51 protein-coding genes, 1 tRNA gene and 1 pseudogene are annotated in these 54,609 nt (G+C 72.5%); 21 read left to right on the top strand and 32 right to left on the bottom strand.

Translation table 11 applies throughout. From position 1 onward, the window contains the following. The 3 genes from ABD191_RS18325 to ABD191_RS18315 form a co-directional block, all read left to right on the top strand. The coding region (locus ABD191_RS18325) for an AAA family ATPase (RefSeq protein WP_425560756.1) at window positions 1–1,025 on the top strand (1,025 nt) is incomplete at its 5' end. 303 nt (window positions 1,026–1,328) lie between these two features. Then, the gene (locus tag ABD191_RS18320) at window positions 1,329–1,565 is read left to right on the top strand and encodes a helix-turn-helix transcriptional regulator (protein WP_425560755.1); all 237 of its coding nucleotides are present in this window, start codon (window positions 1,329–1,331) and stop codon (window positions 1,563–1,565) included. After that, the gene (locus ABD191_RS18315) at window positions 1,562–2,983 is read left to right on the top strand and encodes a tyrosine-type recombinase/integrase (RefSeq protein WP_344083194.1); all 1,422 of its coding nucleotides are present in this window, start codon (window positions 1,562–1,564) and stop codon (window positions 2,981–2,983) included. The genes ABD191_RS18320 and ABD191_RS18315 overlap by 4 nt, the downstream gene beginning before the upstream one ends. A gap of 132 nt (window positions 2,984–3,115) precedes the next feature. Here ABD191_RS18315 and ABD191_RS18310 read toward each other — a convergent pair. After that, window positions 3,116–3,196 (bottom strand) — tRNA-Tyr (locus ABD191_RS18310). Between the two features lie 189 nt (window positions 3,197–3,385). Between ABD191_RS18310 and ABD191_RS18305 the strand changes: the two genes are divergently transcribed. Next, entirely contained in the window at window positions 3,386–3,880 is a 495-nt protein-coding gene (locus ABD191_RS18305) for a YajQ family cyclic di-GMP-binding protein (RefSeq protein ID WP_344083192.1), read from the top strand. 4 nt (window positions 3,881–3,884) lie between these two features. On the opposite strand, the gene ABD191_RS18300 is transcribed toward ABD191_RS18305, so the two are convergent. The 8 genes from ABD191_RS18300 to ABD191_RS18265 all read right to left on the bottom strand — a co-directional run bounded on the left by ABD191_RS18300 (window position 3,885) and on the right by ABD191_RS18265 (window position 12,438). Next, window positions 3,885–5,183, bottom strand: coding sequence for an MFS transporter (locus ABD191_RS18300; protein WP_344083190.1), 1,299 nt, complete (start codon window positions 5,181–5,183; stop codon window positions 3,885–3,887). 18 nt (window positions 5,184–5,201) lie between these two features. Continuing rightward, on the bottom strand, window positions 5,202–6,083 hold the full coding sequence (gene htpX / locus ABD191_RS18295; RefSeq protein ID WP_344083188.1) for a zinc metalloprotease HtpX: 882 nt from the start codon (window positions 6,081–6,083) through the stop codon (window positions 5,202–5,204). Between the two features lie 120 nt (window positions 6,084–6,203). After that, window positions 6,204–7,694 carry an NADH-quinone oxidoreductase subunit N gene (locus ABD191_RS18290; protein WP_344083186.1) on the bottom strand — a complete coding sequence of 497 codons (1,491 nt, stop codon included), beginning with the start codon at window positions 7,692–7,694 and terminating at the stop codon, window positions 6,204–6,206. Further along, complete coding sequence (locus ABD191_RS18285; RefSeq protein WP_344083184.1) at window positions 7,691–9,190, bottom strand: complex I subunit 4 family protein; 1,500 nt, start codon at window positions 9,188–9,190, stop codon at window positions 7,691–7,693. Before ABD191_RS18285 ends, ABD191_RS18290 begins: the two co-directional genes overlap by 4 nt. Before the next feature lie 2 nt (window positions 9,191–9,192). Continuing rightward, window positions 9,193–11,025 (bottom strand): NADH-quinone oxidoreductase subunit 5 family protein, encoded by a 1,833-nt coding sequence (locus ABD191_RS18280; protein ID WP_425560754.1) that lies wholly within the window; start codon window positions 11,023–11,025, stop codon window positions 9,193–9,195. Next, window positions 11,022–11,375 carry an NADH-quinone oxidoreductase subunit NuoK gene (nuoK, locus tag ABD191_RS18275; protein ID WP_344083182.1) on the bottom strand — a complete coding sequence of 118 codons (354 nt, stop codon included), beginning with the start codon at window positions 11,373–11,375 and terminating at the stop codon, window positions 11,022–11,024. The genes ABD191_RS18280 and nuoK overlap by 4 nt, the downstream gene beginning before the upstream one ends. After that, window positions 11,375–11,893 (bottom strand): NADH-quinone oxidoreductase subunit J family protein, encoded by a 519-nt coding sequence (locus ABD191_RS18270; RefSeq protein ID WP_344083180.1) that lies wholly within the window; start codon window positions 11,891–11,893, stop codon window positions 11,375–11,377. The genes nuoK and ABD191_RS18270 overlap by 1 nt, the downstream gene beginning before the upstream one ends. Further along, on the bottom strand, window positions 11,890–12,438 hold the full coding sequence (locus tag ABD191_RS18265) for a NuoI/complex I 23 kDa subunit family protein (protein WP_425560753.1): 549 nt from the start codon (window positions 12,436–12,438) through the stop codon (window positions 11,890–11,892). Before ABD191_RS18265 ends, ABD191_RS18270 begins: the two co-directional genes overlap by 4 nt. Before the next feature lie 280 nt (window positions 12,439–12,718). On the opposite strand from ABD191_RS18265, the gene ABD191_RS29290 reads away from it, so the two are divergent. From ABD191_RS29290 to ABD191_RS18230, 8 genes are all read left to right on the top strand, one after another. Next, entirely contained in the window at window positions 12,719–12,799 is an 81-nt protein-coding gene (locus ABD191_RS29290; protein ID WP_425560758.1) for a putative leader peptide, read from the top strand. Window positions 12,800–12,869: 70 nt separating this feature from the next. Next, window positions 12,870–14,105 (top strand): ROK family protein, encoded by a 1,236-nt coding sequence (locus tag ABD191_RS18260; RefSeq protein WP_344083176.1) that lies wholly within the window; start codon window positions 12,870–12,872, stop codon window positions 14,103–14,105. A gap of 170 nt (window positions 14,106–14,275) precedes the next feature. Then, a complete protein-coding gene (locus ABD191_RS18255) occupies window positions 14,276–14,815 on the top strand; it encodes a flavin reductase family protein (protein ID WP_344083174.1) in 540 nt (179 codons plus the stop codon). Continuing rightward, a complete protein-coding gene (locus ABD191_RS18250; protein WP_344083172.1) occupies window positions 14,802–15,848 on the top strand; it encodes an ABC transporter substrate-binding protein in 1,047 nt (348 codons plus the stop codon). The genes ABD191_RS18255 and ABD191_RS18250 overlap by 14 nt, the downstream gene beginning before the upstream one ends. After that, window positions 15,845–16,690: an ABC transporter permease gene (locus ABD191_RS18245; protein WP_344083170.1), complete on the top strand. Its 846-nt coding sequence runs from the start codon at window positions 15,845–15,847 to the stop codon at window positions 16,688–16,690. Before ABD191_RS18250 ends, ABD191_RS18245 begins: the two co-directional genes overlap by 4 nt. Continuing rightward, entirely contained in the window at window positions 16,666–17,403 is a 738-nt protein-coding gene (locus ABD191_RS18240) for an ABC transporter ATP-binding protein (RefSeq protein WP_344083168.1), read from the top strand. Before ABD191_RS18245 ends, ABD191_RS18240 begins: the two co-directional genes overlap by 25 nt. Then, entirely contained in the window at window positions 17,390–18,730 is a 1,341-nt protein-coding gene (locus ABD191_RS18235) for an LLM class flavin-dependent oxidoreductase (protein WP_344083166.1), read from the top strand. The genes ABD191_RS18240 and ABD191_RS18235 overlap by 14 nt, the downstream gene beginning before the upstream one ends. Before the next feature lie 139 nt (window positions 18,731–18,869). Continuing rightward, the gene (locus ABD191_RS18230) at window positions 18,870–19,439 is read left to right on the top strand and encodes a Uma2 family endonuclease (RefSeq protein WP_344083164.1); all 570 of its coding nucleotides are present in this window, start codon (window positions 18,870–18,872) and stop codon (window positions 19,437–19,439) included. 4 nt (window positions 19,440–19,443) lie between these two features. Here the strand turns inward: ABD191_RS18230 and ABD191_RS18225 are convergent, their stop codons facing one another. Next, entirely contained in the window at window positions 19,444–20,406 is a 963-nt protein-coding gene (locus ABD191_RS18225; protein WP_344083162.1) for a complex I subunit 1/NuoH family protein, read from the bottom strand. Between the two features lie 217 nt (window positions 20,407–20,623). On the opposite strand from ABD191_RS18225, the gene ABD191_RS18220 reads away from it, so the two are divergent. Then, window positions 20,624–22,423 (top strand): hypothetical protein, encoded by a 1,800-nt coding sequence (locus ABD191_RS18220; protein WP_344083160.1) that lies wholly within the window; start codon window positions 20,624–20,626, stop codon window positions 22,421–22,423. Between the two features lie 65 nt (window positions 22,424–22,488). On the opposite strand, the gene ABD191_RS18215 is transcribed toward ABD191_RS18220, so the two are convergent. Genes ABD191_RS18215 through ndhC form a run of 3 tightly spaced genes read right to left on the bottom strand, consistent with a single transcriptional unit; the run spans window position 22,489 to window position 24,013 of the window. Next, window positions 22,489–23,085 (bottom strand): NADH-quinone oxidoreductase subunit C, encoded by a 597-nt coding sequence (locus ABD191_RS18215; protein ID WP_344083158.1) that lies wholly within the window; start codon window positions 23,083–23,085, stop codon window positions 22,489–22,491. Then, entirely contained in the window at window positions 23,082–23,642 is a 561-nt protein-coding gene (locus tag ABD191_RS18210) for an NADH-quinone oxidoreductase subunit B (protein ID WP_344083211.1), read from the bottom strand. The genes ABD191_RS18215 and ABD191_RS18210 overlap by 4 nt, the downstream gene beginning before the upstream one ends. Then, the gene (gene ndhC / locus ABD191_RS18205) at window positions 23,639–24,013 is read right to left on the bottom strand and encodes an NADH-quinone oxidoreductase subunit A (protein WP_344083156.1); all 375 of its coding nucleotides are present in this window, start codon (window positions 24,011–24,013) and stop codon (window positions 23,639–23,641) included. Before ndhC ends, ABD191_RS18210 begins: the two co-directional genes overlap by 4 nt. A 302-nt stretch (window positions 24,014–24,315) precedes the next feature. Here ndhC and ABD191_RS18200 point away from each other — a divergent pair, with 302 nt between their 5' ends. From ABD191_RS18200 to ABD191_RS18190, 3 genes are all read left to right on the top strand, one after another. Continuing rightward, window positions 24,316–26,163 (top strand): 2-oxoacid:acceptor oxidoreductase subunit alpha, encoded by a 1,848-nt coding sequence (locus ABD191_RS18200; RefSeq protein ID WP_344083154.1) that lies wholly within the window; start codon window positions 24,316–24,318, stop codon window positions 26,161–26,163. Continuing rightward, a complete protein-coding gene (locus ABD191_RS18195) occupies window positions 26,156–27,181 on the top strand; it encodes a 2-oxoacid:ferredoxin oxidoreductase subunit beta (protein WP_344083152.1) in 1,026 nt (341 codons plus the stop codon). The genes ABD191_RS18200 and ABD191_RS18195 overlap by 8 nt, the downstream gene beginning before the upstream one ends. A 423-nt stretch (window positions 27,182–27,604) precedes the next feature. Next, on the top strand, window positions 27,605–28,216 hold the full coding sequence (locus ABD191_RS18190) for a helix-turn-helix domain-containing protein (protein WP_344083150.1): 612 nt from the start codon (window positions 27,605–27,607) through the stop codon (window positions 28,214–28,216). On the opposite strand, the gene ABD191_RS18185 is transcribed toward ABD191_RS18190, so the two are convergent. Both ABD191_RS18185 and ABD191_RS18180 read right to left on the bottom strand, forming a co-directional pair. Continuing rightward, window positions 28,213–29,238: a GNAT family N-acetyltransferase gene (locus ABD191_RS18185; protein ID WP_344083148.1), complete on the bottom strand. Its 1,026-nt coding sequence runs from the start codon at window positions 29,236–29,238 to the stop codon at window positions 28,213–28,215. The two genes, ABD191_RS18190 and ABD191_RS18185, sit on opposite strands and share 4 nt — an antisense overlap. 76 nt (window positions 29,239–29,314) lie before the next feature. After that, a complete protein-coding gene (locus ABD191_RS18180) occupies window positions 29,315–30,055 on the bottom strand; it encodes a lysozyme family protein (RefSeq protein ID WP_344083147.1) in 741 nt (246 codons plus the stop codon). A gap of 472 nt (window positions 30,056–30,527) precedes the next feature. Between ABD191_RS18180 and ABD191_RS18175 the strand changes: the two genes are divergently transcribed. After that, window positions 30,528–33,263 (top strand): ATP-binding protein, encoded by a 2,736-nt coding sequence (locus ABD191_RS18175; protein ID WP_344083145.1) that lies wholly within the window; start codon window positions 30,528–30,530, stop codon window positions 33,261–33,263. On the opposite strand, the gene hemB is transcribed toward ABD191_RS18175, so the two are convergent. From hemB to ABD191_RS18130, 9 genes are all read right to left on the bottom strand, one after another. After that, entirely contained in the window at window positions 33,260–34,243 is a 984-nt protein-coding gene (gene hemB / locus ABD191_RS18170) for a porphobilinogen synthase (protein ID WP_344083143.1), read from the bottom strand. The two genes, ABD191_RS18175 and hemB, sit on opposite strands and share 4 nt — an antisense overlap. 13 nt (window positions 34,244–34,256) lie before the next feature. Continuing rightward, window positions 34,257–35,861 (bottom strand): bifunctional uroporphyrinogen-III C-methyltransferase/uroporphyrinogen-III synthase, encoded by a 1,605-nt coding sequence (locus tag ABD191_RS18165; RefSeq protein WP_344083141.1) that lies wholly within the window; start codon window positions 35,859–35,861, stop codon window positions 34,257–34,259. Continuing rightward, complete coding sequence (gene hemC / locus ABD191_RS18160; protein WP_344083139.1) at window positions 35,858–36,793, bottom strand: hydroxymethylbilane synthase; 936 nt, start codon at window positions 36,791–36,793, stop codon at window positions 35,858–35,860. The genes ABD191_RS18165 and hemC overlap by 4 nt, the downstream gene beginning before the upstream one ends. Then, on the bottom strand, window positions 36,790–38,109 hold the full coding sequence (locus tag ABD191_RS18155) for a glutamyl-tRNA reductase (RefSeq protein ID WP_344083137.1): 1,320 nt from the start codon (window positions 38,107–38,109) through the stop codon (window positions 36,790–36,792). The genes hemC and ABD191_RS18155 overlap by 4 nt, the downstream gene beginning before the upstream one ends. Further along, window positions 38,106–38,921: a redox-sensing transcriptional repressor Rex gene (locus tag ABD191_RS18150; protein ID WP_425560752.1), complete on the bottom strand. Its 816-nt coding sequence runs from the start codon at window positions 38,919–38,921 to the stop codon at window positions 38,106–38,108. The genes ABD191_RS18155 and ABD191_RS18150 overlap by 4 nt, the downstream gene beginning before the upstream one ends. Before the next feature lie 315 nt (window positions 38,922–39,236). Continuing rightward, entirely contained in the window at window positions 39,237–39,935 is a 699-nt protein-coding gene (locus ABD191_RS18145; protein ID WP_344083133.1) for a M23 family metallopeptidase, read from the bottom strand. 45 nt (window positions 39,936–39,980) lie between these two features. Then, window positions 39,981–40,613 carry an HAD family hydrolase gene (locus ABD191_RS18140; RefSeq protein WP_344083131.1) on the bottom strand — a complete coding sequence of 211 codons (633 nt, stop codon included), beginning with the start codon at window positions 40,611–40,613 and terminating at the stop codon, window positions 39,981–39,983. A gap of 18 nt (window positions 40,614–40,631) precedes the next feature. After that, window positions 40,632–40,883 carry a glutaredoxin family protein gene (locus ABD191_RS18135; RefSeq protein WP_344083129.1) on the bottom strand — a complete coding sequence of 84 codons (252 nt, stop codon included), beginning with the start codon at window positions 40,881–40,883 and terminating at the stop codon, window positions 40,632–40,634. Continuing rightward, window positions 40,880–42,505 (bottom strand): AMP-binding protein, encoded by a 1,626-nt coding sequence (locus ABD191_RS18130; RefSeq protein WP_344083127.1) that lies wholly within the window; start codon window positions 42,503–42,505, stop codon window positions 40,880–40,882. Before ABD191_RS18130 ends, ABD191_RS18135 begins: the two co-directional genes overlap by 4 nt. A gap of 459 nt (window positions 42,506–42,964) precedes the next feature. On the opposite strand from ABD191_RS18130, the gene ABD191_RS18125 reads away from it, so the two are divergent. The 3 genes from ABD191_RS18125 (at window position 42,965) to ABD191_RS18115 (ending at window position 46,059) form a co-directional block, all read left to right on the top strand. After that, the gene (locus ABD191_RS18125; RefSeq protein WP_425560757.1) at window positions 42,965–43,837 is read left to right on the top strand and encodes a sigma-70 family RNA polymerase sigma factor; all 873 of its coding nucleotides are present in this window, start codon (window positions 42,965–42,967) and stop codon (window positions 43,835–43,837) included. Between the two features lie 103 nt (window positions 43,838–43,940). Continuing rightward, complete coding sequence (locus ABD191_RS18120; RefSeq protein WP_344083123.1) at window positions 43,941–45,068, top strand: DUF5667 domain-containing protein; 1,128 nt, start codon at window positions 43,941–43,943, stop codon at window positions 45,066–45,068. A gap of 163 nt (window positions 45,069–45,231) precedes the next feature. Further along, entirely contained in the window at window positions 45,232–46,059 is an 828-nt protein-coding gene (locus ABD191_RS18115) for an HAD family hydrolase (protein WP_344083209.1), read from the top strand. 134 nt (window positions 46,060–46,193) lie between these two features. Here the strand turns inward: ABD191_RS18115 and ABD191_RS18110 are convergent, their stop codons facing one another. The 8 genes from ABD191_RS18110 to ABD191_RS18075 form a co-directional block, all read right to left on the bottom strand. Then, window positions 46,194–47,027, bottom strand: coding sequence for a lysophospholipid acyltransferase family protein (locus ABD191_RS18110; RefSeq protein WP_344083207.1), 834 nt, complete (start codon window positions 47,025–47,027; stop codon window positions 46,194–46,196). Window positions 47,028–47,301: 274 nt separating this feature from the next. Continuing rightward, window positions 47,302–48,372 carry an NAD-dependent epimerase/dehydratase family protein gene (locus ABD191_RS18105; protein ID WP_344083121.1) on the bottom strand — a complete coding sequence of 357 codons (1,071 nt, stop codon included), beginning with the start codon at window positions 48,370–48,372 and terminating at the stop codon, window positions 47,302–47,304. Window positions 48,373–48,395: 23 nt separating this feature from the next. Next, window positions 48,396–48,497 (bottom strand): 30S ribosomal protein bS22, encoded by a 102-nt coding sequence (locus tag ABD191_RS18100; RefSeq protein WP_007465623.1) that lies wholly within the window; start codon window positions 48,495–48,497, stop codon window positions 48,396–48,398. 201 nt (window positions 48,498–48,698) lie between these two features. Further along, a complete protein-coding gene (locus ABD191_RS18095; protein WP_344083119.1) occupies window positions 48,699–48,911 on the bottom strand; it encodes a helix-turn-helix domain-containing protein in 213 nt (70 codons plus the stop codon). Between the two features lie 134 nt (window positions 48,912–49,045). Further along, entirely contained in the window at window positions 49,046–50,230 is a 1,185-nt protein-coding gene (locus ABD191_RS18090) for an ABC transporter permease (protein ID WP_344083117.1), read from the bottom strand. A gap of 55 nt (window positions 50,231–50,285) precedes the next feature. Next, entirely contained in the window at window positions 50,286–50,975 is a 690-nt protein-coding gene (locus tag ABD191_RS18085) for an ABC transporter ATP-binding protein (protein WP_344083115.1), read from the bottom strand. Next, window positions 50,972–52,306: an efflux RND transporter periplasmic adaptor subunit gene (locus ABD191_RS18080; protein ID WP_344083113.1), complete on the bottom strand. Its 1,335-nt coding sequence runs from the start codon at window positions 52,304–52,306 to the stop codon at window positions 50,972–50,974. The genes ABD191_RS18085 and ABD191_RS18080 overlap by 4 nt, the downstream gene beginning before the upstream one ends. A gap of 42 nt (window positions 52,307–52,348) precedes the next feature. Then, window positions 52,349–53,866, bottom strand: a complete 1,518-nt coding sequence (locus tag ABD191_RS18075) for a hypothetical protein (RefSeq protein WP_344083111.1) — start codon at window positions 53,864–53,866, stop codon at window positions 52,349–52,351. Window positions 53,867–54,113: 247 nt separating this feature from the next. Between ABD191_RS18075 and ABD191_RS18070 the strand changes: the two are divergent. Continuing rightward, window positions 54,114–54,609 (top strand): annotated as a pseudogene (locus ABD191_RS18070) (hypothetical protein); the annotation flags it as partial.

Below are 54,609 nucleotides of genomic sequence, written 5' to 3'. Positions count from 1 at the left end.
CCAACCCGAACACCTTCACCACCCACGACCAGGCCCCGGGCCTGCGCCTGGTCGGCCCCGACGACGAGCCGCGCCCGCGCGCCAAGCTCGGGCGGGCGTGGACCGCCGATGAGCTGATGGACACCGAGTTCCCGCCGGCCCGGTGGGCGGTACCGGGCGTGCTGTGCGAGGGCGTCAACCTGCTGTGCGGGCCGCCCAAGGTCGGCAAGTCGTGGATGTCTCTCAACCTCGGGATCTCCGTCGCCGCTGGTAACCAGGCGTTCGACGCGATCCCGGTCGAGCCCGGCCCGGTGCTCTACCTCGCGCTGGAGGATGTGCCGCGCCGGTTGCAGACCCGTGTGGCGAAGATGCTCCCCAACGGGCAGCGTGCACCGCGTGATCTGCACCTGGTCACCGAGTGCCCGCCGATGACCCACGGCGGGGACGAGGCGATCGCCGGGTGGCTCGACGCGCACCGCAACGCGCGCATGGTCGTCATCGACGTGTTCGCCAAGGTCCGGGGACAGTCACCGATGGGCGCCAGCGCCTACGACGCCGATTACCTCGCCGTGGGCCGCATCAAGAAGATCGCCGACGCCTACGGGGTCGCGATCCTGCTCGTGCACCACGTGCGCAAGCAGGGATCGGATGACTTCCTGGCCGAGGTGTCCGGCACCAACGGCATCGCCGGGGCCGCCGACGCCACGCTGGTCCTCAAGCGCTCGCGCGGCGAGGCGGACGGGACGCTTTACGTGACCGGCCGCGACGTGGACGAGTCGGAATACGCGCTGCGGTTCTACCCCGAGGTCGGGGCGTGGTCGATGCTCGACGGGCCGCCGGCCGAGTACGCCATGGGCGACAGCCGCGCCACCATCCTGCGCTGGCTGCGCACCAACGGCCCCGCCGCACCGAGGGCAATCGAGGCGGGGACGGGGCTGGCCTACAACACGGTCAAGAAGACGTGCCAACGGATGCTGGCCGACGCCCAGCTTCACGCCGACGCGAGCGGCACCTACCGCGCGGCCGACGAGTCGGGGACAGCGTAGGGAAGTGTCCCCGGTGTCCCCGGTGTCCCCGAAATGCCTCTGACCAGGGCATATGAATTTGATCTAGGGGGACATGGGGGCCTAGCTGTCCCCCTAGATCGCTGAAACACGCTGGGGGGCGGGCTAGGCGATCAACGGATGTAACACCATCTAAGCGGTGTTTCAGCACAGACCCTACCTAAGACACCAACCATGCACAGATCTTGGCTCTACGGCCTTTACAGACCGCCTCCCAGAGGCTCGCCACCGTAGACCGCCCGCGCGCCGGCCCCGACGACCCCTCAACGTCGCCGGGCCGGCAGCGTGCCCCACACCGCCCGTACCGCCATCCCACGGGAGGCCGCACCCATGCCGCGCAAGGACTACCTCACCCTCGCCGAGTTCCTGACCGAACTGGACGTGCCCAAGTCGACCTTCTTCCGCTGGAAGGCGCTCGGCCAGGCACCCCGCAACTACAAGCTGCCCAACGGGCAGCTCCGCATCCGACGCACCGATTTCGAGGCCTGGATGGCCAGCCGAGAGGAGCCACAAGCAGCGTGAGCACCACCTACGACGTGCGGATCTTTGCGATCCGCGAACACAAGGGCACCGACCGGAAGACGGGCAAGCCGCGCAGCACGTACCGCGTGCGGTGGAAGGTGGCGGGCAAGGAGTTCGGAAAGACCTTCCAGACGCGGGCGCTGGCAGAGAGCTTTCGGTCGAAGCTGATCACGGCTCAGCGGGAGGGCGTGGCGTTCGATGAGCCGACCGGCCTACCTGAGCCGATGGCGCGGGAGTTGAACACCTGCTCTTGGTACGCGCACGCCGTGGCGTACGTGGACATGAAGTGGCCGGGAGCGTCCGCCAAGCACCGCAAGGGCATCGCGGACACGCTGGCCACGGTCACCCCGGCGCTACTGGCCACGGACCGGGGCGCCCCAGACGACAAGACGATGCGGGCCGCGCTGTACAGCTACGTGTTCAACAGGACCCGCCGGGAGGCTGGCCCGCCACCTGCGCGCTTGGCCGGCGCGGTGGCCTGGCTGGAAGCGAACACGGTCAACCTGTCCGCGTTGACCGATGCCGGGCTGGTGCGCAAGGCACTCGACACCATCGCCACCCTGACCACGGGCGGTGCGGCAGCGGCCAGCACGGTCAACCGCAAGCGGGCCGTGTTCTCCGGCTGCCTCAAGTACGCCGTGGAACTGCGGCGCCTCGATGTCCACCCGCTGACGCTGGTGAGCTGGAAGGCGCCGCGCAGCACGGACGCGGTTGACCGGCGCGTGGTGGTCAACCGCAAGCAGGGAACCGCGCTGCTCGCAGCCGTGCGCGAGGACACGCCGGAGCTGACCGCGTTCTTCGGCTGTATGTACGAGGCAGCGCTACGGCCCGAGGAGGCGCTACACCTGACCGAGGAGGAGTACGAGCGCCCGAGCAAGCCGGGCGAGTGGGGCTGGCTCCACCTGAGCGGCGCCACATTGACCGTGGGCGAGGGCTGGGGCAACGGCCCCGGCACGGTCGAGGACCGAGAGCTGAAGCATCGGGCCAAGAAAACCTCACGGGACGTGCCCGCCTCGCCCGCGCTGTGCGAGATGCTCGACTGGCACCTGACCAAGTACGGCGCCGGCCCCGGTGGGCGCCTGTTCGTGACCCGGCGAGGACCGCGCGGCATCTTCGTCACGCCCAAGGCCCGGCCCGTGCCCAACAACACGTACACGACCGTCTGGCGACGCGCCCGCCGGAAGGCGCTCACCGCTGCCCAGGTCGCCTCGCCGCTCGCCAAGCGGCCGTACGACCTACGGCACGCGGCCGTGAGCCTGTGGCTCAACGCGGGCGTACCGCCGAAGCAGGTGGCCGATTGGGCGGGAAACAGCGTTCATGTCCTGCTCAGGGTGTACGCGAGTTGCATCGACGGGCAGGAGGATGCGGCGCGGCGCCGCATCGAGGAGGCGCAGCGCGAGGACGAAGCCGATTCATGATCGTCCGCGAAACTTTGCCACGCATTTGCCACAGCGAGTGAGATCCACCGGTCCCCCGTGGGACTGAGTGGGACCAACGACAAGGGCCCCCGACCGGCGTTTCCGCTGGTCGGGGGCCCTTTTTGCAGCTTGTGGCGGGTGAAGGGTTCGAACCTTCGTAGCTTTCGCGACGGATTTACAGTCCGCTCCCATTGACCGCTCGGGCAACCCGCCTGGGCTGGCCACCGTCCCACGGATCACTCCGGGTGCGGCAGCGGTAGCAAGGATAACGGTACGACCCGGGGGCCGCGCAAACGGGTACCCGGTTCGCCGCGCCGGACCCCAATTGGGGCACGTTGGCGCCGGGTGGGGCAGGATGGACGGGTTCTATCGACGGTTGAGTTTGCTCGGGAGCGTGTGATTGTGGCGTCGACACCCTCGTTCGACATCGTCAGCAAGGTCGACCGGCAGGAGGTCGACAACGCGCTGAACCAGACGGCCAAGGAGTTGTCCCAGCGTTTCGACTTCCGGGGCGTGAACGCGACCGTGGCGTGGGCCGGCGAGGAGGCCGTGGCTCTGCAGGCGGACACGGAGGAGCGGGTCAAGGCGGCGCTGGAGGTCTTCAAGGAGAAGCTGATCAAGCGCAATATCTCGCTGAAGTCGCTGGATGCCGGGGAGCCTCGCCAGTCGGGCAAGGGCTACAAGATCGACTGCAAGATCCTTCAGGGGATCGACTCCGACAAGGCCAAGGCGATCAGCAAGAAGATCCGCGACGAGGGGCCCAAGGGCGTGCAGGCGCAGATCCAGGGCGACCAGCTGCGGGTGACCGGCAAGAAGAAGGACGACCTGCAGGACGTGATCGCCCTGCTCAAGAACTCCGACTTCGGCGTCGCGCTGCAGTTCACGAACTACCGGTGACCCGCTAGGGCGCCATCACGTCGCGGCTTGTGGCGCGGGCGTCCGCGGTCGCGATCGGACCCGCCGGCCAGCCGGCCACGATCGCGCCGGCGGCCACGCACGCGGACATGAAGGCGAACGCCCAGCCGACGCCGGTGTGGTCGACGAGGAAGCCGGTCACGGATCCGCCCATCGCTCCCGCCGCGATGGACACCGTGAGGATCCAGGTGTAGGCCTCCGTGTGCATCGTGGCGGGGACGATGCGGCCCACGAGCGTGTTCGTAATGATCATGGCGGGGGCGATGGCGGCGCCGCCGATGATCAGGACGGCCGCCATCAGCCCCGCAGAGGGCACCACGGCCAGGACGGCGAGGCTGCCCGCCACGGCGAAGAGCAGCCAGCCGAGCTGCTTCACCAGAGGCACGGCGGGGGCCCGGGTGCCGTACCAGAGGCCGCCGATCGCGCTGCCGAGCCCCCAGACGGCGAGCAGGACGGCCGCGACGGAGTCGCTGTCGGCCCCGCCGACGTGGCGCTCGGCGAACGCGGGCACGACCACGCCGGAGGCGCCGAACGACACGCCCAGCGTGCCGGCGCAGACGACGAGCGCCGCGAACCCGGGCACCCGCAGCGGGCCGAGGCCGCGGGCGCGCTCGTGGGGTTCGGCCGGGGCGGCGCGGCGCATGGCGGGGCTGGCCGCGACGAACCAGGTGCCCACGAGCGTGACGGCGGCGGCGACGCCCAGGGCGACGGCCGGGTTGGCGATCGCGACGACGAGCGCCACCAGCAGCGGGCCGAGCACGAAGATCAGCTCGACGAGGGTCGCCTCGGCGGCCAGGGCGGTGGTCCGCAGGTGGTGGCGGCCCGATATCACAGACGTGAGGGCGTTCCACGCCCCGCGTACGGCGGCCGACAGGGGCGGGTAGGTGGCCCCGGCCAGGGCGGCCGCGACCCAGATGAGCACGACGGAAGGGCGCGGACCGCGCGCGGCGAGCAGCAGGAGCACCAGGGCCACCGGGTGGGCCACGGCGGTCACCCGCAGCACGGGGGCGGGCCCGAGGCGGTCGGCGAGGCGGCCGACGAACGGGGCGACGGCGGCGCTGGCCAGGGCGTAGCAGGACGCCGCGATGGCGGCCGGGGTGTACCGGCCGACCACGCCGGCGACGTGCAGGATCAGCGCCAGCGCGGTGATGCCGAGGCCGAGGCGGCCGAGGGTGCCGTACACGAGCAGGGTCGGTGCGTGCGGAAGGCGCCAGACGGCCGCATAACGGGCGATGCCCCGGGCGGCGAGGTCGTCCCCGCCCGGGGCATCGGTGTCACGCTGCATCGGTGCAGCGTACGTGGGTTAGCGGTACTGGATCGGACCGGCGTTGGCCGCCATGGCCTCCAGCCGGGCGACGCGCTGCTCCATCGGCGGGTGCGTCGAGAACATGTTCGCCAGCCCGCCGCCCTTCAGCGGGTTGTCGATCATCAGGTGGGCCTGGCTCGCGAGCTGGCCGTCGGCGCGCAGTGGCATCGTCTGCGTACCGTAGTGGATCTTCCGGAGGGCGCTGGCCAGGGCGAGCGGGTCGCCGGTGAGCCCCGCGCCGGACTCGTCGGCCTGGTACTCCCGGCTGCGGCTGATCGCCATCTGGATGATCGCGGCGGCCAGCGGGCCGAGGATCATGAGCAGCAGCAGGCCGAGGATGCCGGGGCCCCCCTCCTCGTCGTCCGAGCCCATCATGGGCAGGAAGATCGCAATGTTGGCCAGCATCGTGATGATGCCGCCCAGCGCGCCGGCGACCGACGAGATCAGGATGTCGCGGTTGTAGACGTGGGACAGCTCGTGGCCGATCACGCCGCGCAGCTCGCGCGGGGTGAGGATCCGCATGATCCCGTCGGTGACGCAGACGGCCGCGTTCTGCGGGTTGCGGCCGGTCGCGAAGGCGTTGGGCTGCGGCGTCGGCGAGATGTACAGCCGCGGCATGGGCTGGTTGGCCCGGGCCGACAGCTCCCGCACCATCGCGTAGAGCTCCGGCGCCTCGATCTCGCTGATGGGCCGCGCGCCCATGGTGCGCAGCGCGATCTTGTCAGAGAAGAAGTAGGTCGCCGCGTTCATGCCCAGGGCGAAGATGACGGCGATGAACAGGCCGGTACCGCCGCCGAACCAGTAGCCGACGCCGAGGATGAGCGCGGTGAGCAGCCCCAGCAGGGCTGCCGTTTTCAGTCCGTTGTAGTGCCGGTGCACGAAGATCTCTCCTTTACCCGCGTGTTCACGCTGTTGCGTCCAACGCCGGCGGGGCTGCGTTGCTTCCTCAACAGTGCCCAGGAGACGTCACAGGTCGCTGTGACTTAGCTGATAACGCTCTCAGCTGGCCATAAGAAGATCAACAGCCGAGAGTACGAGCTGCGGCGCGAACCCGACGACCACCGCGGCGACCGTGGTCAGCGCCACCGCGAGCGCGACCGGCCATGCGAGCCGGGGCCAGCCGTCACCCGGGCCGGCATCCGGGCGGGGATCAAGGGCGGGATCCGGCGGGCGGAACAGGGCCACGGACGCGCGCACGTAGTACGCCGCCCCGACCACGGCGTTGAGCGCCACGATGAGAGCGAGCCACCCGGACGCCCCCTCCAGCAGCGCGCGGACGACCGTGACCTTGGCGAACAGCCCGGCCAGGCCGGGCGGCAGGCCGGCGAGCCCGGCCATGGCGAGCACGAACGCGGCCGCCACCCACGGCCGGCGCCGGGCCGCGCCCCGGAAGTCGGCCAGGTCACCGCCGTCGGCCGCGCCGCGCAGCGCGACGACGGCCGCGAACGCCCCCAGTTCCAGCAGCACGAACAGCACGGCGTACGCGAGGACGGCCGCGACGACCGTACGCGCCGCGCCGGCATCGCGCTGGTCGGCGAGCGCGAACACGCCCAACGGCGCCAGGATGTACCCGGCCTGCGCTACGGACGACCAGGCCAGCAGGCGCACCATCCGCCGTTGGCGCAGGGCCACCAGGTTGCCGACCGTCATGGTCGCCACCGCGAGGGCGGCCAGGAGCGGGCCGGCGACGGCGAGCTGCGACCCGAGGCCGAGGACGACGACGAGCAGGATCGCGGCCACGCCGCCGGCCTTCGAGGCCGTCGACAGGAACGCGGCCACGGGCAGTGGCGCGCCGTCGTACGTGGTCGGCGCCCAGGCGTGCAGCGGCACGGCCGCCACCTTGAAGCCGAGCCCCACGAGGACCAGCGCGATACCGGCGGCGGCCAGCGCCGCGAAGCCGGGCACCACGCCGCCGAGCGCGCCGGCGAGGCGGGTCAGGTGCACCGTGCCGGTGACGGCGTAGAGCAGGGCCGCGCCGAGCAGCGTGACGGCGGTCGACACCACGGACACGGTGAAGAACGTCACGGCCGCCTGCGCGGACGCGAGTTCGCGGCGGCGCAGGGCGACGGCCGCGTACAGGGGCAGGGTCAGCGTCTCCACCGCGACGACCAGGGTGATCAGGTCGCGGGAGGCGCCCAGCACCACGCCGCCCGTCATGGCGCAGCCCAGCAGGAAGCACAGTTCACCGGCCGGTGCGTCGCCCGCGCTGATTGTCGGTAAGCAGAGCAGCAGGGCGACGAGCGTGGCGGCCGCGACGGTCACGCCGACGACCGTGGCGAAGTCGTCCCACACGTACGAGCAGCCGGCCGTACCGCAGAAGCTGCGACGCGGCCCGGGGACCAGCAGGGCGGCGGCGACCGTGCCGGCGGCCCCGAGCACGGCCAGGGCGAGCACGACCCCACGCCGGCCCACGATCAGGTCGGCGAGGAAGGCGAGCAGGGCCGTCCCGGCGGCGGCGTAGGCCGGCGCGAGCGCCACATGGTCGATCACTCGGCTGCCACCACCCCGGTCAGCGCCGTCACCGGCGCGTCGGCCACCGCCACGACCAGTGCCGGCGCCACGCCCAGCACCAGGGTCAGCGCCACGAGCGGCGCCCACGCCCACAGCTCCGCGCGGCTGAGCCGCCCCGCGTCGCCGAGGCCCGCGACCGCCGGTGTGGCCTCCCCGTGGGTCACCCTCCGCAACAACCTCAGGAAGTACGCGGCGGTGAGCGCGCCGCCGACCGCCCCGAGCACGCCCAGGGTCGTCCACAGGGGACCGCCGCGCTGCATGGCGGCCAGCACGGCGAACGCCTCGCCCCAGAAGCCGGCGAGCCCGGGCAGGCCGAGCGAGGCGATGGCGGCGTACCCGAGCAGGCCCGACAGGGCCGGGGCGGTCTCCCGCAGGCCGCCCAGGGCGGCCAGGTCGCCCGTGTGCGCGCGGTCCTTGATCGCCCCGGCGAGGAAGAACAGCAGGCCGGTGATGACGCCGTGGGCGATGTTCGCGACCAGCGCGGCCCGCACCCCGGCCGGGCTGAGCGTGGCGATGCCGAGCAGCACGAACCCCATGTGCCCCACGGAGGAGTACGCGATGAGCCGCTTGAGTTCCGTCTGGGCCAGGCAGACCAGGCTGCCGACGAGGATCGCGGCGACCGCCAGGACGCCGAGCGTGGGCGCCACGTCGCGGGCCGCGTCCGGGGCCACCCCCACGGCCACCCGGATCAGGCCGTACGTGCCCATCTTCAGCAGCACGCCCGCGAGGATGACCGAACCGACCGTGGGCGCCTCCGTGTGCGCGTCCGGCAGCCAGGTGTGCAGCGGCCACAGCGGGCTCTTGACCGCGAACGCGATGGCGAGGAGCACGAACGCGGCGAGCTGCGTGCCGTAGGTCATCGTGGCGCCCGCGCCGTCGCTGAGCGCGACCAGGTCGGCCGTGCCGGCGCCGACCACCACGGTGAACACGCCGACGAGCAGCAGCACCGAACCGAGCAGGGTGTAGAGGACGAACTTGCGGGCCGCGTGCCGACGCCCCGGTCCGCCCCAGACCGCGATCACCGCGAACATCGGCAGCAGCACGACCTCGAAGAACACGAAGAACAGCACGAGGTCCAGGGCCAGGAACGTGCCGAGGATGCCGACCTCGATGACGAGCAGCAGGGCCGCGAGGTGCCGCCCGTGCCGGCCGCCCGGCACCCGCGCGACCGTGAAACCGGCGCAGAGCAGCGTGAGCAGCGCGGTGAGCACCACCAGCGGGTAGGAGATGCCGTCGACGCCCACGTGCCAGCGCAGGTCCAGCGACGGCACCCAGGCCAGGTCGACCTGGTGCCAGGGGCGCAGGACGCCGTCGGGCGGCGGGTCGCGGTCGACCGCGAGCAGGGCCGCCGCGACGAGCGTGAGGGCCGCCGCGACCGCGGCGACGACCCGACCGGCGCGATCGAACCGGGCCGGCACCAGGGCGGCGACGAGCGCCCCGAGCGCGGGGATGACGAGCACGGCGGTCAGCAGCATGCTCACCACCACCCCTGCGTGATCGCGACGGCGGCCACGCCGAGGACGACGGCGCCGCTGAGGACGGCCGTCAGCGCGCGGGGCACGCCGCCCCGGTGCGCGTTCGCCACGGCCGTACCCAGCTCGACCGTGCTCTCGCCGGTGCCCTCCACGATGCCGTCCACGAGGGACTCGTCGGCGCGGCGGGCACCCCGGGCGAGCGCGCGGACCGGGCGTACGACGAGGGTGTCCTGCACCGCGTCGAGGTGGAAGCCGGCCGCGAACACCGGCCGCAGCGGACCCAGCACCGCGGCCGGCTCGGCCGGCCGCAGGCGCCACCACCAGACGCCGGCGGCGACGCCGAGCAGCGCGAACGGCAGCGGGGCGAGCGCGGCGGCATGCAGCGTGAAGGTCTCCTGCGCGCCGAGGGCGTGCGCGAACCAGGGCGACAGGGCGGCGAAGCCGAGCAGGGCGCTCGGCACCGCCAGCAGGATCACCGGCCAGGCCATGGCGGGCGGCGGCTCGTGCGGGTGCGCGCCGGCCGGGACGGGACCGAAGAACACCCGCAGCCACAGCAGCGACGCGTAGAGGCCGGTCACGAACACGGTCACCAGGCCGGCGAGGTAGATCAGCAGGGCGCGGCCGCCGTGGCCCTGCGCCGCGGCGTACAGGATCTCGTCCTTGCTGAAGAAGCCGGCCAGCGGAGGCAGGCCGACCAGCGCGCCCAACCCGATCGTGAAACACCAGAACGTGACCGGCATCGCGCGGCGCAGGCCGCCCATGCCGGTCATCAGGTTCGTGCCCACGGCGTGGATCACCGAGCCGGCCGCGAGGAACAGCAGCGCCTTGAACGCGGCGTGGGTGAGCAGGTGGAACAGTGCGGCGGCGGGGGCCGCGATAGCCAACGCCGCCACCATGTAGGCGATCTGCGACACCGTCGACCAGGCCAGGACCCGCTTGATGTCCTCCTGCCCGAGGGCCGACAGCGCGCCGAGCAGCATCGTGACCGCCGCTATGGCCGCGAGCACCCACAGGGCCGCGTTCGAGGCGGTGAACAGCGGGTACAGGCGGAAGACCACGTACACGCCGGCCGCGACCATGGTGGCCGCGTGGATGAGGGCGCTGATCGGCGTCGGGCCGGCCATCGCGTCCGGCAACCAGGTGTGCAGCGGGAACTGCGCGCTCTTGCCGGCCACGCCGGCCAGCAGCAGCAGGCAGACGGCCGTGGTCATCGCCGGGGTCAGGACCCCCGGCGCGAGCACGTCCGCCAGGCGGAAACTGCCCGCGTGCAGGCCGAGCAGCACGATGCCGAGCAGGAAGCCCACGTCGCCGACCCGGGTGACCAGGAACGCCTTCACGGCGGCGGCGGGCGCCTGCGGCAGGGTGCGGTCGTGGGCGATGAGCAGGTACGAGCAGACGCCCATGACCTCCCACCCCGCCAGCAGCATGATCAGGTCGCCGGCCACGACGACCGTGAGCATCGCGCCGGTGAACAGGCTCACCTGCGCGGCATACGGCGCGTAGCGGTCGTCGTCGCGCAGGTAGGCCGTCGAGTAGACCTGCACCGCCAGGGCCACGGCGGCCACGGCGACCGCGACCAGGGCGACGGTCGCGTCCAGGCGTACGCCGACCGTGACGGGCAGGTTGCCGAAGTTGACGATCTCGAGTCGGGACTCGACCGGCCCGTCGACGGTGCTGACCAGGACGATCGCGGCGACCAGCGTCAACGCGGCGCCACCCACGCCGAGGGTCAGGGCCGCGGGGCGGCCCCGGGCCAGGAGCCCCCACAGGCCACACACCAGGGGTACGACGGCGAGCGCGGCGCCCAGCGCCGTCGCCACGAGGTGCGCGCTCACCGGGCGGGTTCCGGTTCCGGTCGATCCGTGTCCCAGTCCATCGGCCCCGGGTCGAGGGGCACCTCGTCGAGGGCGACCGAGCGGCGCGCGCGGTACAGCTGCAACACGATCGCCAGGCCCACGCCCACCTCGGCGGCGGCGAGCACGACCACGAACAGCGCGAATACCTGGCCGGTCGCCGGCAGCACGGCGCGCACGGTCGCGTCGGCCGTCACGAGCACCAGGTTGACCGCGTTGAGCATCAGCTCGACGGCCATGAGCAGCAGCACGGCGTTGCGACGCACGAGCACGCCGTAGACGCCGAGCCCGAACAGGGCGGCGGCCACGCAGTACGGGATGACCGGGCGCATCAGGCACCACCGTCCCGGGCCCCGACGTCGGGACGCGACACCACGATCGCGCCCACCAGCGCGGACAACAGCAGCACGGACAGCACCTCGAACGGCAGCACCCAGTCGGTGAACACGGCCGTCCCGATCGTGTCCGCCCCGCCGCCGGGGACGACGCCGCCGGACACGCGGGTCCAGCGGTACGCGTCGACGAACAGCGCGCCGAGGCCGAGCGCCGCGCCGCCGCCGACCAGCGCGCCCGGCCACCGGGAGCGGTCGAGGTCGTCGCTCGCCCCGATCGGCGCGCGGGTCAGCATCACCGCGAACAACAACAGCACGACCACCGCGCCGACGTAGATGAGCACCTGCACCCAGGCGACCACCTCGGCGCCCAGTGCCAGGTAGATGCCGGCCACGGCCCCCAGGGCCACGACCAGCCACAGGCCCGCGCGCACCACGTGCCGGGTGCCGACCACCATGGCGCCGGCGCCCACGGCCACCGCCCCGAGCGCCAGCATGACGGCGTCGACGCCGGTCACGGGGCGTCGCCCGGGGGCGCGGCCTCAGCTTGGGCGAGCTTGCGGGCGGCGGTCGACTCCTCCTTGGCGGGTTCGCCGTTGGGGTCGTGGGCGGGCGGCGGCGGCACGGTCCACATCCACTCGCGCAGCGTGTCCTTGTCGTGCAGCAGGTCGCGGATGTCGTACTCGGCGTACTCGAACTCCGGCGACCAGTACAGGGCGTCGAAGGGGCACGCCTCGATGCAGATGCCGCAGTACATGCACAGGGAGAAGTCGATGTCGAAGCGGTCGAGGACGTTGCGCTGCCGGGGGCGGCTCGCGCCCGGCACCACGACCTCCTCCTTGTGCGAGTCGATGTAGATGCACCAGTCGGGGCACTCGCGCGCGCAGAGCATGCAGACCGTGCAGTTCTCCTCGAACAGCGCGATGACGCCCCGCGACCGGGGCGGCAGTTCCGGCTCGACGTCCGGGTACTGCTGGGTGTGCGACCGCCTGGTCATCGTCTTGAGCGTGACCGCCAGCCCTTTGGCCAGCCCGCTGCCCGGCACACCGTCCATACCCATCATCCTGCCCCTACCCGCTCGCGCGCGCGAGCACCGGACCCCGTCCCGGCGGCAAACTGCCGACGGGCAACGACGAAAGGCCCGCGTTCGAGGTCACCCGGGCGGTCGACGCGCGCCTCCCGCAGCGGCACCCGTTCTGCCCCGACGTGCTTATCATCACCGCCGCCGGCTGATCACCCACGGTCGCGGCCCGGACGGTTGCCCGGGTGCAGACAGGCCCTGAGCACGGCGATCATCGATCCCGGTAGTTGACATATCCGATCTGGTTAGTAGACTTTTGGCTATGCCGCGCTCGCTGGACCTCATCACCCGGGTCCACATTGACCTGCTCCGGGTCGCGTCGGCCGCCTGTCGCCGGCGCTGAGTCGCGCCGCCTCCGCGCCGCGCGACCACCTCCGACCGAGTACGACCACTCGACGGAAAGGGCGCCGGCAGTGACCCATCCCAACCGCTCGACCGCCTGGAGCGGCCGCCGAACCGCCGACCCGGCGGAACCCCGGGCGGGCGGTGCGGGCGCCGTCCTGCGGGCCGTCCTCGACCTCGGCCCCGTGGCCCGCAGCACCATCGTCGGGCACGCCGGGCTGAGCCCGGCCGCCGTCACCCGGCACGCCGCCGCCCTCACCGGCGCCGGCTACCTGCGCGAACTGGCCGTGGAGCGCGGTCCGCGCGGGCTGGGCCGGCCGCACGTACCGCTCGACATCGACACCCGGCGGTGGGTGGTCGCCGGGGTGCACATCGGCGTCCGGCAGACCACCCTCGCGCTGGTCGACCTGCGCGGGCACGTCCTGGTCAGCGAACAGGTGCCGCACCGGACGGTCGAGGCCGGCGCGGTGACCGCGCGCGTCGCCGCCCTGCTGCCGGACTTCCTCGCCGCGCACGCGGGCGGGCGCGAGATCCTCGGCCTCGGCGTGGCCAGCGGCGGCTGGGTCGACTCGGCCGCGGGAGTCATCGTCGAGAACCTGCCGCTGGGCTGGCGCGACGTGCCGATCCGCGACGCGCTGGAGCGGGTGGTGGACGTACCCGTGCTGGTCGACGGGCACGCGCGCGCCCTCGCCCGGGCCGAACAACTCATCGGCGCGGTGCGCGCAAAGGCCCGGCGCAGCATCCTGCACCTGTTCGTCGGCACGGTCGTGGACGCGGCGTTCGCCGCCGGGGAGGGCGTGCACCACGGACCGCGCTCGGCCGCGGGCGCGATAGCCCACCTGCCCGTCGGTCCCGAGGACGACTCCTGCGCCTGCGGTAGCGCCGGGTGCCTTCAGGCGGCCGTGTCCGAACAGACGCTCGCCCGGCGGGCGGCCCGCGCCGGCGTCGTCGAAACGCCGTCCTTTCCCGCCGTACTCGACGCCGCGCTGCGGGGCGTGCCGGCGGCCGTGGCGCTCCTACGGGAGCGCGCCGAACTGGTGGGACGGGCCGCGGCGCTGCTGATCGACGTGGTCAACCCGGAGGTCGTCGTCGTCACCGAGGCCGGCGTGAACCGGCTCCCGGAGTGCCTGGCCCGGCTGCGGGACTCCGTGCGGCGCCACTCGCGGCTGTGTCCGGACGCCGCGTCCCGCGTCGTGCCATCGAGCTTCGCCGGCACGGTGCTGCCGGTGGCCGCCGCGGCGGCCGTACTCGATGGTTTCTATGCCGACCCACTCGGCCACCGGACCGTGCTTTTGATGGCCTCCTGACGCCACCATTTCCGGCCCGCGCGATTCGATGAATCGCGCCCTTATGCTGCGCGCGACATAACGATGCCGAGTTAATTCCAGGCCGCCGAAAATTGACAGTCTGCGCACGTCACCGCCACGCTTGAACGAGGAAGAGCGGCTATTAGCCGTTCCTTTTATGGGGAGGCAAAATGACAATCACATTGCAGCCACCGCGCGCCCTGGAGCTTGATTCCGACGCTTTTCGGCGCGCATTTCGGCGGCATCCGGCGGGGGTCGTCGTCATCACCGCCCAGGGCGGCGCCGGACCCGTCGGGTTCACCGCCACGTCGCTGTCGTCGCTGTCGCTCGACCCGCCCCTGGTGTCGTTCGGCATCGCCGGCACCGCCTCCACCTGGCCGCACCTGCGCGCGGCCCGGTCGGCCGTCGTGAACTTCCTCGACGCGGCGCAGGAACCGGTCGCGCGGCGCTTCGCCACCAGCGGCGTCGACCGGTTCGCCGCGCCCACCCGCTGGCGGCGGCTGCCCACCGGCGAGCCCGTCCTCGACGACGTGGCGGGCTGGCTGCGCCTGGTCCCGCACGCCCTCCTGCCGGCGGGCGACCACCACATCGTCGTCGCCCGGGTCGTCGGCAGCGAGCAGTACCGCGACCGCACTCCCCTGATCTACCTCGACGGCCGCTACCACACCATCCGCACCGATCAAGAGGAGAACCCCCGTGTCACTCAGTAGACGCGCGCTGCTCGGCGCCGCGCTCGGCGCCGGCACGCTCGCCCTGACCGGCTGCGCCAGGCAGGCAGAGGCGAACACCGTCCTCGACCTGACCGCGCCGCTGCCCACCGCGGTCCCACCGGGCACCGAGCTGAAGATCTCCGGTACCCAGAACAAGCTGGGCTTCGAGCTGTCCGGACTCGACAGGAAGCTGCCGTTCCGGGTCCCGGAATGGCCCAACATCGCCGCCGGCCCCGACGTGATCAACGCCTTCCGGGCGCGGTCGCTCGACCTGGCCGGCAACGCGGGCATCCCGCCGATCCAGGCGTACGGGTTCCAGTTGCCCGCGAAGATCGTCGCCGTCCGGCTGAACCCCAAACCGATCTACCGGTTCGCCACCGCGCCGGGCACCGCGATCCAGAGCGTCAACGACTTCCGGGGCAAGAAGATCGCCTTCTCGGTCGGGCAGGCGCAGGGCGTCGTCGTCCTGCGCGCCCTCAAGGCCGCCGGCATCGCCAACAACGAGGTCACCCTCGTACCCCTCAACAGCCCCCAGTTCCTCACCGCGCTGCAGTCGCGCCAGGTCGACGTGGCCCCGCTCGGCAGCACGGACGTGTTCAAGTACCTGCGCCAGTACGAGAAGGACGGGGCGCGGCGCATCGACACCGACGTGGTGGACCTGCTGTCGATCCTCTGGGCGCCCGAGGCCGTCCTGCGGGACGCCGGCAAGGTCGCCGCGATCCGGGCGTACATCCCGCTGTGGGCGCAGGTCGGCGTGTGGCAGTGGGAGCACCCGGACGCCTGGATCGACGAGTACTACGTGAAGAGCCAGGGCATCTCGCGCCAGCAGGGCGAGGAGATCGTCCGCGACGCCAACAAGCCCAACTACCCGGCCGACTGGACGGCCGCGATCGCGTGGGAGCAGGAGACCATCGACCTGCTCGTCCAGCAGGGCTTCACGAAGCCGTTCGCCGCCGGGTCGCTGTTCGACCGGCGCTTCGAGGGCCTGGCGGCGCCGGCCGTCGCCGCCGAGTACCGGGGGTCGCCGCGATGACCCAGGTGATCTCGCGACCGGTGGCCACACCGGCGGCCCCACCCCTGACGCCCGCCCATGGCCGGCTGCGCCGGCTCGGGCCCGGCCGCGCCATCCCCGGCGGCCGGCTCGCCGGACCGCTGCTCATCGTCGCCGCGTGGTCGGCCGCGTCGGCCGCCGGCGTGCTCGACGACCGGATCCTGCCCGCGCCGTGGACCATCTGGCACACCACCACCGACCTCATCAGCAGCGGCCGCCTGCAGGACAACCTGCTGACCTCCCTGCAACGGGCCGGGCTCGGCTTCACGTTCGGCCTCACGGCCGGCCTCGTCCTCGCGCTGATCTCCGGGCTGAGCCGCACCGGCGAGGCCCTCGTCGACGGGCCCGTCCAGCTCAAGCGCTCCATCCCGTCGCTCGGCCTGATCCCGCTCATGATCCTGTGGCTGGGCATCGGCGAGGGCTTCAAGGTCGTCATCATCGCGCTCGGCGTGGCCATCCCGATCTACATCAACACGCACGTCTCGCTGATCGGCATCGACCGCCGGTACGTGGAACTGGCCGAGGTCCTGCGGCTCAGCCGGACCCGGTTCCTGCGCAGCGTCGTGTTCCCGGCCGCCCTGCCCGGCTTCCTCACCGGCCTGCGCCTCGCGGTCACCGGATCGTGGCTGTCGCTGGTCGTGATCGAACAGATCAACGCGACCAGCGGCATCGGCTACATGATGTACCAGGCCCAGAACTACGGGCAGAGCGACATCATCATCGTCGGCCTCATCGTCTACGGGGTCTTCGGCCTCGCCTCCGACGCCCTCGTCCGCATGATCGGAAAGCGGGTGCTGTCGTGGCAGCAGACGTTGGGCAGCTGACCACCGCGGTCGAGGTCAGGGACCTGGTACGCCGCTTCGGCGAGCGGACCGTCCTCGACCACCTCGACCTGACCATCCCGGCCGGGCAGTTCGTGGCACTGCTGGGGCGCAGCGGCTCCGGCAAGAGCACCCTGCTACGGGCCCTGGCCGGCCTCGACCACCGCGCCGACGGCAGCGGCGACCTGCGCGTACCGCACCAGGTCTCCGTCGCCTTCCAGGACGCCCGGCTGCTGCCCTGGCTGCGCGTCCTCGACAACGTGATCCTCGGGCTCGACGACGAACGGCGCGGCCGCGAGGCCCTGGCGGAGGTCGGCCTCGCGGGTCGCGAACGGGCCTGGCCGGGGCAGCTGTCCGGCGGCGAGGCGCAACGGGCGGCGCTGGCCCGGTCGCTGGTCTGGGAGCCGCAACTGCTGCTCGCCGACGAGCCGTTCGGGGCGCTGGACGCGCTGACCCGGATCAGGATGCACGACCTGCTGCGCGAGCTGTGCGCGCGGCACCGCCCGGCCGTGCTGCTGGTCACCCACGACGTGGACGAGGCCGTGCTGCTGGCCGACCGGGTGCTCGTCCTCACGGACGGCCGCGTCGGCGTCGACCTCGCCATCGAGCTGGACGCGCCCCGCTCCCACGGCGACCCCCGCTTCATCACCTACCGCGAACGACTGCTCCGCGCCCTCGGCGTCCACCCTGACGGAGGTACCCGTGCCCGACCGTGACCTGATCCTCAACGCGTTCCTCATGGTGCCCGGCCATCACGCGGCCGCCTGGCGGCATCCGCTGTCCACCCCGGAACGCACCCTCGACCTCGACTACTACGCGGGCATCGCGCGTACCGCCGAGGCCGCGAAGATCGACTCGCTGTTCCTCGCGGACGGGCTGTCCAGCGGCCGGCGCGGCGGGGCGCGGGGCGGGCTGGAGCCGCTCACGCTGCTGTCGTCGCTGGCGGCCGTCACCGAGCGGATCGGGCTCATCGCGACCGCGTCGACCACGTTCAACGACCCGTACAACCTGGCGCGCGCGTTCGCGTCGCTGGACCACCTCAGCGGCGGGCGCGCCGGCTGGAACATCGTCACCTCGGCCGACACGGAGGCGGCCGCCAACTTCAGCCGCGAGGCCGTCGCCCACGAGGCGCGCTACCGGCGGGCGCACGAGTTCCTGGAGGTGGCCACCGGCCTGTGGGACAGCTGGGAGGACGACGCCCGCATCCTCGACAAGGCCGCCGGCCGGCCGGTCGACGGCGACAAGGTGCACGAACTCAACCACGTGGGCGCGCACTTCCAGGTGCGCGGGCCGCTGAACGCGCCGCGCCCGCCGCAGGGGCACCCGCTGCTCGTGCAGGCCGGCTCGTCGGAGGACGGCAAGGACTTCGCCGCGCACTGGGCGGAGGCGATCTTCACGGCGCAGCAGACGATCGAGGACGCGCGCGCGTTCTACGCCGACGTGAAGGCCCGGGTGGCCGCCGCCGGCCGCGACCCCGACGCCGTGAAGATCCTGCCCGGGCTGTCGCCGTTCATCGGGTCCACCGAGGCGGAGGCGCACGCCGTCCAGTCCGAACTCGACGACCTGGCCGTACCCACCGACGGGGTGCCGACCCAGGTGTGGCGCCAGCTCGGCACGGTCGACCTCACCCAGTTCCCGCTCGACGAGCCCGTACCGCTGCACCTGCTGCCCGACGAGACCGACGTGCAGGGCAACCGCAGCCGGTTCGCCCTCATCGTGTCGCTGGCCAGGCGCGAGCGGCTCACCGTCCGGCAGCTGTTGCGGCGGCTGGCCGGGGCGCGCGGCCACTTCACCTTCGCCGGCACGCCGGAGCAGGTCGCCGACCTCATCGAGGACTGGTTCACCCACGGCGCGGCGGACGGCTTCAACATCATGCCGCCGCTGTACCCCAGCCAGTTCGAGATCTTCCTGGAGCACGTGGTGCCGATCCTGCAACGGCGGGGCCTGTTCCACACCGAGTACCGGGGCCGGACGCTGCGCGAGCACTACGGCCTGGACCGCCCGGCCAACCGCTTCGCCCGCCCCCGCGAGCTGGCCGCCTGACGGCGTGTGGCTGGCCGCCGTCCCCAGTGGACGGCGGCCAGGTTCACCCGATCGAGAGATATCCACAGGGCTTCACCGCGACCGACTGGCGTCGATAGGCTCGGCGTGAGCACGCCCGCGACCAGGTCGAGGAGGTACGGTGACAGTCACGATGGAGCACCAGAGCCCGGCACGAGACGGCTGGACCACCGACGACCTCGACGCGCTGCCCGACACCGAACGGCGCCCCGAGCTACTCGATGGAGTCCTCCTCGTGCCCCCATCCCCTACCCACCTCCATCAGTCGATCGCCCTGCGGCTCGGCGCGCTGCTGGACGCGAGCTGCCCCACCGACTTCGAGGTCAGCCAGGGCGTCGAGGTCCGCCTGTCACCCAGGCGTTCGTTCATTCCAGACCTGCTACTGGTCACCGCCGTCGCCGCCGACCGCAACACCCACTGGTTCGTCCCACACGAGGTGATCCTGGCCATCGAGATCGTCTCTGCGACGTCGGTGAGCCTCGACCGGATCACGAAGCCCGCGCTGTACGCCGAGGCGGGCATCGCGCACTACTGGCGGGTCGAAACGGACCCGGAGTTGATCGTGCATACCCACACCATCGACCCGCTGGCCAAGGTCTACCGGGAGACCGGCAGGTGCACCAGCGTCATCGACGTCAACGAGCCCTGGCCGATGAAGATCGCGATCGACGACCTGCGCCGCAGGAACTGACCGGTCAGTCGAGGGCCACCTTGACGGCGGCGGTCAGCACGAGCTGCAGGAGCGCGACCGGGACGAGCACCAGCCAGCACAGCCGTTGCAGCTGGTCGGCACGCAGGCGCGGGTACGTCACCCGTACCCAGATGACGACGAACGCGACCGCGAACGTCTTGGTGAGAGTCCACAGCCAGCCCAGGGTCTCGTCGAAGGGGCCCTTCCAGCCGCCCAGGAAGAGCACCGCCGTGAGGGCCGAGATCACCACGATGCCCACGTACTCGGCGAGCAGGAAGAACGCGAACCGCAGCCCCGTGTACTCCGTCATGTAGCCGAAGACGAGCTCCGAGTCGGCGATCGGCATGTCGAACGGCGGACGGCGGATCTCGGCGAGGCCGGCGACGAAGAAGATGATCGCGGCGGGCGCCTGCCACAGCAGCCACCACGGCCGCCAGGCCTCGACGATGCCCGACAGCGACAGCGTGCCGGCGGCCATCGCCACGCTCGCGGCCGCCAGGACGAACGGCAGCTCGTACCCGAGCAGTTGGGCCGCGGCGCGCACCCCGCCGAGCAGGCTGTACTTGTTGGCCGACGCCCACGCGGCCATCAGCACGGAGACCACCCCGATGCCGACGACCGCGAGCACCATGAGCAGGCCGACGTCCAGCGGCTGCGCCACCAGGCCGTCCGGGCCGAGCGGGATGACCAGCAGCACGGCCAGGTACGGCAGGAGCGCGACGAACGGGGCCAGCCGGAACACGGGCCCGTCCGCGGCGGCTGGCGTGACGCTCTCCTTCTGCACGAACTTGACGCCGTCCGCGATGAGCTGCGCCCACCCGTGGTACGCCCCCGCGTACATGGGGCCGAGCCGGCCCTGCATGTGCGCCATCACCTTGTGTTCGGCCTGCCCGACGATGAGCGGCAGGGTGAGAAAGGCGATGACGACGGCGAGGACGCGGATCGTCAGCTCCAGCCAGACCGGCATGTGCGCAGCATACGGCAGCGACGGCGGCTGGACCCCGAGCTGCGCGCGCCGACCGTACGGCCGATCCACATCGGCCGTTCGGCTACCCGACACCCAGCGGACTTGCTACCGCACCTTCCGATCCAGAATCATGGATCGGCTCGCCAGCCCACGGGGGCCGGCGCCACGGGGTCCGCCCCACCACACGCGGACGGCCCGGATGAAGGAGAAGACTCTCGTGACACTCAGGAAGGGCGTCGCGGCTTTCGCCGCCGGCGCCCTTGTCGTGCTCGGCGCGGCGATGCCCGCGCAGGCCGGGCCGGTCGCTGTCGCGGCCGCCCCCACCACGATCACCCAGAACTACATGGGGCCGTTCGGCTGCAACTACTTCGGTGAGTACGTCGGCGACGACTACTCCGGCTGGGACAACGCCTGGGTGTACGAGCTCACCGGCGTGGGCGGCCAGAACGGAGTGCCCGCCCCGAGGACCATCACGGTCGGCCTGACGACCCGCGGCGGTGGCAGGATCACCGTCCCGGTGCCGGTCGAGGCGGAGTTCGGCGATGCGGAGAGCTACCCGAACAACACCGCCTTCTACGTGCTCTACCCGGTCCGGCTCCCCGGTACGCCGGACGGCACCGCGAGCGCGGTGATCGACAGCGCGTGGAACGCGGACAAGGAAGCGTTCTACCTGTCCTCGATGCCGTGCACCCGGCCCACCCTCACGGTCGACACGTCGAAGGTGACCGTGCAGGCCGGCGCGACGTTCACGGTGAGCGGCCGGCTGCGCACCGCCGCCGGCGGCGCCGCTGGCGGCCGGGAGATCGGCGCGTACTTCTTCCCCGAGGGCTACGAGGGCAAGGGCGACGTTCCGGCGACCGTGACCACCACGACGAGCGCGAACGGCCGCTTCACCCTCTCGCTGTGCCCGCCGCAGAACGGCTACTACACGATCTGGTACGACGGTGACGACACGCCACCGGCGCCCGGCGAGTTCTACGCCGCCGCCTGGGTCGACGTGACCGTCGTGGGCACCCCGCCGACATCGGCCGGGCCCGTGGTGACCACCGGCCCGACGGTGACGACCCGGCCCGTGGTGACCACCGGGCCGCCGGTCACCACCGAGCCGCCCACCTCCGAGGGCCCGGTGACCACGCAACCGCCGCTCACGCTGCCCCCGGACACCCCGGAGCCGCCGGACAGCAGCGAACCGCCGGTCACCGTTGAGCCGCCGACCTCGGAGGCCCCGGTGACCACCGAATCGCCGGTCACCACCACGGCGCCGCCCGTCACCGCGGGACCGTCGACGTCCCCCGAGCCGACGGACAACCCGCCGGTCACGACCGCCCCGCCGGCGACCACGCCGGGGCCGGTGGTCACGACGGCCCCACCGGACGAGGAGCCGCCGGTCGACCCGCCGGTGGGCCCGACGCTGCCGGACACCCTGCCGGAGTCGGACGGCCCGCTGACCCTGCCGCGCGGCACCGAGATACGTGCCGGGTCGGATGTGCTGATCGTGGGTGCGGGCTTCGCGCCGAACACCCCGGTGACGATCGGCATCTACTCGCAGCCGGTCGTGCTCAAGACGGTCACGTCCAACGACGACGGCGAGATCCGCGCCGTGGTGAGCATCCCGAAGAACATGAGCGGCGACCACACGATCGTCGCGGCCGGTGAGGACTCCGTCGGCGAGGTCATCTACCTGACCGTGCCCGTGTCCATCGAGGAGGCGGTCGGCACCGGCGGCAACAGCGGTTCCGGCGGCTCCAGCGGCGGCCTGCCGATCACGGGCGTCGCCGTAGCGGGCATGAGCCTCACCGGCGTGGCGCTCGTCGGCGCCGGCATCATGATGTTCCTGGCCGCGCGCCGTCGCCGCCTGGAGCTGGCCCCGGCCACCGCCTCGGCCGCCGACACGACGACCACCATGGTCGACCTGCCGGCCGTGTCCGACGCGGCCACCCAGGTCCTGCCGAAGGTGACCGACGTGCCGACGGAGACCGACATGACGGCGAAGCCCGCCGGGAAGTCGGACGACTGACGCACCGCACGCCGTAATGGCGGCGCCCCTGCCAAGGGGCGCCGCCATTCGCGTTTCCTGACTGGCTAGGAGCCGCCGCCCCACTCGCCGGGCGCGGGCACGCCGGGCGGCCGCATGGGCTGACGCCGGGCCGCGCCCGCGTCCTGCGACTCGCCGGGCTCCTTCGCCCCCGGCCACGGCTTGGCGACCCGCGAGGCGAGCACGAAGTCCTTGCGCAGCGGGTGCCCCTCGAACTCCGGGGGCAACAGCAACGGCGTGAGCCCCGGGTGCCCGGGAAAATCGACCCCGAACATCTCGTGCGTCTCCCGCTCGTGCCAGGCCGCACCGGGAAAGACATCCACAATGGAGTCGACCGCCGTCGTGGTCACCGTTCGCACGAGTACGCCGTACCGCCGGGTGGTCGACCACAGGTGGGCCACGATGGCGAACCCGCGCTCCCCCTCGTCCACGGCCGACAGCCAGTCGAAGAAGTCACACCCGAACTGGTCGCGCGCCGCCAGGACCGCCGCCCGCCAGTCGCCGACGGCCACGTCCACGGTCGCCCGGGCCCACCGTCCGCCGCCCGACACGCTCGCGCCGCCCGCCTGCTCGTCGCCCGGCCCTTCGCCGGGCACCCCGTTGACGGCCGCGGCCAGCGCCGCGCCCAGCTCCTCCGGCGTCATCCCGCGACCCCCGGCCGCGCGGACGGCGGGCGGACGGGCTCGGCCGTGAGGGCCTCGACCGTCGGCTGCGTACGGGCGGGGGCGGGACGGACCCCGCCGACGCCGGACTGCTCGGCGGCGATCTTCTCCTGGAGGCGCAGGATGCCGTAGAGGAGCGCCTCCGGGCGGGGCGGGCAGCCGGGGACGTAGACGTCCACCGGGATCAGCTGGTCGACGCCCTTCGTCACCGAGTACGAGTCCCAGTACGGGCCGCCGCAGTTGGAGCACGCGCCGAACGAGATGACGTACTTCGGTTCGGGCATCTGGTCGTACAGGCGCTTGATGGCCGGGGCCATCTTGTCGGTGACCGTGCCCGACACGACCATCAGGTCGGCCTGGCGGGGGCCGTGACCGAACGGGATCACGCCCAGCCGCATGAAGTCGTGCCGGCCCATCGACGTCGCGATGAACTCGATCGCGCAGCAGGCCAGCCCGAAGTTGAACACCCACAGCGAGTACCGCCGGCCCCAGTTGAGGACGAAGCGGATCGGCTCGCCGAGCACGCCGGGCAGGTTCAGGTCCACCGCAGCACCTTCTTGCGCCACGCGTACAGCAGGCCGAGCGCGAGCACGCTCACGAAGATGGCCATCTCCACCACCACGGCCATCCCGAACCCGGGCCGGTCGAACACGACCGCCCAGGGGAACAGGAAGATCGCCTCGACGGCGAAGAGCACATACAGGTACGCGTACACGTAGTAGCGGATCTGGGCCTGCGCCCAGTCGCCGCCCACCGGATCCAGCCCACACTCGTACGTGGTGGCCTTCTCGGCGGACGGCCGGATGGTGCTCAGCAGCCGGTTCGCGATCATCGCGAGGATGAACACGACCACGCCGACGAGCAACAACAACCCGAGCGTCTGGTACGACCCGGCGCCAGCTTCACCCACGTCGACGAGCCTACGCCTGGGGGGGCCGGTCCCACCCGCGGCGCGGGGCGGGATGGGCCAAAAACCGCGGGCCCCGCGCGTACTGACCGTAATGTCGGTTGTGGTCCTGTCGGGGCCTCGCGCCGGGCGGTCGTGGACGGCCCGGGGTGGCGCACGAGCGAAATGTCACACCGTGAGTCACACCAATGGGTGGGACGACGCCGGTATCCGACGATGGAGATGGAGGTCGCTCGACGTAGGCTCGAAGCGGAGAACTAGGGTTCGGGGCCGTTCCCCGCCGGTCCCTGAGGAGGCACAGCACCGTGGCCAAGCAGATCCGTCAACTGGATCGGGTGGTCATCCGTTTCGCCGGCGACTCCGGCGACGGCATGCAGCTCACAGGTGACCGGTTCACCTCGGAGACCGCCCAGTTGGGCAACGACATCTCGACACTGCCGAATTTCCCGGCCGAGATCCGCGCCCCTGCCGGGACCCTGCCCGGCGTGTCCAGCTTCCAGGTGCATTTCGCGGACTTCGACATCCTCACGCCGGGCGACGCGCCCAACGTGCTGGTGGCGATGAACCCCGCGGCGCTCAAGGCGAACCTCGCCGAGCTGCCCCGCGGCGCGGACATCATCGTCAACACCGACGAGTTCACCAAGCGGAACCTGCAGAAGGTGGGCTACGCGGCCAACCCTCTTGAGGACGGCTCCCTGGACGGCTACGCCGTGCACCCGGTGGGCCTGACCAGCATGACCGTGCGGGCCCTGGAGTCCTTCGACATCTCGAAGAAGGACGCTGAGCGGGCCAAGAACATGTTCGCGCTGGGCCTGCTGTCGTGGATGTACTCCCGGCCCCACGAGTCCACGCTCGGCTTCCTGCAGAAGAAGTTCGCCGCCCGGCCCGAGTTGGCCGCCGCGAACATCGCCGCGTTCAAGGCGGGCTGGAACTTCGGCGAGACCACGGAGGACTTCGGGGTCCGCTACGAGGTGAAGCCGGCCAAGATGGCCCCGGGGACGTACCGGAACATCACCGGCAACACGGCCCTGGCGTTGGGCCTCGTGGCCGCCGGGGTGCGATCGAAACTTCCGGTCTTTCTGGGGGCGTACCCGATCACGCCGGCCTCCGACATCCTGCACGAGCTGAGCAAGCACAAGAAGTTCGGCGTGACCACCATGCAGGCCGAGGACGAGATCGCCGCCGTCGGGGCCGCGCTGGGCGCCTCGTACGGCGGCGCGCTGGGCGTGACCACGACGAGCGGACCCGGTGTCGCGCTGAAGTCCGAGACGATCTCGCTCGGCGTCGCCCTGGAACTGCCGCTGGTCATCGTCGACGTGCAGCGGGCCGGCCCGAGCACGGGCATGCCGACCAAGACCGAGCAGGCCGACCTGAACATGGCGCTGCACGGCCGGCACGGCGAGGCGCCCGTCGCCGTGCTGGCGGCGCGCTCCCCCGCCGACTGCTTCTACACGGCGATCGAGGCGGCGCGCATCGCGCTGACCTACCGCACCCCGGTGCTCCTGCTGTCGGACGGGTACATCGCGAACGGCTCCGAGCCGTGGCTGCTGCCGGACGTCTCCGAACTGCCGGACCTGTCGGTCGAGTTCGCCACCGAGCCGAACGGCGCGGACGGCACGACCTTCCTGCCGTACCTGCGCGATCCGGCCACCCTGGCCCGCCCCTGGGCGGTGCCGGGCACGCCCGGCCTGGAGCACCGCATCGGCGGCCTCGAGAAGGCCGACAAGACCGGCGACATCTCGTACGACCCGGCCAACCACGACCTGATGGTGCGCACCCGGGCCGCCCGCATCGACGGCATCAAGGTGCCCGACCTGGAGGTCGAGGACCCGGACGGCACGGCGACCGTGCTGGTGCTCGGTTGGGGCTCGACATACGGCCCGATCGGGGCCGCGTGCCGGGCGCTGCGCCAGCGCGGCCTGCCGATCGCCCAGGCCCACCTGACGCACCTGAACCCGCTGCCGGCCGACACGGGCGACGTCCTGCGCCAGTACGACAAGGTCGTCATCCCGGAGATGAACCTCGGCCAGCTCGCCCACCTGATCCGGGGGCGGTTCCTGGTCGACGCGATCGCGTACAACCAGGTCCGCGGCCTGCCGTTCACGGCCGCTGAGCTGGAGACCATGCTGGAGGATGTGGTCAAGAATGGCTGAGACCCTGAAGCTCACCGCCAAGGACTTCAAGTCCGACCAGGAGGTCCGCTGGTGCCCGGGGTGCGGTGACTACGCGATCCTCGCGGCCGTGCAGAGCTTCATGCCCGAGCTGGGCATCCCCCGCGAGAACATCGTCTTCGTCTCCGGCATCGGCTGCTCCTCGCGCTTCCCGTACTACATGAACACGTACGGCCTGCACTCGATCCACGGCCGCGCGCCGGCGATCGCCACGGGCCTGTCGGTGTCGCGCCCCGACCTGCAGACCTGGGTCGTGACCGGCGACGGCGACGCGCTGTCGATCGGCGGCAACCACCTGATCCACGCGCTGCGCCGCAACGTCAACCTGAAGATCCTGCTGTTCAACAACCGGATCTACGGCCTGACCAAGGGCCAGTATTCGCCGACGAGCGAAATCGGCAAGATCACGAAGTCGACACCGACGGGCTCGGCGGACTCGCCGTTCAACCCGATCTCGCTGGCGCTCGGCGCGGAGGCGAGCTTCGTCGCCCGTACGATCGATTCTGACCGGAAGCACCTGCAGTCGGTGCTGCGCGCCGCCGCGGAGCACAAGGGCTCCGCGTTCGTGGAGATCTACCAGAACTGCAACATCTTCAATGACGGCGCGTTCGATGTACTGAAGGAGCCGGAGACCCGGGACGAGGCGGTCATCCGCCTGGAGGACGGGCAGCCGATCACCTTCGGGGCGCAGGGCGAGTGGTGCGTCGTGCACCCGCCGGGCGGCTTCGGCCTGGAGGTCCGCGAGACGGCGAGCGTCGACCCGTCCGAGATCGTGGTGCACAACTCCGCGGTGCCCGAGCCGGCCTACGCGTTCGCGCTGTCGCGCCTGCCGGGCATTGACCTGCGCCACACCCCCATCGGCGTGTTCCGCTCGGTTCAGCGCAGCGCCTACGACGACATCGTCCGTGACCAGGTCGCCACCGCCACCGCCACGGTCACGGACCCGAACGCCGAGCTGGCGTCCCTCCTTGGCTCGGGCGACACCTGGACAATCCTCTAAAACCTCATCGAGTACGGGCGCCAGCCCGGCGGCTCCGGCCCGCCGGCGGCGCCCGTACCGTTTCCGGCGACCCACTCAGTGCCCCGATCACCAACACGCCTGTGGATAACACGGCCACCTGACTACTCTTCGTCACTTCTCACCTCCGTCCACCACCCCACCCCACGTCCCTTTGCTCTGCTTACCTATACGCATCGGTAACGGTGAGTGTCAGTGCATGCCTCATCGCCTGTTCAATTTGCCAGACAATTCATCATTTTCTCGGTGCCTACTTCAAGTAAGCAGAGCAAAGGGCGGCTGACGGTGGGGGTGGTGGGGGCGGCTCACTTTACTCTTCGTGACTTAAACCCAAAGTCACCCAGTTATCCACAGGCGCGGCCGGGCGATTGGGCATTCGGGTGGTGGCGCGGGCACGCTCGGGGCGTGACACAGGAAGCGTCCATCCCGCGGTTCGGGCCCTGGGCCGGGTTCGGTGACGAAGCCCTCGCCCGCGGGCTGCCACGGCTCGCCGACTATCCCATCTCGGGACTCGTCCGGCGCGTTCGGCGGCTGACCGACCTCAGCCAACGTCAGCTGGCGCTGCTTGTCGGCGTTTCGGCGTCGCTGATCGGCCGGACCGAGTCGGGCAGCGTGACGCCCAGCGTGGGCGTCCTGCAGCGGATCCTCGCCGCCGCACAGCTCCAGCTCGTCGTGGTTGACAGGGACGGGCGGTGCGTTCACCCCATGGGCGAGAGCGACGATGTGCGCGACGGCGCCGGCCGGCGGTACCCGTCGCACCTGGACACCATCCTCGACCCGGAGGAGGGCGAATGGTGGGGCGACTACTTCGGCCTCGCCCGGCCGCCTGAGACGTTCTACCGGGACAGGGTCCGTCGGGACATGGCGCGCCGGTACAGCCAGTGGTGGGTGCGGGTGGCACAGCACCGCGGCGTGCCGACGCCGCCCAACCCCTCCGTCCTCGACCGGCGACCGCCGACACCGGACCTCGACCGGCCGCCGCCGTTCGATCCGGAGGAGTGCGACGACTGGGACTAGGCGGGGACGTCGCGGAGGAGGTTGGTCAGTTCCACGGCGTCGGCGTCGTACTCCCGCCATTCGTGGTCGGCACGGAAGCCCAGCTCGTCGTTGACCTGCTGGAGCTGCTCGTTCTCGGTGGCGTGCCAGGTCTGCACCTCGCGGAGCTGGGGCTCGGCGTCGCGCAGTTCCAGCAGCATCCGCGCCTTGAGGGCGCGGCCCAGGCCCAGGCCGTTGAACTCGGGGCGCACGATCGTGTCGTACTGGTCGGCGCGGGTCGGATGCTGGGCGGGAACGACGACCTCGGTGAGGCCCGCGACCCAGCCGGTCGACTCGTGCACCGCCAGGACGATGTGCGGGTGCAGGCCGCGGGCCCGCAGCGTCGCGATGCTGTGGCGCAGCCGCTCGGCGCTGTAGGAACTCGGGCGCAGCTCCAGGTCGCCGGGCGGGGTGAGGCGGCGCTGCTCCTTGGCCTCCGCGTACGCGCCCAGGATCGACTCGGGCAGGCCGCCCTGGTGGTATTCCACGTAGTAGCCCGTCACCACACCGGCGGCCATCTCCCGCAGGTGATCCCAGTCGACCGCGCGCAGGTCGAGCAGGCTCCGCATCTCGACGTACGCCCAACGGAAGCCGTGCGCCTCGTAGAAGTCCACGGCCGTCGTGCCGCCGATCACCTCGACACCCAGCTGCCGGACCCCCTCGCGCAGAGCCCTGCGGGACGTCGCCGCGAGCAGTGTGCGGCCGACGCCCTGCCGGCGCGCCTTCGGCACCACCACGACCTCGATGACGCCCATGCCGTCGAGCAGCAGCAGCGTGGCGACCCCGAGTAGCGGCGCGGTGCCGGGCTCGGCGTCATCCTCCTCCACGATCCAGCTGAACCGCCGCTGGCCGGGCATCGTGACCGAGAGGTAGCCACGCAGCGAATTGATGCCCCACAATGGATCGTGCGGCAGGTCTGCGGTGAGGGCCTCGTTATACGCGTCAAGCCACAGCCGTAGCTCGGCCTCCGGTGCTGAGCCCGGATCCCATTCGCGCAACCTCACCCGCCTAGCTTGACGGTTCGTTGACGGAAGGACAATGGCAGAGCACCCATTAGTGAGCTTTTGTCGCTCTCTGCGCTTACCTAATGCTCTGCGTTCGTTGCCCGTAGTCATTTGCCGTCTCGAAGATCGCGCGCGCGTACGACACGCCACTGTGGTAGCGGCCGATCGCAGCGTTCCAGTCTGCCCGTACCCGCAAATCTTCGTTCCCCGAGCAGAGAGAACGCGCTAAGGCGAGCGACGAATCGAAGATGTTGTACGGATCGACGATGCCATCGCCATTGGCGTCAATAGCGTTGGCCCGCCAGAGCGGAGGCATGAGACGCAGCGGCCCCATGGCGCGATCAAAACGCGAGTCGCCGTCGTACGCGCCCGCGTCGGTGTCCTTCACCTCGGGACGGCCGCCCTTGCCGTCGAGCAGCGGCCCGACGATCGCCGGATCGGAGCGCCCGTCCGGCAGCAGGGTTGCCCCGCCGGCCCGACCGTGGGACGACTCGACCTGCCCGATGCCGGCGAGCGTGGTCCAGTTGAGCTGGCACTGCGGGTCGACGTTGTTCATGAACACCTGGGCGTATCCGTACGCCTCAAGGGCCGGCACCGGGATGTCGACCACGGCGGCGACCCGGGTCGCCCACCCCTCCAGCGCGTCCGCCGGGCGCCCGGACTCGGGCACCGCGGACGGGAACTCCGAGGCGGTGACGGACTCCCCGGTCGCGGTGACGGCGGTCACCGCGCCCCCGCCGATCCGCACGCCCCCGGGCGGCACCACGTAGGCGCCCACCACGATGGCCACAGCGAGCAACCCGACAAGCAGGGCCACCTGGGTCCAGACGCGGGCACGGCGGTGACCGGCCGGGGCCGCCGGACGCGGCGCTGGCGCGACCGGCGTACTCGGCCGGGGCAGGGCCGGAGCAGATGCGGACGACCTCGGATTTCCCGCCGCCTTCACGAGTGCCGGTCCGCCAACGACGGACGTCTCTTGCATATCATCATCAGGTGCTTCAACCAGGGGCATATCGGCTGTTGGCGGGCCGCCGTCCGGGATCGGCGCCCCCCGCCCTCTGGTCGTCTCCGGAGCCGCCCGGTCCTCCCCACCGTCCGCCACGCCTCCTAGTATCGCCGACCAGGCACCGATCGGGTCGATGATCGGGGTCAGGTGTGTCGCATACTTGGCTGCGCGTCCGGGCTGGTAGGGACCTTGCGGACACGGGTGCCGACCATTGGGACGATGCATTCTCAACCCTGGGTGGGGCAGGATTGTGCCGACTTCCAAGGGGGCGGGAGGTTTATCCGTGCCGGCAAGGCCTGACCTGCCGAGCGGGCTGGTGACGTTCCTCTTCACCGACATCGAGGGATCCACCCGGCTCGCCCAGCTGCTGGGGGCTGACTATCGGCCGCTGCTCGCCGAGCACCGGCGGATACTGCGGCATGCCCTCAGTGCCGGCGGCGGTGTCGAGCTGTTCACGGAGGGCGACTCCCTCTTCGTCGTGTTCGCCGACGCGACAGCCGCCCTGAGCGCGTGCGCCGAAGCGCAGCGGGCCTTGGCCGCTCACGAGTGGAAGCCGCTTCGGCCCAAGGTGCGGATGGGCCTGCACTCGGGTTACGCGGAGCCCCACGGCGGCGAGTACGCGAGCCCTGAGGTGCACCGGGCCGCGCGCGTCGCGGCCGCCGCCCACGGCAATCAGGTGCTCTGCTCCAGCGCCACCGCGCGCCTCGTCGCCGGGTCCGACCTCGACCTGATCGACCTGGGCCTCTATCAGCTGCGCGGCTTCGACGGCCAGGAGCGGCTGCTCCAGCTCTCCGCGCCCGGGCTCGAACGGGACTTCCCCCGCCCCCGCACGCAGGCCGCCACCCCGCACAACCTGCCCACCCCGTCCTCGACCTTCGTGGGTCGGGCGCAGGAGCAGGCCGAGCTGCGCGGCCTGCTGCGCGGGCACCGGTTGGTCAACCTCGTGGGTACGGGCGGCGCGGGCAAGACGCGGCTGGCCCTGGAGCTGAGCAAGGAGCTGGTGCCGGCGTTCACGGACGGGGTGTGGTTCGTCGACCTCGCCACGGTCGGCGACGCGCACCTCGTGCCGGTCGCGGTCGCGGAGGCGGTCGGCGTCCGACCGGAACCCGGCCGGCCCGTGCTGGACACCCTCGCCGAGTACGCGGCGACGCGCGCGATGATGCTCGTTCTGGACACCTGCGAGGCGCACCTGTCGGCCGTGGGCGCGGTCGTGACCCGGCTGCTCGCCGCCGGCAAGGGCGTGCAGGTTCTCGCCACCAGCCGCGAGCCGCTGGCCGTTCCCGGCGAGCTGGTGTGGCGCATCCCGCCGCTGGAGACCACCTCGGGTACCGCCGGCACACCGGACGCCGTCGCGCTGCTGCTCGAGCGTGCCGCGGCGGCCCGCGGCGGCCGGCTGGCCCGCACGGACGAGCTGGCCCACCTGCACCGGGTCGCCCAGCGCCTCGACGGCCTGCCGCTGGCCCTCGAACTCGCCGCGGCGCGGCTGCGGCTGCTGTCCGCGGGCCAGCTCGCCGACCGCCTCGACGACATGCTCGCCACGCTCGACGCGGCGGCGCTGCCCGGTACGGCCGACGAGGCGGGCGGGGTGGGCGACACGCCGGGCGTACGGGCGAACCGGCACGCCACGCTCCGCGCGACGTTCGACTGGTCGTACCGGACGCTGCCGGAGCCGGCCGCGAGCCTGCTGCGCCAGCTCGCCGTCTTCGCCAGCCCCATGGACCTGGGCACGGTGGAGTGGATCGCCGGTCCGGAGGCCCTGCCGCTGCTGACGATCCTGGTCGACAAGTCCCTCATGGTCGCCGACCCGCAGGGCTCCGGCGGCCAGCCGACCTACCGGCTGCTCGACCCGATCCGCGCCTTCGCGCTGCGCGAGCTGGCGGCGGCCGGCCAGGAGGCGGCCGCCCGCGACAAGCACCTCGGCTGGGTACAACACGCGCTGAGCCGGGTCCGGACCGGCTCGGACGGGCGGCCGCGCACCCTGTCGACGTACCCGTTCGACGCGCTGGCCGCCGAGGCGCGCGCGGCGCTGCACTGGTGTGTGCAGGAGGGCCGCTGCCGCGACGGCCTGCGCGTGGCCGTCGCCCTGGGCGAATGGTGGCGCGAGCGCGGGTTGGCCCGCGAGGGCCGCATCTGGCTGTACCGGCTGTTCGAGCGCTCCGTGACGTCGGGCGAGGAGATCCCCGACGGGGAGCTGGCGGTGGCCTACCACGGGTACGCGCGCTACGCCGGCCTGGACGGTCAGCCCGGCGAGCAGCTGCGCCTGCTCGTACAGGCCGAGGAGTTCGCGTGGCGTACGGGCAAGGCCTCACTGATCGCGCGGGCGAGCGCGAGCCGGGGCGAGGCGCTCGTGGCGCTGGGTCGTGAGGACGAGGCGGAGCGCGCGTGCCGCGACGTGCTCGACTGGGCGCGGGCCCGGCACGCCGAGGCGGAGGCGCTGCCGGCCACGTTCACGCTGGCGCACCTGCTGTGGCGGCGCGGCGCGCTGGCCGAGGCGGCCACGGAGCTGGGTCAGGCGCGCGGGGCCGCGAACGCCGACCCGACCGAGCGGGCCAACCGCACGATCGACCTGATGCTGGGCCTGGTCGCGCTGTCGCGCAGCGACCTGGTGGCCGCGCACGATCATCTTGTCGTGGCGCTGCGCTCCCGGATGACGCACGGCTTCCACGGCGGGGTGTGCGAGGCGCTGTCGGCGATGGCGGTGCGCTGCGCGCTCGGCGGCGAGCTGGCCACGGCGGCGAAGCTGTTCGGCGCGGCGCAGGGCGCGCGGGCGCAGCTGCGTACGGCGACCGACATGCTGGGCCGGTTCGGGCTGCGCCACGAGGGCGCGGTCCGTACGGCCATGGGCGACGCGGCGTTCGACGCCGCCTACGGCGAGGGCGCCCTGCTGACGCTGGCGGAGGCGACGACCGTGGCGCTGGCCGTGGACCACCCGGACCTGCTGCACCAGCTCGACCGTTTCGCCGCCGCCGACCTGGAGGCCACGGCCGAACTGCCGGTCGCCCGCCGCCTCGCGAGCTAGTCGTTGGCGCGCAGCAGCGCGACGGCGTCGAGGGCCCAGTACGTGAGGATCATCTGGGCGCCGGCGCGGCGGATCGACGTGAGGGTCTCGACGATCGTGCGGTCGCGGTCCAGCCAGCCGTTCGCGGCGGCGGCCTCGACCATCGCGTACTCGCCGCTGACCTGGTAGGCGGCCACCGGGACGTCGACGGAGTCCGCCACCTTCGCGACGATGTCGAGGTACGGCAGGGCCGGCTTCACCATGACGATGTCGGCGCCCTCGGCCACGTCCAGCTGGACCTCGCGCAGCGCCTCCCGGGCGTTCGCCGGGTCCTGCTGGTAGGTCTTGCGGTCGCCGGTCAGCGTCGACTCGACCGCGTCCCGGAACGGTCCGTAGAACGCCGAGGCGTACTTCGCCGCGTACGCCAGGATGATCGTGTCCTGGTGGCCGGCGGCGTCCAGGGCCCGGCGGACCGCGCCGACCTGGCCGTCCATCATGCCGGACGCGCCGACGACGTGGGCGCCCGCGGCGGCCTGGGCCAGCGCCATGTCGGTGTACCGGGCCAGTGTGGCGTCGTTGTCGACCGCGCCGTCCGGGGTCAGCACGCCGCAGTGCCCGTGCGAGGTGAACTCGTCGAGGCACAGGTCGGCCATGACGACCGTGCCGTCGCCGACCTCGTGGACCACATCGCGGATCGCCACGTTGAGGATGCCGTCGGGGTCGGTGGCGCCGGAACCGGTCGCGTCGCGCTGCGCCGGCACGCCGAACAGCATGAGGCCCCCGATGCCGGCGGCCACGGCCTCGGTCGCCACCTTGCGCAGCGACTCGCGGCTGTGCTGCACCACGCCCGGCAGCGACGCGATCGGCTTCGGCTCGGTCAGCCCTTCCTTGACGAAGAGGGGCAGCACCAGCTCCGCCGGGTGGACCCGGGTCTCGGCGACCGCGCGGCGCACGGCCGCGGTCCGCCGCAGCCTGCGGGGCCGCACATCGGGGTACGTCACGACGGGTACTCCTTTAGCGGAACCTCAGCGCCGTGGGGCCCTGCACCTTCGAGCCCCGGCGCTGCTTGGCGGGCATGGCGGCGAGCTTCTCGCGCAGGTCGACCGCGTACGCGGCCAGCGCCTCGACCAGGTCGGGCACGCTCGCGTGGGCCGGCTGCACGTCGACGCGCAGGCCGAACTCCACGGCGGTGTCCGAGGTCTTCGGGCCGATCACGGCCACGACCGTGCGCTGGTGCGGCTTGCCGGCGATGCCGACGAGGTTGCGGACGGTCGACGACGACGTGAAGAGCACGGCGTCGAAGCCGCCGCTCTTGATGGCGTCGCGGATCTCGGCCGGCGGCGGGGCGGCGCGCACCGTGCGGTACGCGGTCACGTCGTCGACCTCCCAGCCGCGCTCGGTCAGGCCGGCGGCCAGCGTCTCGGTCGCGATGTCGGCGCGCGGCAGCAGGACACGGCCGACCGGATCGAGGATCTCGTCGTGCGGCGAGAACTCGGCCAGCAGGCCCTCGCTGGTCTGCTCGCCCAGCGGTACGAGTTCGGGCTGGATGCCGAAGGCGCGCACCGCGTCGGCCGTCGCCTCGCCGATGCAGGCGATCTTCACGCCGCCGAAGTGGCGGGCGTCGAGGCCGTGCTCGGCGAACTTCTCCCAGACGGCGCGCACGGCGTTGACCGAGGTGAAGATCGTCCAGGCGTACCGGCCGTCGACGAGGCCCTTGATCGCCCGCTCCATCTGGGCGGGCGTGCGGGGCGGCTCGACCGCGATCGTGGGCACCTCGCACGGCACGGCCCCGTACGCGCGCAGGCGCTCGCTCATGGCGCCGGCCTGCTCCTTGGTGCGCGGGACGAGGACCTTCCACCCGTACAGTGGGCGGTTCTCCCACCAGGCGAGCTTGTCCCGGTGTGCCATGCCGGGCCCGAAGCCGAGCACGACGCGGCCGGAGAAGCCCAACGCGGCGGCGACGAAGCTGTCGACCGTGGACGTGGTCGTGTACTGGGACTCGCCCGTCCCGTCGCCGGTGACGGAGACCGGCGCGGCGCCGTCAAGGCCGGCGGCGAGCAGCCCGTCGCGGATGGTCGCCAGGTCGCCGGCGTCGGCCGCCACGGACAGCCCGCGCGGCGCGGCGGCGGCGAGCGCGTCGAAGTCGAGCGTGTGCACGTCCTCGACATCCACGGTGGTACGCACGCCGGTGAGCGCCACGCCCGCGTAGGTCGCCACGCCGGCGGCCCGGCTCACGCCGGGGATCACGTCGAACGGTACGGCGGTGCGGGCGATGGCCTGCACCTCCTTGACGACGGAGTCGTGTTCCAGCGGGTCGCCCGCGACGAGGTGCACCGCGCGCAGGCCCGAGCGGGCCGCGGACAGCAGGACCTTGGCCACGTCGCCCGGCACGCCCTCGGCTGGGCTGTACTGCGTCTCCTCGCGCGGCTCACCGTCGGCGTCGGTGTCCGGGGCCTCGGCGCGCAGCGTTTCGAGCAGCGCGTCGGGCAGGGAGCGGTCGTACACGATGTGATGCGCGCCCGTCAGCGCCTCGAGCGCGCGGCGGGTGAGGAGGCCGGGGTCGCCGGGGCCGGCCCCGACGAAGCTGATACGGCCAACGGTCTTACGGGTGCGGGTCATGCGGGCACTCCCAGTGCAATGTCGGCGCCCTCGGCGAGCAGGTCGGCGGCGAGCCGCCGCCCGACCGCCGCGGCGTCGGTGAGCGTTCCGGTGGCGGACAGCCGCACGGCCTGGATGCCGTCCTGGCTGAACACGCCTCCGCGCAGATAGATCTCATATTCGCCGTCCTCGGCCTCGGCCACGACGGCGAACGCGGCGACCGGCGCGCTGCAGCCGGCCTCCAGAGTGGCGAGCAGCGCCCGCTCCGCGGTGACCGCGGCCCGGGTGTGCTCGTCGTCGAGCGTGCTGAGCAGCTCCACGATCGGTGCGCCGCCCGGCAGGACGGCGTCGGTGCGGCACTCGATGGCCAGCGCGCCCTGCGCCGGGGCCGGCAGCATGAGCATCGGGTCGAGCACTTCGGTGATCTCGTCCTGGCGGCCGATGCGGCGCAGGCCGGCGGTGGCGAGCACGAGCGCGTCGTACTCCCCGTCGGCGAGCTTGCGCAGGCGGGTGTCGATGTTGCCGCGTACGGGCAGGCACTCCAGCCCGCGCCCGAGGCCGTTGAGCTGGGCGATGCGGCGGGCCGCGCCCGTGCCGACGCGGGTGCCGGGGCCCAGCTCGGCGAGCGTGCGCCCGTCGCGGCTGATCAGCGCGTCGCGCGGATCCTCGCGCGGCGGCACGGCCGCGATGGTGAGCCCGTCGGCGGGCGCGCTGGGCAGGTCCTTGTACGAATGGACCGCGAAGTCGATCTCCTTGGCGTGCAGCGCGTCGCGCAGCGCGGACACGAACACGCCGACACCGAGCCGGGGGATCGGCTCGGACGACCGGTCGCCGGCCGTCACGATCTCGACCAGCTCGACGGGCCGGCCCGTCGCCGCGGTGAGCGCGTCGGCCACGGTCCGGGACTGTGCCATCGCGAGCGCGCTGCCGCGCGTACCGAGTCGGAGCGTCATCGCGCGCCCCCTTCCGCGAGGAATTCCACGCCGACCGCGCGCCCGACGTCGGCCGCGTCCTCGCCGAGGACGTCGAGGTCGAACAGCTCGCGCAGCACGGCGGCGTACTGGTCGCCGTCCGGGGTCGCGGCGAGCTGGCGGGCCCGTACGGTCGGCGAGTGGAGCAGCCGCTGCACGACGCGGTGCACGGTGTGGGCCACCTCGCGCCGCTGCTCCTCGGACAGGTCGGACCGGCGCTGGGCGAGCCGGCGCAGCTCGTAGGTGACGACCTCGTCGGCGCGGGCGCGCAGGGCGGCCACGGTCGGCGCCACGTTGGAGCCGCGCAGCCAGTTCAGGTACGCCTCGACCTCGCCGGCGACGATCTCCTCGGCGGCGGCCTGGTCGACGACCCCGGCGTCGGAGTCGATCAGGGCGTCGCCGAGGCGGGCGAGGTCGACCAGGACGACGCCGGGCAGCTCGGCCACGGCCGGCTCGACGTCGCGGGGCACGGCCAGGTCGAGGACGACCAGGGGCCGGTCGCGCCCCGTCACGGCCGCCGAGACAAGGTCCCTGGTGAGTACCTGGTCGACGGAGGCGGTCGCGCTGACCACGATGTCGACGTCGGCGATGGCCGTCGCCAGGTCCCCGTAGGCGACCGCCGTGGCACCGTGCAGCTGCGCCGCGCGCGCCGCCCGGTCGGCTCCCCGGTTCGCGACGTACAGGGGCCCGGCGTGCGCCCGCGACAGCGTCGCCAGCGCCAGGGACCCCATGGCCCCGGCCCCGATGACCAGCGCCGGCCGCCCGGCGACGTCGCCCGCGCCGAGCGCGAGCGCGGCCGTGACCACGCTCTGCCCGGCCCGGTCGATGCCGGTCTCGGCGTGCACCCGCTTGCCGACCCGCAGTGCCTGCTGCATCAGCTCGTGCAGCAGGCGCCCGACGGTCTCGGCGTCGCCGGCCCGGCCGTACGCCTCGCGGAGCTGGCCGAGGATCTGCGCCTCGCCGACGACCATGCTGTCGAGCCCGCCGGCCACCCGGAAGGCGTGCCGCACGGCGTCGGCGTCGTAGCGCACGTAGAGGTAGGGCACGAGGTCGGCGACGTCCACGCCGGCCCGCTCGGCGAGCACCGAACCGATCTCGGCGAGGGCGCCGTGGAACGCGTTGACGCCCGCGTACACCTCGACGCGGTTGCAGGTGGACAGCACGACGGCCTCGTCGACGTGCGGCTGGCCGGCGAGCGCCCCGAGCAGGGCGTCCGTGTCGGCGGCGGCGACGGAGAGGCGCTCGAGCAGGGCGACCGGCGCCGTGTGGTGGGACACGCCCACGACAAGAAGGGTCATGGCGTGATCACCGCCCGGATGGTCGACGGGGCGCTGGCCTTCTTGCCGCTGGGCAGCTTCGCGGCGGCGACCTTGGCGGTGGTCACCGTGGGCACGCTCTCCAGGGCGGCCCGACCGTTGGCGGACGACGCCTTGCGGTGCTCGTGGAAGGAGAGGATCTGCAGCTCGATGGCGAGGTCCACCTTTCGCACGTCGACGTTGTCGGGCACGGCGAGCACGCAGGGCGCGAAGTTGAGGATGCTGGTGACGCCGGCGGCGACGAGCCGGTCGGCGACCTGCTGGGCGGCGTGCACCGGGGTGGCGATCACGGCGATCGAGATGGCGTGCTCGGCCACGAGCGCCTCAAGCTCGTCGATGTGGCGTACGGGCAGGCCGTTGATCTCTTCGCCGACCCGGCGGGTGTCCGCGTCGAGCAGCGCCGCGATGCGGAAGCCCCGGCTGCCGAAGCCGGCGTAGCCGGCGAGGGCGTGGCCGAGGTTACCGACGCCGACGAGCGCCACCGCCCGGTGCTCGGTGAGCCCGAGCACGGACTGGATCTGCTCGATGAGCAGCTCGATGTCGTAGCCGACGCCGCGGGTGCCGTAGGAGCCGAGGTGTGAGAGGTCCTTGCGGAGTTTGGCCGAGTTGACGCCGGCGGCGGCGGCCAGGCCCTCGCTGGAGATCGTCTCGTGGCCGGCCTCGGCGAGGTGGTGCAGGGCTCGCAGGTATTCCGGGAGGCGGGCGATCGTGGCTTCCGGCAGATCCGGAAAGTCGGGCATGGTGGATCGCCGGACCGACGTCCCGGGCTGGTTACCGTTGCGCTGGTGGCTCATCATGCTCCGTGCCGAAGGGCGGACTCTGCGGCGACCCCGGAGTCCACGCCGTTACCGACTGTGCTAGCGGAGTTCGCCGCTGTCACAGCGTAGGCGCTTGTGAAGCCGTGCACAAATCGCGATCTTGATACACCGGGTTACTCCGATGAGGCACCCACCCACGATCCACGCGAACCCGAGAGATGCCCCCGCGGCACAACCCCCATTCCTCGGCCAGCAGCAAGGCGCGGGTGGGCGCTCGCCCCATTATCGCGCCGAATCCGATCATGCCTAACTAGCCACGCAAATAGGTTATCCGGGTATTTCCGCTGCCGGCTATGCCCCTTTCGGAGCCTTCGCCGGGCAGCCATGCGATTTCCGCCACTTCTCCGCCTCCGTGGCCGGCGAGCGGGCCTCGCCCTTGCGCCACGCGTCCAGGTAGCGGGAGGGCCAGATCACACCCCGGCGCACCCACCAGTCGCCCTTCCCGGCGCAGACCGGGGAGAGTCCGAGATGGAGATGGCAGGCGCCCGCGCGACCCGTACGGCCGACCTTGCCGAGCACGGCACCGGCTCTGACGATGTCGCCCGGCCCGAGGCTGCCGACGATCGACGAGAAGTGCGCGCCGTAGTAGCGCACGCCGTCCTGGCCCAGGATCGACACCGACAGCCCGCCCCGGTCGGCGCCCCGGTCGCGCTTCGGGTTGAACCGGTCCACCCGGTTGACCTCGAGCACCACCCCGTCGGTGACCGCGCGGACGGTGCGCCCGCAGGGCGCCATGATGTCCGCGGCCGGATAGTCGTGGTGGTCGTCGCGCGCGTACCCGGCCGCGCCGTCGACAGGGAAGACATACGTCGCGGGGCGCGGTGGGGCCTTCGTGATCGCGCTCGGGGGCGCCCGGAAGGGGCTGGCCGTCCCGCGCGGCGCGGCGTCCGCCGGCACGATGTCGGCCCGCTCGGCCGCGCACGCCGCCGCGGGCAGCAGGACCACGACGCTGAGCAGGATGCCGGCGGTGCGCCGGAGGTGGGTGCGCACCCCGCGACCGTAGTCAGTGCCGCCTGGCACCGCCACTCGAACGGGCTACCCCGCCAGAGCCACGGCCTCCGCCAGGCTGTGCGCGACCGGCGCGCCGACCGCCCGCAGGCGATCCAGGTCGGTGAACCCGCCCGCGTACAGAACGATCTTCGCCCCGACCGCCTCGGCGGCAAGCGCGTCGTCGACCGAGTCGCCGATGAGCACGCAGTCGGCGCCGGTCAGGCCGAGGGCCGCCAGGTGCGCCGCCAGATGCGGCGCCTTGGGGCCGCCGCCGACCGTGGCGCGCAGCCCGTCGACGCGGGCGAACCGGCCGGTCAGCCCGTACCGCTCGACGGTCGGCACCAGGTCGGTGTGGAACCACATGGACAGCAGCGACTGGGTGCCCGTCCAGGCGTCGAGCGCGTTCTGCGCGTCGGCCGCCAGCAGGCAGGCCGCCAGGCGGGCGTTGTACGCGTTGTGGAACACCCCGTCGAGCAGCTCGAACTCGACCTCGTCGACCGGCCGGCCCAGGACGAAGGAGTAGTAGTCGACGATCGGGCGCCGGAAGTCGCGGCGGTGCTCGTCGGCCGTGACGGCCCGGCCGCCCGCGCTGGCCAGCGACGCGTTCGTGGCCTCGACCACCAGCGACAGATCATCGAGCAGGGTGCCGTTCCAGTCCCAGACGAGATGCTTACCCACGCCGTGGAGGTTAGCCGTTCAGCCCGACAATTCGCCACGACGCAGGTCCCGCAGGAGGCGCTCCTCCTCCACCCGCCAGTACCCGTGCTCGCGGCCGTCGAGCAGGATCACCGGGAGCCGGTCGCCGTACTCGGTCTCCAACTCGATGTCCGTCTCGACGTCGAGCTCCTCCCACGGCTCCCCGCTGGCCGCGCTGACCCGGGCCATGGCCTCCTTGGCCACGTCACAGAGGTGACAGCCGGGGCGGGTGAGCAGGACGAGCCGGCTCACGAGGCGCTCCGCAGCATCGACTTGCGCACCTTGCCGGTGGCGGAGTGGGGCAGCTCGCCGACGATCTCGATCGCGCGCGGTCGCTTGTACCGGGCCAGGTTCAGTTCGCAGTGCGCGACGATGTCCGCCACGGAGGCGCGCGAACCGGGCGCCAGCACCACGTACGCCCGTACGGCCTCGCCGGTCTCCGGGTCGGGCGCGCCGACGACGGCCGCCTCGGTGACGCCGGGACACCCGACGATCACGTTCTCGACCTCGTGCGGGTACACGTTGAACCCGTTCACGATGATCATCTCGCCGAGGCGGTCGACGAGGAACAGGTCGCCGTCGCCGTCGGCGTACGCGATGTCGCCCGTGCGCCACCAGCCCTGCTCGTCCGGGCCGCCGTGGGCGTCCGGCCAGTACCCGCTGAACAGGTTGTCGCCGGCGACCACGACCTCGCCGGGATCGCTGCCGGCCGTACCGGGGAACGCGTCGTCGCCGTCCTCGGCGAACGGTGCCGGCCCGACGATCCCGTCGCTGGCCAGCCGGACGATCTCCATGCCGTCCCCGCCCACCAGCCGGACCCGCACGCCCGGGATGGGCCGGCCGATCGACCCCGCCTTCGCCACGGGGCTGGTCAGGTCGGTGGTGACGACCGGGGCGGTCTCTGTCAGCCCGTACCCCTGACGCACCTGACGACCGGTGCGGGTGGCGATGCGCTCCTGGGTGATCGGGTCCAACGGCGCGGCGCCGCTGACCATGACCCGCACGGAGGCCGTCGCCTCCGCCAGCTCGGGGCGCATCGACCAGGCGTGGTAGGTCTGCGGCACGGCCGCGACGACGGTCACCTGGTGGCGCGCGAGCAGGGCGAGGACCTCGGCCGGGCCGAGCCCTTCGGCCAGGACCCCGGTCGCCCCGTGCCAGGCCACGGCGCCCAGGCCGGCGTTCAGCCCGTACGCGTGAAACAGCGGCAACGCGAGCAGCACCACGTCGCCGCCGCCGACGATCGTCGGCGTGACCTGCCCCAGCTGGCGGTGGTTGGCGATGAGCGCGCGGTGGCTGAGCATGGCGCCCTTGGGCGCCCCGGCCGTGCCGGAGGTGTAGAGGAGCACCGCCAGGTCCTCGCCGCCCCGGCCGGGCAGGTCCCCCGTCCGTGGTGCGGCCAGGTCCGCGAGGGGCGCCGCGTCCGCGCCGCTTTCCAGGGCGTACGCGTGCCGCAGCGCGGGCAGCTGGGCGCGCACGGTGGCGGTGGCGGACAGCGCGGCGCCGGTGCCGATCACCACGCTCGCGCCGGAGTCGCCGAGCACGTGGGCGAGTTCGCGCGGCGTGTACCCGGGGTTGACCGGCACGGCGACGAGCCCGGCGCGCAGCGCGCCGAAGTACGCCACCGCGAACTCGGGCACGTTCGGCGAGACGATGGCGACCCGGGCCGGCGCGCCGTCGGAGCCGGGCAGGCCGAGGGCGGCGAGTCCCGCGGCGACCGCGTCGACCCGGGCGTCGAGTTCGCCCCAGGTCAGCACGCGGGTTCCGGCGATGAGAGCCCGGGCCGTCGGGTCCGCGGCGGCGGCCCGGCGAACGGTGTCGGCAAGGTTGCGGATGTCGTCCGGCACGGGGGCCGAGTCTGGCACAGTGACGCCCATAACGCCCAGGGTGGTCGCGATCCGCCCCCGCCGACCCTCTGCGGGCAAGGTCGAGCCCGGCGTGTCGGGCGTGTCGCCCCCGCGTGTCGTGTCGCGTTCGCGTCACTCGACCGTGCGCCCTGTCGCACAACGTGTGCGACACCGGACAAGCACCCCAGGAAATACTTCTGGCCTCTGTAACGGACTCCCCGCACACAGGTGACGTTTGGCCCTTATGCTGCTGAAGTCGGGGTCGCCCGTTTTGGGGCTAGTCGAACCCCTCACCCCGAGGAGGCCCGTAGTGCCCGTTATTGCACCGCCTGAGCACCCCTGTGGCGAGCATCGGTCATCGCCGGACATCGCCGCGCACGCGGAGCACGACGGACGGACGGAGGAACGGCGGTGAGCGGATTCGAGATGGTCGGGAACTTTGTGACGACAGAGCATGCGAACGCGGGCACCGGGCTCGGCGACGGGCTGATGACGCCGCGAGGCCAGTTGAACGACATGTGGACCGCGGCGGCGCGGCCGGACCCGGGCGCCCGGGCCAGCAGCCGGGCCGCCAGCGGCCGCGAGGCAGGCGGCAACCAGGCCGCCGCCCGGCACCAGCCGGTGCCGGGCCGCAACAACGCGGCGCGCGGGGTACCGCCCGCCCAGGCGGGCCGGCGGGCCCGGGAGGCCGCCGAACCGACGGTGGAGCTGCGCACCGTCACGACCGCGGAACGTCCCGCGCCGGCGCCCGTCCAGACGCCGCCGCCGACGTACCCGAACCGGCCCGACCCGACCGACGCCGCCGCCGAGGTGTGGGCGCTCGTCGAGCGGGCCCAGGCCGGCGACTCTGAGGCCTTCGGCCTCATCTACGACCGCTACCTGGACACGGTCTTCCGGTTCATCTATTTCCGGGTCGGCAACCGGCAGCTCGCCGAGGACCTCACCGCCGACACCTTCCTGCGGGCGCTCAAGCGCATCGGCAGCTTCACGTGGCAGGGCCGCGACCTCGGCGCCTGGCTCGTGACGATCGCCCGCAACCTCGTGGCCGACCACTTCAAGTCCGGCCGGTACCGGCTGGAGGTCACCACCGGGGACGTGCTGGACGCCGACCGGGAGGACCGTGGGCCGGAGGGCAGCCCCGAGGCGGCCGTGGTGGACCACATCACGAACGTCGCGCTGCTGACCGCCGTGACCCACCTGAACCCGGAGCAGCAGGAGTGCATCGTGCTGCGCTTCCTGCACGGCTTCTCGGTGGCGGAGACCGCGCAGGCCATGGGGAAGAACGACGGGGCGATCAAGGCGTTGCAGTATCGGGCCGTGCGCGCGCTGCACCGACTCCTTCCGGACGGCTTTCAGCCGTGAGGTGCGTAACCGAACAACCGTCGCGTTCGTTGCACGGGATGCCGGCTAGCGATGGCCGGCATCGAAGAGTGTCCGGTTGCGTGCTGGAAGGGAGGTGTCCGCGGTGACGCGTACCGTTTTCGACCGTCGACGCGCCGAACGCTTCGCGCAACTCATCGCCGAGGACGGCGGCGCACCCCGGCACCACTCCCGTTCCGACGTCGATATGGAACTGGCGCCACTTGTCGAGATCACCAGACGGGTGACCGCGATCCCCGTGTCGGCCGAGCCCGACCCGGAGTTCCGGGTCGGGCTGCGGGCCATGTTGACGGCCCGCATCGAGCGGGAGGGCATCGGCGCCACCGCGGTCGAACCGAGGGGCGTCCCGGCGGCGGTCGTGGCGCCGGGGCCGGGGGTCACCCCCAAGCCGGTCACGACGCGGCGGGGGCGCACCCGGGTAGCGATCTTCGCGGGCGTCACGGCGGGGGCGTTGGCCCTCTCCGGGGTCTCTGCGGCCAGCGGCGACGCCGTGCCGGGCGACACCCTCTACTCGGTGAAGCGCTCCACCGAGCGGGCGCAGCTGGCCCTCGCCAGCTCGGACATCACCCGGGGTCAGCTGTACCTGCAGTTCGCGCAGGTACGCCTGGCGGAGGCGCGGCGGTCGTCGGCGCAGTTCCTGCCCGACATCCTGCTCGACATGAACGCCGAGACCCGGCTGGGCATGAAGCTGCTCGGCACGGCCGCGATCGACCGGCGGGACCCGGCCGCTCTCGACACCATCGACGCGTTCGTGGCGACCCAGCGACGGCCGCTGCTGGAACTCGCGGACCGGGCCGGTGGCATGCGACGCGACGAGGTGCTCACCGCCGTGGCGATCCTCGACTCGGTGGCGGCCCGCAGCCAGGCGCTGCGCGGCGCCGTACGGTGCGGCGGCAGCGCCGGAATCGACGAGCTCGGGCCACGGCCCCGGCCGTGCGTGGCCAGCGGCGTCCACGAGGGCCGCCCGCACTCGACGACGGGACCGGGCGGGGCGGCGCAGCCGGAGGTCATCGCGAGCGGCGGGCAGAGCGGCGCCACGGCGCCCGTACCGAGCCCGGCGACCCCGCAGACGACCTCGGGGAGCCCCGAGCCGACCGCGGAGGCGCCGACCGGCACGGCCGCGACCGACGAAGCCGGCAAGAAGAGCAAGGACAAGGACGACAGCGTGCTGGACAGGCTGGGCCGCCTGTTCGGCAGCCTGCTCGGCCGCTGAACTCGGTCCACCAGCGTCAGGGGCGGTCGCGTGGGGTACGAATCCCACGGCCGCCCCTGACGCGCTTGGTCGGGCGGCCTAGTCTCGTCATTGGTTCTCGGCACGCTTGACGAACGCACGAGGAGGCACGGTGGTACGGCGCGCGGTTGGCCCGGCGGACGAGGTGACGACGCATACCGACACCCAACTCGACGCGGCACTGGCCGTCCCCGAGGATCCCTCGGCGGCGGCGTTCTTCGACGTGGACAACACGATGATGCAGGGCGCGTCGATCTACTACCTGGCCCGTGGCCTGGCCGCCCGCAAGTACTTCACGACCGGCGACCTCGTGCGGTTCGGGCTGCAGCAGCTGCGCTTCCGCCTGGTCGCCGCCGAGCACGGCGGGCACGTCGCCGGCGCCCAGGAGACCGCGCTCGCCTTCGTCGCCGACCGCAGCGTCGCCGACCTCCGCAAGATCTGCGAGGAGATCTTCGACGAGTTGATGGCCGAGCGCATCTGGGCCGGCACGCACGCCATGGCGCGCCTGCACCTGGAGGCCGGCCAGCGGGTCTGGCTGGTCACGGCCGCGCCCGTCGAGCTGGGCGACGTGATCGCCCAGCGGCTCGGGCTGACGGGTGCGATCGGCACGGTCGCCGAGGTCCGCAACGGCACCTACACCGGACGTCTCGCGGGCGGCCTCATGCACGGCCCCGCCAAGGCGGACGCGCTGCGCGCGCTCGCCGCGAAGGAAGGCCTGGACCTCACGCGCTGCTCGGCGTACAGCGACTCGATCAACGACCTGCCGATGCTCACCACGGTCGGACGCGCCGTGGCGGTGAACCCGGACGGCGCCCTGCGCCGGGAGGCCCGCGAGCGCGGCTGGGAGATCCGCGACTTCCGTACGGGCCGCAAAGCCGCCAAGATCGCCATCCCGGCGGCGGCCGCGGCGGGCGCGCTGGCGGGCGGCGTCGTGGCGGCACTGGCCGTGCGCCGCCACTTCCGCAACCGCTGAGCCGCCGCGAACTCACCCGGTCGAGTGGCGGCTGGACACCAGCGCCTCACGATCGCCGTTTTGGGTACCAGAGTGCAGCCGGGCTCCACGCCCGCACACGAAACGGCGATCACGAGTCCACCTGCGGCGACCGGTCAGACGAACGGGTCGGGGCGGCGTTCCAGGAGCTCGTGAAGGTTCTCCTGGATCGTCTCGCGCACCTGGTCGGCCAGGTTGAACACCATGATCGGGTCATCGGCGTCGGCGGCGTACGCCGTCGTGTCGATCGGCTCGCCGAAGGCGATCAGCCACTTGCTCGGCAGGGGCAGCAGGCCAAGCGGCCCCAGCAGCGGAAATGTCGGCGTCACCGGGAAGTAGGGGGTGCCCGCCACCCGGGCCACCGGCTTCACGTCGGCGATCATCGGGTAGATCTCCTCTGAGCCGACGATCGCCGCCGGGATGATCGGGGTACGGGTGCGCAGCGCGGCGGCCACGAACCCGCCCCGCCCGAAGCGCTGCAGCTTGTAGCGCTGCGCGTACCCCTTGCCGAGTCCCTTGTACCCCTCCGGGAACACACCCACCAGCTCGCCGGAGTTCATGAGGCGCTCCGCGTCGGGGTTGCACGCGAGGGTCATGCCGTACTTGCGCCCCAGCTCGGACAGGATCGGCATGCGCAGCGCCAGGTCGGCGGCGAGCAGCCGCAGGTGCCGGTGGGCCGGGTGTTCGTCGTGCACCGCGACGGAAAGCATGAGCGCGTCGAGCGGCAGCGTGCCGGCGTGGTTGGCGACGATCAGCGCGCCACCCTCGGCCGGGATGTGCTCGGCGCCCAGCACCTCGACGCGGAAGTACTTCTCGTAGAGCAGCCGCAGGACCGGCTGGAACACCTGGTCGGTGAGGTCGGGGTCGAAGCCGAACTCGTCGACGTCGTAGTCCCCGGTGAGCCGCCGGCGCAGGAACGCCAGGCCGTTCGCGACCCGCTGGTCCCATATGTCCGGCTCGCGCCCTCGTGCGGCGCCGGCCGGGGAGCCGGCAGCCGTCGGACCGGCCGCCCGAGACGCCCGCCCGCTCGCGCCTGACGCCGGGCCGGTCCCGCCGGACGCCGGGCCGGGCGCTGCGGGCGCCGCCGCAGGCTCGACGGGCGACACGGCCGGGCCGCCACGCGCCGTATCCGGTCGCCGTCGCGCGCCACGGGCGTTGCCCTGTCCGTGACCATTCCCGGCCACCGTCTGGGCCCAGGCCGCCGCCTCGCTCACCAGGTGCTCGTCAGACATCCGCGCCACCCCGGGTCACCGCCGCGCCGACCGCCTGGCGGGCCGCGCGGATGCCGCCCAGCAGCGCCTGCTCCGCGCCGGCCACGGCACCGGGCCGCACCAGCCCGCGCTCGCGCAGGCGCCGGCCGGCGATCATGTCGGCGAACGCCTCAGGCGTGGTGCGCGGCGTATACCCGAACTCGGCGATCAGCCGGCTCGTGTCGACCACCCGACCGTGCACGAACAGGTCGAGCTGGTCCATGGAGAACTCGCCCAACCCGAGCGACCGGGCCAGCGTGGCGAAGGCCGACATGCCCGGCTCGGCGACCGGCATGGACAGCCGACCCGCCCGGCGTACGGCCTGCGACAGGGTCAGCACGCCGGCGCCCGCCACGTTGAACGTGCCCTGGTGATCCTCGACCACCGACCGTACGAGGATCTCCTGTACGTCGTCGGCGTGCAGGAACTGCAGGCGCGGATCGCGGCCGAGCACGGTCGGCACGACGGGCAGGGCGAAGTACCGGGTGAGGATGGTGTCCGCGTCCGGCCCGATGATCGGCGCCAGGCGCAGCACCGTCGTGGCCACGTCGGGGCGGCGGCGGCGGAAGCCGCGCACGTACCCCTCGATCTCGATGACGTCCTTGGCGAAGCCGCCGCGAGGCATCTCCGTCGGCGGAGTCTGCTCGGTGAAGACGGCCGGGTCCCGAAACGACGCGCCGTACGCGGCCGTGGAGGAACGCACCACCAGCTTGCGGACCGCCGGCGCCGCGTGCACGGCGGCGAGCAGCTGCATCGTACCGATGATGTTGTATTCCTTCTGGGCCGCGCGGCCGCCCCGGATGCCGGAACCCACCAGCAGCCCGCAGTGGGCGACCGCCTCCACGCCGCTCTCGGTCACCGAGGCCACAACGCCACGTAGGTCATCGGTGACGACAGTGACCCTGCCGCGCAGCAGGCGCGCGAGATCCCCGGCCGGTGGCCGGGTGTCGACTCCGATGACCTTGGTGACCCGAGGATCGGCCGCCAGGCGGGCAGCCAGGTGGGCGCCGAGGAACCGGCCGACGCCGGTCACCAGGACCTTCACCTGCGCCTCCCGAAGGCCGGGCCTTACTTGCCGAGACGGCGACGCTGGACGCGGGTCTTGCGCAGCAGCTTACGGTGCTTCTTCTTCGCCATGCGCTTCCTGCGCTTCTTGACCACGGAGCCCATACGGCTTAGTCCCCTCAACAACGTAACGTGTCACGGTGGGACCCGGCGGGACCCCGACCGCCGTCCAGGGTAGCCAACCGCTCGGCGACCCCCTCAGGCGGTATCGATCGGCCTTCCGTCCCTCGCGGAAAACCACCGCTCCGGCCGTCAGGCGGTGCGGATGGGCCTTCCGTCCCTCGCGGAAAACCGCCGCTCCGGCCGTCAGGCGGTTTCAGCGAACGCGTCCCTCAAGTAGTCATGCACCGCGTGCTCCGGCACCCGAAACGAGCGTCCCACGCGCACAGCGGTCAGCTCCCCTGTGTGCACGAGGCGGTAGACAGTCATCTTCGACACCCGCATCAGCGCCGCCACCTCGGCCACCGTGAGGAACTTGACCTCCGACAGCCTGCCCGCGGTCTGCGGTGATCCAGCCATGGCTCACCCCGTCCCTTCCCGACGCGCCTGCCTCACCAGCCCCGTCCGCCGGTTTCATCAACGCGCGTGTTACCTGAACGGTACCGGTACCCCTGTTAAGGGGGCGAGGCCTTGGCAGAATTGATCAATATGGGTTATTCCGTACGGAGTGCCACCACGGGGTCCAGTCGAGCTGCTCGCTGTGCCGGCGCGACCCCGAAGATGATGCCGACGGCGGCGGACACGCCGAACGCGAGCACCACGGACCACCAGGTGATCACCGCGGGCAGCGGCGACAGTGCCACGATCAGCCACACCGCGCCCAGCCCGAGCGCGATGCCCGCCACTCCCCCGATCGTGGTGAGCAGCACCGCCTCGACGAGAAACTGCACCGCGATGTCGCGCGGCCTGGCGCCCACGGCCTTGCGCAGGCCGATCTCGCGGGTCCGCTCGCGCACCGACACCAGCATGATGTTCGAGACCCCGACGCCGCCCACGAGCAGGGAGATGCCGGCGATCGCGGCCAGCACCCCGGTGAGCACGCCGAGAATGTCCCCGAGCACGCCCAGAATCTGCTCCTGCGTGACCGCGCTGAACTCGGTGTCGGGGTGGCGACGGTTCAGCTCGGCGAGCACCTGCTGGCCGAGCTCGTCGATGCGGTCGGCGTCGGGCGCCTTGATGGCGAGGCCGTCGACCCGCTGCGTGCTGAACAGGCGCTGCGCGGCCGTGATGGGGATGTGGACCTCCGCGTCCCGGTCGACGCCGAGGCTCTGCCCGAGCGAGGCGAACACGCCGATGACCCGGAACCGTACGCCCGCGATGGTGATCTGCGAGCCCACCGGGTCACGTTCGCCGAACAGATCGCGGCTCACCGTCGCGCCCAGCACGGCGACCCGGCGCCCGGTATCCACATCGGACTTCGTCAGGTACCCTCCGCGCGACAGCGACCGGACGAACACCTTGGGTGTGTTGTCGAGCAGCCCGAGCACGTTCGTGTACGTCTCCCGGGTCCCCGTACGCACCGTCTCCGCCGACGTGACGGTCGCCGACACCCGGTCGCGGTCGCCGACGATGCGGGCCACGGCCTCCACGTCCGACAGGTTCATCCGCGACAGCGTCGGCGCGGCGCCGAACTGCACCTTGCCCGGCACGACCAGCAGCAGGTTGGACCCCAGGCCCTCGACCTGCGTCTCCACCTCCTGCTTGGCGCCCGTACCGATGCCGACGAGCACGACGACGGCGCTGACGCCGATGAGCACGCCGAACATGGTCAGCAGGCTGCGCAGCCGGCTGGCGCGCAGCGCGTCCAGCGCCACCCGCCACGCCTCCGCCACCCTCATGCCGGCACCTCCGTCGCACTCCGGCGGCACGAGTCAGACCTGAGCGGGCGCCCGCTCATGCCCGGTCCTCGACAACCACGCCGTCGCGCATGACGATCTGGCGCCGCGCGCGGGCCGCCACCTCGCGGTCGTGGGTCACCAGGACGACCGCCACGCCCCGCTCGGCGTTCAGTTCCTCCAGCAGCGCGAGCACGGCGGCGCCCGCCACGCTGTCCAGGTTGCCGGTGGGCTCGTCGGCCAGCAGCACGGCCGGCTCGGTCACGAGGGCCCGGGCGATCGCGACCCGCTGCTGTTCACCGCCGGAGAGCTGGTTGGGCCGGTGATCGACCCGGTGACCGAGGCCGACCCGCTGGAGCATCTCGGTGGCCCGCCGCCGGCGGGCCGCGCGCCCGACGCCCCGGTAGATCAGTGGCAGCGCCACGTTGTCCACCGCGGTCGTGCCGGCCAGCAGGTGGAAGCTCTGGAACACGAAACCGATGACCTCGTTGCGCAGCCGCGCCAGGTCGGCGGTGCCGAGCCGGGCGACGTCCCGTCCGCCGAGCAGCAACCGACCGGACGTCGGCCGGTCGAGCCCGCCGAGCAGGTGCATGAGCGTCGACTTGCCGGAACCGGACGGCCCCACGATGGCCGCGTAGTCGCCCGCCTCGATGGTCAGGGACACCCCGCGCAGCGCGGGCACCCGGATGCCGCCGTCGAGCTGGTACTCCCGCGTGACGTCCGCGACTTCCACGGCGGGGGCGCTCACGCGATCCGCTGCCCCTCGGTGACCCGGTCCGTGCCGGCCACCACGACGCGCTGGCCGGGGGTGAGGCCGTCGATGATCTGTACGAGGTCCTCGCCCTGCACGCCGACCTTCACCGGCTGGCGCACCGCCTTGCCCCCGGTGATGACCCAGACCGCGTCGCCACCCTGGCCCGAGAACACGGCGGCGGCCGGCACGGCGACCGCGTCGATCGCGTCGCGCACCCGCAGGTGGGCGACCGCGCTCATGCCGGGCCGCGGCGTGGGCGCCGCGCCGCCTCCCGCCAGCTCGCCGCCGTCAAGGCTCAGCCTGACCTTGTACGCCACACCGCCGCGCGCCGACTGCGTGGGCAGCAGGTCCAGTGACCGGACGGTCGCCTCGTACGACGCGTCCGGCGCGGCGTCGAGCTCCACGTCGGCCCGCACCCCGGCCGAGACGAGCAGCACGTCGGTCTCGTCCACCTCGCCGGTCAGCCCCAGCTTGCCGACGTCCACGATCGTGACGATCGGCGTGCCGGCGGACACCAGGTCACCTTTCGCGAGTACGTCATCGACGCCGGCGGGCGGGATCACCCCGTCGCCGGTCGGCACGCCCGCGGTGGCCCCGCCGGAGACGGAGCCGAGCAGGTCGGCCAGCGAGTCGCCGCCGGCCGCGGCGGGCGCCCCGCCGTACTGCACGACCCCGCCGATCGGGGCGCGCAACGTGAGCGCGTCGACGGTCGACTTGGCCAGGTCGTACGCGGCCTTGGCCTGGGCCCGCTGCGCGGAGCCGAGGGCGGCGAGCGCGTCGCCGACCCCGGCCAACCCGGCCTGCACCTGGCCGACGACGCGGCGGGCCTGGGCGGCCGTCGCCCGGTAGTGCTTCTCGGCGGCGGTGAGCTGCTTGAGCAGCGCGGCGCGTACCTTCTGGTCGGTGATATGCGCGGCCGCGCCGCGCGCCGCGGCGAACGAGTCGTCGGCGGCCGCGTCGACCTGGTCGGACATGCCGGTGAGGCCGACCTGCGGCACGCGGCCGGTGCTCGACGCGGCGGCCAGGGCGGCCCTGGCGTCGGCCAGGCGCTTGCGGGCCGCCGGCGAGTCGATGACGGCGATGACCTGACCCTTGCGGACCTTGGCCCCGGCCGCCACGGAGAACTTCGCCAGGCGCCCGTCGGACGGCGCGGTGAGGGTGGCCGCGGCGCGGGCGGTGACCGTCGCCGGGACGTCCACCACCTCGCTCACCGTGGCGCGGCGGACGTTGTCGGTGCTGACGCCGTCGTCGGAGGTGTCGCAGGACGCGGCGGTCAGGGCCAGCGCGGCTGTGGTGAGCAGCGCGGCGAGGGGCAGGCGACGCACCCGTACCAGTCTATGAACTGATCGCCACCCGCGACGAACCGGTCAGACGACCGACCTGATGTACGCGGCGCACTCGCTGTTGAGGCTGCTCCAGGACATGCCGATGGCGTCGCGGGCGGCCCGGTCGAGGCTGTACCCCTTGTGCATCACGTCGCCGAAGAAGGTCATCATCTTCGACTCGCCATATTTGTCCGCGATGTGCCGGATAGCCAGGAAACCGATGCCGTAGCGGGCCGCCGCGTCCGTCAGCGAGGAACTTTCCGTCGGCGGCGTGACGTCGACCCGGCCGTCCCAGCCGTCGTTGACCATGTCGCGGATGGCGGGCAGGCCGTCGTACGCGCTTACGGGCCGGTCCAGAAACTCCGCGTAATCGGCGATGCCCTCCACCATCCACCACTGCCGGCTGCTGCTGTACTTGGCGCCAGCGAGCGACGTGACATGGGTCAGCTCGTGGGTGAGCAGGCCCTCCATCTCGCTGGACGGCACCCGGTCGGTGCGCACGACGACCTCGGAGGTGTGGTCGTCCACCGGCACCGCCCAGGCCGCGGCCCAGTCGGGGGCCTCCTCGCCGTACCACTCTTTCCAGTTGGACGGCCCGGCCAGGAAGATCACGTAGCGCTGCGGCTTGGGCTGCCACTTGGCGAACTGGTCGGCGATCTCCGCCGCGTCGTCGGCCGCGCGGACGGTCGACGCGAGCCGCCCCGCGTTCGCCGAGGTCGCCGCGACCACCACCCGCTTACCCGCCTTCACCTGGAGGTCATCGACCTCCCACGGCCGGGGTCCCTGGTCGCTGACCGTGGACTCGTCGAGCTTGACCAGCCGCAGCGTGCCGCCCTTGTACGCCCACCGCGAGCGCATGTGCAGCGACACCGGCTTGCAGCTGGCGTCGCCCACGCAGTACCCGACCGTGATCGTGGCCCGCCACGTGCGGTAGCCGTCGTCGGTCGGCACGCCACCGATCGACGCGGTCCACCTGCCCACACCGAGGCCACGGAGGACGCGAAAGCGCTTGCGGTGCTCGGCGACGAGCGACTTGTTGGCCGGGTCGACCGGCGCGAGATAGGCGGTCTCGTCACCCTTGATCAGCGCCTCGCTCTGGGCGGCGGCAAGATCTTTCATTGCCGAGTGCGCCCAGGTGCGCCATTCCTTGGTGCTGGCCCGATCGGCCGGGGCTGGACTGATCTTCGGCGCACCGGCGGGCAGCGCCCACGTCGCGGTGGGGTCGAACACGCCCCGCGCGCTGGCGATCGCGGTGAGCGCGGTGGCACCAAGGCAGCTCAGTACGACGAGGACCGCGACGGCGGCCACCAGCCGGCGGGCCCACGAGCCGCGCCGGCGCGGAGCGGGCAACGGCGGGTAACCGTACGGCGGGCCCGGATACGGGACGGCCGGCGCCCCGTAGGGCCCGGCCGAGGGCGCACCGAAAGGCGGTGGCGGGCCGACCTGCTGGCGCGGCGCCGGGTAGGTCGGGTACCCGGGGAACGACGGTGGGGACGGATGGGGCCGGTCAGGCTCCTGGGGGAAGTACGCGGAGCTGGGCGCCGAGGGGTGGCCGGTCACTCGCGGGAATCTACGCCACCCCCGCTACCCCGCGATACGCCCGGCCAGCGGGGACACGACGACGAAACGCGCGACACGCTGACTCGGACGGGTCATCCTGCCCGGTCCGCGCGTTGTTACCGTTCGTAACGTAATAAAACAGGTTTGTACTGATTTGAGCTGGTATAACCCCACGGACGGGTGACGTGGGACCGCACGGCAGCCGAGCCGCGTGGCTGCGCGCCCACCGTTCCTATGGAGGAGTGACATGTCCAAACGAGGTGTTCGGAAGGCAGCCACGGTGGCCTTCGCCGGCCTGGCGATCCTCGCCCCCGCGCAATCGGCGTCCGCTGCGACGTCAGCTGCCAACCCGAAGGCCGCGCCATCCGCGCTGACGTGCTTTGACATCTGCAGTGGCACGGTCTTCAGCTCCGGCTGGAGCTCGCCGGTGCGCAGTTGGCACTTCATCACCCCCTGGTCGTCCTGGTCCTGGGGCAGCTGGAGCGGTCCGGACGGTGGCGGGCGGGGCCACGGCGGCTACGGCGCCGGTGCCCGCGGCGGTGCCCCGGGCGGGGAGATGGGCTCGGCGCCCCGGCGCAGCCACGGCAACTACGCGCGCGGCGGACCGCGCCGGGCGGGCGGTCAGGGCGCGGGCGGCTACGGCGCTCCTGAGGCCGGCGGCTACAGCGCCCCCGAGCGGGGCCGCGCCGCGGGTGGCTACAGCGCCCCCGAGCGGGGCCGCGCCGCGGGCGGCTACAGCGCCC

The organism is Luedemannella helvata (genome assembly GCF_039528415.1).
Classification (GTDB): domain Bacteria; phylum Actinomycetota; class Actinomycetes; order Mycobacteriales; family Micromonosporaceae; genus Luedemannella; species Luedemannella helvata.
The sequence above is the reverse complement of the archived record's forward strand: the minus strand, read 5'-3'. Positions and strand labels throughout refer to the sequence as shown.

Excerpts from the sequence above, each read along its gene's own strand:
- ABD191_RS18300 (WP_344083190.1), bottom strand. The coding sequence starts at position 5,183 with ATGCAGCGTGACACCGATGCCCCGGGCGGGGACGACCTCGCCGCCCGG.
- ABD191_RS18285 (WP_344083184.1), bottom strand. The coding sequence starts at position 9,190 with ATGCTGCTGACCGCCGTGCTCGTCATCCCCGCGCTCGGGGCGCTCGTC.
- nuoK (WP_344083182.1), bottom strand. The coding sequence starts at position 11,375 with ATGCGCCCGGTCATCCCGTACTGCGTGGCCGCCGCCCTGTTCGGGCTC.
- ABD191_RS18265 (WP_425560753.1), bottom strand. The coding sequence starts at position 12,438 with ATGATGGGTATGGACGGTGTGCCGGGCAGCGGGCTGGCCAAAGGGCTG.
- ABD191_RS29290 (WP_425560758.1), top strand. The coding sequence starts at position 12,719 with ATGCCGCGCTCGCTGGACCTCATCACCCGGGTCCACATTGACCTGCTC.
- ABD191_RS18255 (WP_344083174.1), top strand. The coding sequence starts at position 14,276 with ATGACAATCACATTGCAGCCACCGCGCGCCCTGGAGCTTGATTCCGAC.
- ABD191_RS18245 (WP_344083170.1), top strand. The coding sequence starts at position 15,845 with ATGACCCAGGTGATCTCGCGACCGGTGGCCACACCGGCGGCCCCACCC.
- ABD191_RS18225 (WP_344083162.1), bottom strand. The coding sequence starts at position 20,406 with ATGCCGGTCTGGCTGGAGCTGACGATCCGCGTCCTCGCCGTCGTCATC.
- ABD191_RS18215 (WP_344083158.1), bottom strand. The coding sequence starts at position 23,085 with ATGACGCCGGAGGAGCTGGGCGCGGCGCTGGCCGCGGCCGTCAACGGG.
- ABD191_RS18195 (WP_344083152.1), top strand. The coding sequence starts at position 26,156 with ATGGCTGAGACCCTGAAGCTCACCGCCAAGGACTTCAAGTCCGACCAG.
- ABD191_RS18165 (WP_344083141.1), bottom strand. The coding sequence starts at position 35,861 with ATGACCCGCACCCGTAAGACCGTTGGCCGTATCAGCTTCGTCGGGGCC.
- hemC (WP_344083139.1), bottom strand. The coding sequence starts at position 36,793 with ATGACGCTCCGACTCGGTACGCGCGGCAGCGCGCTCGCGATGGCACAG.
- ABD191_RS18155 (WP_344083137.1), bottom strand. The coding sequence starts at position 38,109 with ATGACCCTTCTTGTCGTGGGCGTGTCCCACCACACGGCGCCGGTCGCC.
- ABD191_RS18150 (WP_425560752.1), bottom strand. The coding sequence starts at position 38,921 with ATGAGCCACCAGCGCAACGGTAACCAGCCCGGGACGTCGGTCCGGCGA.
- ABD191_RS18130 (WP_344083127.1), bottom strand. The coding sequence starts at position 42,505 with ATGGGCGTCACTGTGCCAGACTCGGCCCCCGTGCCGGACGACATCCGC.
- ABD191_RS18125 (WP_425560757.1), top strand. The coding sequence starts at position 42,965 with ATGACGCCGCGAGGCCAGTTGAACGACATGTGGACCGCGGCGGCGCGG.
- ABD191_RS18100 (WP_007465623.1), bottom strand. The coding sequence starts at position 48,497 with ATGGGCTCCGTGGTCAAGAAGCGCAGGAAGCGCATGGCGAAGAAGAAG.
- ABD191_RS18095 (WP_344083119.1), bottom strand. The coding sequence starts at position 48,911 with ATGGCTGGATCACCGCAGACCGCGGGCAGGCTGTCGGAGGTCAAGTTC.
- ABD191_RS18090 (WP_344083117.1), bottom strand. The coding sequence starts at position 50,230 with ATGAGGGTGGCGGAGGCGTGGCGGGTGGCGCTGGACGCGCTGCGCGCC.